Raw genomic sequence first — 54,805 nt, forward strand, 5'->3', positions numbered from 1 at the left:
GCATCTGGGACATCCCCAGCTCGGTGCTGATCTGCGACTGCGTCAGATTGGCGAAGAAGCGCAGCATGACGATCCGTCGCTCCCGCTCGGGCAACTGGACCAGCAGGTGGCGGACCATGTCCCGGTGCTCGACCTCGGCCAGCGCGGAGTCCTCGTAGCCGAGCCGGTCGAGCAGGGCCAGGCCGCCCTCGTGCTCCTGGGCGGCCTCCAGGGAGGCCGCGTTGTAGGCCCGCCCGGCGTCCAGGCAGGCCCGGACGTCCTCCTCGGGGATGCGCAGGCTGGCGGCGATCTCCGGCACCTTGGGAGTCCGGCCGTGGGTGACGGTGAGCTCCTCCATCGCCCCGCTGACCTGCACCCAGAGCTCCTGGAGCCGGCGCGGGACGTGCATGGTGCGGACGTTGTCGCGGAAGTAGCGCTTGATCTCGCCGAGGATGGTCGGCAGCGCGTAGGTCGGGAACTGCACGCCCCGGCCGGGGTCGAAGCGGTCGATGGCGTTGATCAGCCCGATGGTGCCGACCTGGACGACGTCCTCCATCGGCTCGCTGCGGCTGCGGAAGCGCGTGGCGGCGTACCGGACCAGCGGGATGTTGACCTCGATCAGCGCGGCCCGGACCCGTTCCCGTTCGGGGGCTTCGGGAGGCAGCTCGGCCAGCCGCTCGAAGAGCACCCGGGTGAGGGTCCGGACATCGACGGTGGGACGTCCGCCGGGCCCGCGCAGGCCGTCCGGGCGGAGCTCTCCGGCCGGGCTGATCACGGTGGCGAGCACCTCGTCGTCCGGTGCGCTCCCTGGTGTCCGCACGGACACGTCACCCCTCCCAATGTTGACAACGGTGGGACCTGCGGACCGGGTGCCCTTTTTCGTTCCTCACCTCACCATGTCCGGCAAAACCGGTCATAGCATCACAAGGCGGGCGCATGTCGGGCAAGTACCGCGCAGAGGTGTGTTGGTGCGGAGCCCGGTGCCGGGCGGTCCCGTGGGAGGGGTGGGCCGGGGACGGTTCCTGGACAGAGCAAGGCGCCCCGCCCGGGTGTCGGGCGGGGCGCCGCGGGCCGTCCGGGGGACGCGCCGGCCGGGGCCGGGGCCTCCGGAGGAGGGCCTGCCGGGGTCAGACCTCGATGTCGGCGATCACCCAGGTGGCGAACTCGCGCCACTGGGCGGCCGCGGCCTGGTGGGCGGGGTGGGTGAGGTACGCCTGGAGGGCGTCACGGTCCTCGACCAGGCTGTTGATGGCGTAGTCGTGGGCGATGTCGCGGTCGGTGGTGTTCCAGCCGCACTCCCACTCGCGCAGCTCGGGGACGACCGGGCCGAGCCCGGCGAAGGCCTCGGCGCCGGCGAGCGCGCGCTCGTCGTCCTTGCTGACGCCTTCGTTGAGCTTGAACAGGACCAGGTGGCGGATCACGGTGCCGCTCCTCGCGGACGGGGTCGGATGTCGGGCCCACCGTAGCCGGTGGGTCCCGGACTACTTCACCAGGCCGGTCATGAACGTGCCGATCGCCTTGGCGGCGTTGGAGATGCCTTCGAAGCCCAACTGCACCAGCTCGGCCGAGCGGGCCGGTGAGGTGATGATCGTGTAGAGCACGAAGATGAGCAGGAGGACCATTCCGATCTTCTTCGCCTGCGCCATCCGGTGACCTTCCTCCCTGCCGTGGGCCGCCGCCGTTCGGTCCCCGAGCGGCCCGTGCAACGGGCAGCTTATCCACCCGGACGGTCTATCAAGTGTGCGACGCGTTCACCCGGCGGGACGAAGGTCCCCGGGACAGGGGCCTTTCTCCGGGTGCCGCGGCCCGTCGCGGACGGCAGGATGGTTGATGTACCGAGGGATCTGGCAGGAATCACCGGTACATGGATCCGGAGCCCCCGCTGTGGGACCGGGCGCCGCGACTTCCCCCCGACGCGGCTCCCGGTTGTGGGACTCCGCCTGGGGGAGCGGTCAGTCCCCCCGAGCCGCTCCCCCCTTCCAGGCTCCGTACTCGACAGGCGTTGGTGGTCATCGGCCGACGGGTACGGAGCCCTTTTTCGTGCCCGGACGCGGACGCCCGCCCGCGTCCGCGTCTGTGTCTGCGTTTGCGTCCGGGGAAGCCGGGTCCGGGGAGTCCCGCCCGCTCCCGGCGGGCGGGAACGCCCTGCGGTGCGCGGGAACGCCGAGAGCCCGTCCGGATCTCCGGACGGGCTCTCGGTCTGGCTGGCGGTAGCGGTGGGATTCGAACCCACGGTGAAGTTGCCCCCACACACGCTTTCGAGGCGTGCTCCTTTGGCCGCTCGGACACGCTACCGAGGGGAACTCTACCGGACGGGTGGCGCGGGAACGAAATCCGTGTCCGGGGGCGGCCGCGGGGCGCTGGTCAGCGCTGGGTGTCGAAGAAGGCGCGGAGCTGTGCGCCGCATTCGTCGGCGAGGACGCCCGGGATCACCTCGGGGCGGTGGTTGAGCCGCCGGTCGCGCATCACGTCGAAGAGCGAGCCGGCCGCGCCGGCCTTCTCGTCGAGGGCGCCGTAGACCACGCGGTCGATCCGGGAGAGCACGATCGCGCCCGCGCACATGGTGCAGGGCTCCAGGGTGACGACCAGGGTGCAGCCGCTCAGCCGCCATTCGCCGACCCTGCGCGCGGCCTCGCGGACCGCGACCACCTCGGCGTGGCCGGTCGGGTCGCCGACGGCCTCGCGCTCGTTGTGGCCCCGGCCGATGATCCCGCCGTCCGGGCCGAGGACGAGCGCCCCGACCGGGACGTCCCCGGTGGCCGGCGCCAGGGCGGCCTCGGCGATGGCGAGGCGCATCGGCGCCGCCCAGCGGTCGCGGACCGGATCGGGGCGGACGGGAGCGGGCAGCGGCGGGATCGGTCGGACGGACTGCATGGCATCCAGTGTCGGGCATGTCGGGGGCCCGGTGGTCCGGGCGGTGGACACGGGGCGTTACCGGACGGCCTCCAGGACCTCGCCGCAGCCGAGCGCCTCGGCGATCTCCTCCAGGGCGTCACCGGGCACCGCGCCCTCGCCGCTGAGGGAGAGCAGGGCGTCCGCGGCGAGTCCGAACTCGGTCAGCAGGTGGGCGTCGCCGAGCGGGCCGACCGGGACCCCGTTGTGGCCCTCGCCGTCCTCGTCGTCCTGCTCCTCGGCCTCGGCCTCCTCCTCCAGCTCGGCGACCAGGTTGTCGAGGTCGCCGAACTCGCTCTCGCCGGCCTGGTCCACCAGTTCGTCGGTGAGCACCGAGCCGTAGGAGCTGCGGGCGGCGGCGGCGCCGTCCGACACGAAGATGCGCGGGTCCTCCTCGCCGTCCACCCGGACGATGGCGAACCAGGCGTCCTCCTGTTCGATGAAGACCAGGACGCTGTCGTCGTCCTGGGCCGCTCCGCGGGCCAGATCGGCCAGGTCGGCGAGGGTTTCGACGGAGTCCAGCTCCGTCTCGCTCACATCCCACCCGTCCTCGGAGCGAGCAAGCACTGCAGCGAAGTACGCCACCAGGGACACTCCCAAGATCTCGTCTCGGCTGTGGCGCGCTCGGGCGACGCGGAACTGGCCGCCCCCGCGCCAGAGGCGGCCCGCTGTTCGGACCGTCCCATCGGAATCGTGACAGAAAGCCAGGCTCTGCGGGGGGTGTTCTGCAGCGCGTCTTTGCAGGTCGTGTCGGAAGGGTTGGCCGCCGGACGGTGTACGGCGACGGGGTGGCAGCGGGACTGTGGAGAACCCGTGGAGAGCCCGTCAGATCCGGAAGGTTCGCATCCGCATGGCCTCGCGCATCCGGCGTTCCTTGGTGCGGCGGGGCTGGACCCGCTCGCGCAGTTCGCGGGCCTCGGTGAGTTCGCGCAGGAAGACAGCGCGGCGCCTGCGGCGCTCCGCCTCGGTCTCCGGACGGTCCGGGGGCGGGCCCGAGAGGCCGCCCGACGAGGTCGAGGCCCCGTCCGCCGAGCCGTTCCCGTGGTTCGGGTTGCTCGTCATAGGACCTGACTTTCCCAGATCGGCCGGGTTGATACCACAGGAGGCCGTTCCGTCCGGACATTCGCGGTGCGTCACCGCGCGTCACGGCAGAGTGAGCACCGGCCCGGGCGGCGCGCGGCGCGGCCTGGCACGGCGTGTCGTACGGGCGTCCGGGCGCGGGCTAACCTCGACGCATGCGGATCCACGTCGTCGACCACCCCCTGGTCGCCCACAAGCTCTCCACCCTGCGCGACGAGCGCACCGACTCGCCGACCTTCCGTCGTCTGACCGACGAGCTGGTGACCCTCCTCGCGTACGAGGCCACCCGGGACGTCCGCACCGAGGAGGTGGAGATCACCACCCCGGTGGCCGTCACCACCGGTACCCGGCTCTCCTACCCGCGCCCGCTGGTGGTGCCGATCCTGCGCGCCGGCCTCGGCATGCTGGACGGCATGACCCGGCTGCTGCCGACCGCCGAGGTCGGTTTCCTGGGCATGGTGCGCAACGAGGAGACCCTGGAGGCCTCCACCTACGCCACCCGGATGCCGGACGACCTGTCCGGCCGCCAGGTGTACGTGCTCGACCCGATGCTGGCCACCGGCGGCACGCTGGTCGCGGCGATCCGGATGCTGATCGAGCGCGGCGCCACCGACGTCACCGCCGTGGTGCTGCTGGCCGCCCCGGAGGGCGTCGCGGTGATGGAGCGCGAGCTGTCCGGCCTGCCGGTCACCGTGGTCACCGCGGCCGTCGACGAGCGGCTGAACGAGAACGGCTACATCGTCCCGGGCCTCGGCGACGCCGGCGACCGGCTGTACGGCACGGCGGGCTGAACCCGTCCGGACACGGATGCGACGGAGCCCCCCGGTACTGGACCGGGGGGCTCCGTCGTGCGTGCGGGGGGTGCGTGCCCGGATCCGTGCCGGGATCCGGGGCGGGGTCAGCAGTTGCCGGTGCTGCTGGGGGCGGGGACCGGTCGGGTGGCCAGGGCCAGCGCGGCGGCGGCCTGGGTGTCGTCGAGCAGGGTGTTGTAGCTGTCGCCGATGACGAAGTCCACGGTGCCGTCGGTCCGGGCGTCGGCGGTGCTGGTGGCACCGGCGATCACCGAGCCGACCAGGGTGGACGCCCCGGCGCCGGCCGGGCCGGCGACCACCTGGGCGGTGCCGGGCACCTTCTTGTCGAGCTCCGCCGGGGCGTTGCCGACCTTGCCGATGGTGAAGCCGCGCTTCTTGAGCTCCTCGGCGGTGCGGGCGGCCAGACCCGCCTTGGCGGTCGCGTTGTAGACGTTCACGGTGACGGCCGCGGGCTGCGGGACCGCCGCGGGGTCGATCGGGGCGGCGGCCGTGCCGGGCACGGTCGGCGCCTCCGGGGTCGGGGCGGCCAGCGGCTTGCCGGAGGGGCCGGCGCAGGCCTGGGCGGAGGCGTTCTTGCCCTTGCCGCTGAAGATGTCCCAGAGCTGGACGCCGCCGAGGCCGATCAACGCCAGCGCGAGCAGTGCGCCGAGCAGCGCGAACACCTTGCGGCTCTTCTTCGGTGGGCGGCCCAGCCGCGGATACGCGTTGCCGGTGATCCGGTACTGCTTCCCCTTCAGACCTTGGGGAGTCAACATGCTCACGGTTTGTCTCCCCCTCGTGCCGGGGCGGGGATCGGGTGAAGGTGGGACGCGGCGTCGCGGGAAGGCGATCGCGGCCGTAGTCAGCAGATTAGTGCCGTACTGCCGCGAAGGTACTAAACGATCATCATCCGGAGTACTCCGGGACCCGAATGGCGGCACCCCGGTACGAACGGACCGCCCCCCGGTACTGACCGGAGGGCGGTCCGACACGTGCGGCCGGGTGAACCGACCTGGTGGTCATTCCATTTCGAGGACACGGGCGTGCAGCACCTGGCGCTGCTGGAGCGCGGCGCGGACCGCGCGGTGCAGTCCGTCCTCCAGGTACAGGTCCCCGTGCCACTTCACGACGTGCGCGAAGAGGTCCCCGTAGAAGGTGGAGTCCTCCGCCAGGAGGGTCTCCAGATCCAGTTGTCCCTTGGTGGTCACCAGCTGGTCGAGTCGCACCGGGCGCGGGGCGACGTCCGCCCACTGGCGGGTGCTGGTACGGCCGTGATCCGGGTACGGCCGACCATTGCCGATGCGCTTGAAGATCACACGGAAAGCCTACCGTTTGGGCGGCGGATGGCCCAGCAGCCGTGGCGTCGCCACGCGCACCGGTGCGAGCTGCGGGCGGGGGATTGCGGCTGTTTCATGGGAAATGTCGTGTAGATCCCTCGGGATCGATGCCCGTTCCTCCGGCCCGCGGGGCCGCCGCACCGCCCGGGAGGGTGCCCGATGTCCGCTCTCGTTCCGTCCGCCGTCCGGGAGATCGCCGACGGGTACGCCTTCACCGGGCCCGCGCTGGACCTCGGCGCGGTGCTGCTGGACGGCACCGCGTACGCCGACGCCCCGGTGCGGGTGCCGCTCGCGGTGCTCAACCGGCACGGGCTGGTGGCGGGGGCCACCGGCACCGGCAAGACCAAGACCCTCCAGCTGATCGCCGAGCAACTGTCCGCCCAGGGCGTGCCGGTGTTCCTCGCCGACATCAAGGGCGACGTCTCCGGCGTGGCCGCGCCCGGCGAGCCGGGGGAGCGGACCGCCGCCCGGGCCGCCGAGGTGGGCCAGGACTGGCGGCCGCAGGGCTGTCCGGCCGAGTTCTACGCGCTCGGCGGTCTGGGCAGCGGCATCCCGCTGCGGGCGACCGTGACCAGCTTCGGCCCGCTGCTGCTGTCCAAGGTGCTGGACCTGAACGAGACCCAGGAGTCCTCGCTCGGCCTGGTCTTCCACTACGCCGACCGCAACGGCCTGGAGCTGTACGACCTGAAGGACCTCACGGCGGTCATCACCTTCCTCACCTCGCCCGAGGGCAAGGAGGAGCTGAAGGGCATCGGCGGGATCTCCGCCGCCACCGCCGGGGTGATCCTGCGCTCGCTCACCCTGCTGGAGAACGAGGGGGCGGGGGCGTTCTTCGGCGAGCCGGAGTTCGACACCGCCGAGCTGCTGCGGACGGCGGACGGGGGCGCGGGCGTGGTCTCGGTGCTGGAGCTGCCCGCGGTGCAGGACCGGCCGAGGCTGTTCTCGACCTTCCTGATGTGGCTGCTCGCCGACCTCTACCAGGAGCTGCCGGAGGTCGGGGACCTCGACCGGCCGAAGCTGGTGTTCTTCTTCGACGAGGCGCACCTGCTGTTCAAGGGCGCCTCCAAGGCCTTCCTGGAGGCGATCACCCAGACCGTCCGGCTGATCCGTTCGAAGGGGGTCGGGATCTTCTTCGTCACCCAGACGCCGAAGGACGTGCCGGCGGACGTGCTGGCGCAGCTGGGCAACCGGGTGCAGCACGCGCTGCGGGCGTTCACCCCGGACGACGCCAAGGCGCTGAAGGCGACCGTCTCGACCTTCCCGAAGTCGCCCGCCTACGACCTGGGGGAGGTGCTGACCTCGCTCGGGACCGGTGAGGCGGTGATCACGGTGCTGTCCGAGAAGGGCGCGCCGACGCCGGTGGCGGCGACCAGGCTGCGGGCGCCGCAGTCGCTGATGGGGCCGATCGCGCCGGCGGCGCTGCAGGCGGCGGTGGACGGGTCGGCGCTGGCGGGGAAGTACCGGGACGCGATCGACCGGGAGTCGGCGTACGAGAAGCTGGCGGCGCGGGCGGCCCGGCCGGAGGCGGAGCCGGTGCCGGACCCGGTGCCGGACCCGGCGTCCGCGGGCGGTGCGGAGCCCGCGCGCGAGCGGTCGCCGGAGCGCTCGTCGGGGCGGTCGCCGGAGCGGGCGCAGGAGGGCGGCGGCGGGCTGCTGGGGTCGCTGATGAGCAACCCGGCGCTCAAGTCCTTCGCCCGGTCCGCCGGGACGCAGCTCGGGCGGGAGATCTCCCGGAGCCTGTTCGGGACCTCGCGGCGGCGCCGGTGAGGGGCGGGTGGGGCCGTAGGCGGAGGGCCGGTCGGGGCCTCGGTGAAGGGCCGGCCGGGACCGTCGATCGGGGCCCGGCCGGCCCTCAGGCCAGCGCGGCGCCGATCCGGTCCAGCGAGGACAGCCGCATCAGGCCGTAGTGGTAGAACTCGACCTCCGGCACGCCCAGGTCGCGGAGTACGGCGATCTTGGCGGCGAGGTCGGCGGGGCCGTCGCAGTCCGAGGCCATCGGCCGCAGGATCACCGCCATGTCCTGGGGGCGCACCCCGTGCAGGGCGAAGGCGGCGACCTTCTCGCGGACCGCCTCGGGCGTGCGGGCGTAGCCGAGGGTCTCGATCTGGTGGGCGGCCTTCGCCAGCCCCGGCAGGTCGATCCCGGACAGCCAGCCGGTGCCCGGGCCGCCGCCGTCCATGAAGCTCAGCCGCATGCCGTGGCGGGACGCCTCCTCGGCGAGTTCGGCGGCCAGCGAGGTCACCGTCGCGGCCGAGGCGTCCACGTAGGCGGCGACCGCGCCGTCCGCGAGCCGGTCCAGCGCGGCCGGTTCGGCGGCCGCCGCCTCGTCGGCCAGTCGGCGGCGGACCTCGGCGCGGACCGTCGCGGCCACCTCCTCGGCGGGGACGCCCGCCCGGACGGCGGCGGCCCGGCAGTGCGCGCAGAAGCAGATCCCGAGCAGCGCCTCGGCGGCCGCGCCCAGCTCCTCGAAGTACCGCTCGTGGTGGTAGCCGTGGCGCAGGCCGTGGAAGTGCAGCGACTCCGCCCGGATCGCGTCCACGCCGTACCGGGCCAGCTCGGTGACCAGGGTGCGGGCGTACTCGCGGACCTCCGGGTGGGCCGGGCACAGCTCGGTGAGGTGGCGGTCGCCGAAGGCGTTGGCGGGGGCGCAGTCCGGGTGTTCGAAGCCGAGCCGGTCGTTGTGGCAGAAGACCGTCCACGCGTGCAGCTTCAGGCCGCGCCGGCCGGCCTCCGCGGCGGCCTCGGCGAAGGGGTCGCGGTCGCCGATCGCGGTGGACGGCGTGGGTCGCAGCCGGCGGCCGGACCAGCGGGCCGGGTCGGGGCGGAAGTACGCCGCGCCCGGCTCCAGGTAGCGGATCACCCGGTGGGGGTTGTGCGGGAAGACGTCGCGGGCCTCGTGGTAGACCGAGGCGAGGGTGACACCGCCGACCCCGGCCCGGTCGGTGAGGTTGCCGAAGAAGGTGTCGGCGCCCTCGTCGAGGAGGTCGGTGGCGAAGGCGAGGACGGACGACTCCACGGTGCGGCTCCGGAGCAGGGGGCGGGTGCCCGCCCACGCTAACCGGCGGGGTGCGCAATGGTCTATACCTGGCTGCGACGGCGCGCCGTTTCGGCCGGTCGGAGCGGGTGCCGGGAGGGAAGCAGGGGATGCCGGGGGGATGCGGGGGGATGCCGTGACGGGGTGCCGGTCGCCGGGGCTCAGATGCCGAGGTCGTCGAGTTCCTTGAGCAGGGCGGAGGCCGGGCTGCCGGGCGTCGTGCCCGGGCCGGCCGCCGCGGGCGCCTCCGGGGCCCGTCGGGGCCCTCGGTCGCGCAGCAGCCAGGCGCCGAGGAGTCCGCCGGCCAGTCCGCCGAGGTGGCCCAGCCAGCTGACCCCCTGGGCGCCGGGCAGCACGCCCAGCAGGAGGTAGGAGTAGAGCGCGGCGACGACCACGCCGATCGCCGTGTCCACCAGGTTGCGGTCGAAGATCCCGCGCAGCACCACATAGCCGAAGTACCCGTAGACCACGCCGCTGGCGCCCGCGGTGACGGCCTCGGGGCGCTCGAACCACCAGACCGTCAGACCGCTGGACACCACGATCAGCGCGGTCGCGAGCAGGAAGCGCCTCATGCCCCGGTACGCGGCCAGGAAGCCGAACGCGAACAGCGGCCAGGAGTTGGCCTCGATGTGCTCCCAACCGAAGTGCAGGAACGGCATGGTGAGCAGGTCGGGCAGTTCGTCGAGCCGACCCGAGCTCATGCCGTACTCGTAGGAGAGCCGGTAGTCGTCCAGCCAGTTCGCCACCTGGACCGCCCAGATGACGGCCAGCACGCCGAGCATGGTGAGGAGCGCGGCGCGGGAGTCGCGGAGCAGTCGGGCGGATCGCGGAGCCATGTCCCGACTGTAGGGCCGCGCCGGGCGGTTGGTCACCCCACTAAGGTGAATCCTGTCCGACGGCCCGCGTCAGGGCCCGGGCCTCCCGTTGTCCCGCCGTGCCGAGAGGTGACCCTCCATGAGTGTGCGTCCGCCGCTGCCGTACGAATTCCTGCCGCAGGTGCCGTCCTTCGAGCTGACCAGCGAGGACGTCGCCGAAGGCGGCACGCTGGCCCAGGAGTTCGTCCACGCCGGGGGCAACCTCTCGCCGCAGCTGGCCTGGTCGGGCCTGCCGGAGGGCACCCGCTCGATCGCCGTCACCTGCTACGACCCGGACGCGCCGACCGGCTCCGGCTGGTGGCACTGGCTGGCGCTGAACCTGCCCGCCGACACCGCCGGTCTGGCGCGCGGCGCCGGGGCGTCCGACGGCGACCTGCCGGGCGAGCGCTCCTTCCACGGGCGCAACGACTTCCCGGGCAACCAGTACGACGGCGCCGCCCCGCCGCCCGGGCCCGCGCACCGCTACGCGTTCGCCGTGCACGCCCTCGACGTGGACGCGCTGGACGTCACGGCCGGGACCCCGGCGGCCCAGATCGGCTTCCACATCACCTTCCACACCTTGGCGCGGGCCGTGCTGACCGCCGAGTTCGGGGTCTGAGGACCGCTTCCGACCGACGGCGGCGCCGTCGCCCGTGCGACCTGCGGGCGGCGGCGCCGTCCGTTTCCCCGGGCCGCTTTCCGTCCCCGTCCCCGCCCCCTGACCCGCCTCAGGCCGGGTCGGCGGCGCGGCCGGCGCGGTCGGCGAGGGTGCGCAGGTGGGTCCGCAGCTCGGGCGGCGAGTGCACCTCGAACTCGCAGCCGACCATCAGCAGGCGCATCGCCAGCCATTCCAGGGAGTCGGTGCGGGAGCGCATTCGGCAGCTGTGCTCGTCGATCGGCTCCACCTCGGTGTCGCCGTAGCCGCCCAGGCGGTGCCGGGCGTCCTCGGCGGGGAGCCGCAGGGTGGCGTCCAGGGTGTACGTCGAGGACTGTCGGCGGAGCTTGCTCGCGACGTACGCGGCGGCGTCCTCGGCAGGGAGTTGGCGCGGGGTGAAGCGGGCACCGGTGGCGAAGGGGTCGCTGACCCGGTCCACCCGGAACAGCCGCCAGTCGTCCCGGTCGAGGTCGAAGCCGACCAGGTACCAGCGGCGGCCGGCCGAGACCAGGCGCTCGGGCTCGACCTGGCGGCGGGTCTCGGCGCCGTTCCCGGCCCGGTAGCCGAAGCGCAGGCGCTCGTGGTTGGCGACGGCGTTGGCCATCACGGTGAGGTCCTCCGGGTCGACGGTCGGACCGTCGCCGCCGAGCAGCGGGAGGGTGGCCCGGTCGAGGGTGGAGACCCGGTGGCGCAGCCGGGAGGGCAGCACCTGGAGCAGCTTGCCGAGCGCGCGCACCGAGGCCTCCTCGATGCCGACCACGGCGTGTCCGGCGGCGGCGCGCAGGCCGACCGCGATCGCCACCGCCTCCTCGTCGTCCAGCAGCAGCGGCGGCATCGCGGTGCCCGCGACCAGCCGGTAGCCGCCGACCGGGCCCATCGCGGCCTCGACCGGGTAGCCGAGCTCGCGGAGCCGGTCGATGTCGCGGCGGATGGTGCGGGGACTGACCCGGAGCCGTTCGGCGAGCTCGCTGCCGGGCCACTCGCGCGGGGTCTGCAGCAGGGAGAGCAGGCTGAGGAGTCGTGCCGGGGTATCGGTCATGAGGTCCAGGGTGCCGGAAGTCGAGGCCAGGATCTGACCTACATGCTTCCTAATGTGGTCCACGTGCTGATGAGGAACGGCGACGAGGAGCGTGTGGTGCAGAAGGATTCGGGTTCGGGCGCGGGGGCCGGACCGGTGCGGGTGTCGGACCGGCGGAGGTGGATCGCGCTGGCGATCGTGATGACCGCCTCCTTCATGGACCTGGTGGACGTCACGATCGTGAACATCGCGATCCCGAGCATCCAGGAGTCCACCGGGGCGTCGTTCTCCGCCGTGCAGTGGGTGACCGGCGGGTACGCGCTGGCCTTCGCGATCGGGCTGATCACCGGTGGCCGGCTGGGCGACATCCACGGCCGGAAGCGGCTCTTCCTGATCGGCATGGCCGGCTTCACCCTCGCCTCCGCGCTCTGCGGTCTCGCGAGCGGCCCCGAGGTGCTGGTCGCGATGCGGATCCTCCAGGGCGGCACGGCGGCGCTGATGGTGCCGCAGGTGCTGTCCATCGTCCACGCGACCTTCCCGGCGGAGGAGCGCGGCAAGGTGTTCGGCCTGTTCGGCGCGGTGGTCGGGCTGGGCGCGGTCAGCGGACCGCTGATCGGGGCGCTGCTGACGGAGTGGGACGTGCTGGGGCTCGGCTGGCGGCCGATCTTCCTGATCAACCTGCCGGTCGGGATCGCCGGTCTGGTGCTCGGCCGGATCTACATCGGTGAGTCCAGGGCCGAGAAGGCGCTCCGGCTGGACCTGCCGGGCGTGCTGCTGGCCAGTGCCGGACTGCTGATGCTGATCTACCCGCTGACCCACGGCCGGGAGGCCGGCTGGCCGCTCTGGGGCCACCTGGTGATGGCCGGGAGCCTGCCGGTGTTCGCGCTGTTCGTGGTGTACGAGCGGTTCAAGACCCGGCGGGACGGCTCGCCGCTGGTGGAGCTGTCGCTGTTCCGGGTGAAGTCCTTCGCGGCGGGCATCGGTGTCCAGCTGACCTTCGGCGTGGTGTCCGGGATCTTCTTCCTGGTCTGGACCCTCTACATGCAGCTCGGCCTGGGCTGGAGCCCGTTGAAGGCCGGCGCGACCGGTATCCCGTTCTCGCTCGCGGTGTCGACGGCGGCCGGGGTCTCGGTGCAGCAGCTGGTGCCCAGGTTCGGGCGGAAGGTGCTCCAGGCGGGGGCCCTGGTGATGGCCGTCGGCGTGCTCGTCTACATCGCCGAGGCACACCGGTACGGCACCGGCATCGCGCCCTGGCAGATGGCGCTGCCGCTGGTGGTGATGGGGGCCGGGATGGGCCTGATCGTCGCGCCGATCACCAACGCGGTGCTGGCGGAGGTCCCGCAGGAGCACGCCGGTTCGGCCTCCGGGCTGATCAACACGGTGAACCAGGTGGGCCTGGCGCTCGGCCTGGGGCTGGTGTCGGTGGCGTTCTTCGACGCGGTGCCGGCCGGGGCGGCCGCCGGCCCGGCGTTCGTGGGCGCGTTCCAGCACGCGATGTGGTGGGTGCTGGGGGTGCTCGCGGTGGTGTTCCTGCTGATGTTCGCGCTGCCCGGGCAGCGGCAGGCGCAGGCCGCTCCGGCCGCCGCCGAGGAGGCCGAGCGGGAACTCGCCCTGGTCTAGGCCCTCTCTTCGGGTCGTCCTGTGCCGAGGGGCCGTCCTGTGCCGAGGGGCCGGAGAGACGTTTCTCTCCGGCCCCTTCCGCACACCCGGCGCCCGACGGGAGCGGCGGAGGCTCAGGCGCGGACCTTGGTCCTCGCCCGGGCGTCCTTCGCCGCCTTCTCCTCCTTGGCGGCCAGCTTCAGTTCCTGCTTGGTGGCGCGCACCCGCTCCAGCGACTCGGGGCCGGTGATGTCCGCGACCGAGCGGAACGCGCCGTCCTCGCCGTACGCCCCGGCCGCCTCGCGCCAGCCCTCCGGCCGTACGCCGTACTGCTTGCCGAGCAGGGCCAGGAAGATCTGCGACTTCTGCTTCCCGAACCCGGGAAGGGCGTTGAGCCGGCTGAGGAGTTCCCGCCCGGTCGCCACGTCCTTCCAGAGCGCGGCGGCGTCCCCGTCGTACTGCGCCACCAGGAACTGGCAGAGCTGCTGCACCCGTTTGGCCATCGCCGCCGGGTACCGGTGCACCGCCGGCTTCTCGCAGAGCAGCGCGACGAACTCCTCCGGGTTGTACGTGGCGATCTCGTGCGCGTCCAGGTCCTCGTGCCCCAGCCTCCCGGCGATCGTGAGCGGTCCGGTGAACGCCCATTCCATGGGCACCTGCTGGTCCAGCAGCATCCCGACGAGCGCGGCGAGCGGGCTCCGCCCGAGCAGTTCGTCGGCCTCGGGCTGCTGCGCGAGCCGCACGGTGACGTTCATGGGCTGACCTCCTCGGAGCATGGACTCGGGTCGCGCCCAGTCTGCCGGGCGGGCGCCGAGGGGGCCGCGTCAACACGCCATGACCAGCTGATTCCTTGGAAGCGCGGGTTGGTTCGTCGGCGGACTTCTGTGCGCCGGCGGCGCCGTCACTCCAGACCGAGGGTCAGATGGGGGTAGCCGAGCCGGATCCGCTCCCCGAGCCCGGCGCCGGGTGCGAGGCCGAGACCGTCGATGAACGCCTCCAGCCGGGCGGTCGCCCCGGCGACGGTGTCGGCCTCCCCCTTGAACTCGAACTCGACGAACTCGCCCAGCCCGGCGACGCGGTCGAAGGCCACCGCGATCCCGTCGACGTGCCACTCCTCGCGGGTCTTGTCCACGACCGTCAGCTCGGTGAAGTCGAGCGAGGCGAGCAGCCGCCGCACCGCCTCCGCGTCGCCCACCGTGCTCTCGTACTCGTCGCAGTGCGTCTTCACCGGCGAGGCGATCGGGTGGAACCGCTTGAAGTTGACCGAGGCCGAGCCGTCCTCGACCCGCACCCGCAGCCACTCGGAGACCACCTCCTGACCGAGGAAGTCCCGGTGCGGCGCGTTGTAGTACGTGTCGACCTGCCGGGTCGGACTCCCCGGCCGCGCGCCGAGCGCGGCCAGCCGCTCCTTCAACCCGTCGGCCGGGCCGACGAGTCGGAACTTCTGCTCGACCTCGGTGTACTCCACGGCGGTGCGCCCCTGTCGGTCGGGATCTCGGACGGCGAACGGCGAACTCGCCGGTGCGGCAGGCGCGGTGACGGCCCGGTCCGGCGCGGTCCGAGCGTAGTGGTCCGAGGGGACCGACGGGACCGGGTGGATGGGGTGGAGCCGACCAGTCGTACGAATGATCCATTTGCGTCAAGTGAGTTGATCAAGTGTTCGATCGAACTGGGCTATCTCATATGACTGTTCCGGTTCTCCGGCTGAGAGCGGTGGAGTCGGGTAATGCTGTGTCGGCCCCGTCGACGCGTCCAGAAAGGCTCGCCCGGTGTCCCAGCCGTTCGAACTGCCCTCCTTCTACGTGCCGCACCCGGCGCGGCTCAATCCGCATCTCGACGAGGCCCGGGCCCATTCCTCGGTGTGGGCCCGGGAGATGGGCATGCTGGAGGGGTCGGGCATCTGGACCCGGGCCGACCTGGACGCCCATGACTACGGGCTGCTCTGCGCCTACACCCACCCCGACGCCTCGGCCGAGGTGCTGTCGCTGGTCACCGACTGGTACGTGTGGGTGTTCTTCTTCGACGACCACTTCCTGGACGTCTTCAAGCGGACCAACGACCGGGTGGGCGGCAAGGCGTACCTGGACCGGCTGCCGTTGTTCATGCCGGCCGATCCGGCCGCGGAGATGCCCGAGCCCACCAATCCGGTCGAGGCCGGGCTGGCGGACCTCTGGCGGCGGACCGTGCCGGCGATGGGCGAGGACTGGCGGGCGCGGTTCGCCGAGAGCACCCGGAACCTGCTCAACGAGTCGCTCTGGGAGCTCGCGAACATCGACGCGGGCCGGGTCGCCAACCCGGTCGAGTACATCGAGATGCGTCGCAAGGTGGGCGGCGCGCCGTGGTCCGCCGGGCTGATCGAGTACGCGGCCGGGGCCGAGGTGCCGGGCGCGGTGTCGGGGTCGCGGCCGCTGCGGGTGCTGATGGAGGCCTTCTCGGACGGCGTCCACCTGCGTAACGACCTGTTCTCCTACCAGCGCGAGGTCGAGGACGAGGGCGAGCTCAGCAACGGCGTGCTGGTGCTGGAGAAGTTCCTGGAGTGCACGACGCAGGAGGCGGCGGACGCCGTCAACGGCCTGCTCACCTCGCGCCTCCAGCAGTTCGAGAACACCGTGGTGACGGAGCTGCCGCAGCTGTTCGCCGACACCGGGCTGGACGCGCACGAGCAGGCCCGGGTGCTGGCGTACGTCAAGGGGCTGCAGGACTGGCAGGCCGGCGGGCACGAGTGGCACATGCGGTCCAGCCGGTACATGAACGGCGGCGGCGCGGCGGCGGACGCGGCCACCTGGTGGGACCCGTTCGCGATCGGCGGGGTCGGGACGTCGGCGCTGGACGTCCTGCGGTCCGGCGGGGCGCTGGGTGATCTGGCCGAGGAGCTGGGCTCGTTGAGCCGCACCGGGCCGGTGACGCGGGACTGGGCGCCGACGGTCGGGGAGTCGCCGGTGGCGGCGCTGCTGGGCGCGCTGCGGGGGGCCGGTGCCTCGCTGGAGTCGCCCGGGACGGGGCTGATCGGCGGCTCGCGCGGGGACGTCGAGCCGGGGGTGCGGCGGGCGCGGTCGCACGCGCACGTGCCGTTCCAGGCCGTCGGGCCGTCCCGGCTGCCGGAGTTCCGGCTGCCGTTCACGGTCGAGCCGAACCCCTGCCTGGAGGCCTCGCGGCTGCACACGGTCGAGTGGGCGGGCCGGATGGGCCTGCTGGAGGCCCGGGCGGGAGACCCGACCGCGGGGGTCTGGAGCGCGGCGGACGCGGCCGACTACGACCTCGCACTCTGCGCGGCCGGCATCCACCCCGATGCCAGTGCCGACCAACTCGACCTCACCACCGACTGGTTGCTGTGGGGGACGTACGCCGACGACTGGTTCCCGAGGGCGTTCGGCCGGACCGGCGACCTGGCCGGGGCCAAGGCCGCGCACCAGCGGTACCTGCTGCTCATGCCGGTCGACGGGGAGCCGGGCGCGGAGCCGCTGAACGCGCTGGAGCGCGCGCTGGCCGACCTCTGGGAGCGGACCGCCGGCCCGATGACGACCGAGGCGCGGGGGAAGCTCCGCGATGCCGTGGAGGCGATGCTGGAGAGCTGGCTCTGGGAGCTCGACAACCAGATCCAGAACCGGATCCCGGACCCGGTCGACTACCTGGAGATGCGGCGCGCGACCTTCGGCTCCGACCTCACCATGGCCCTGTCCCGGCTGGCGCACGGGAAGGTCGTGCCGGAGGGCGTCTACGGGAGCGGCCCGATGCGGTCGCTGGAGAACGCGGCCGCCGACTACGCGGCGCTGATGAACGACCTCCACTCGTACCAGAAGGAGGTGGAGTTCGAGGGCGAGGTGCACAACGCCGTCCTGGTGGTGCAGAACTTCTTCGACTGCGACTACCCGGCGGCGGTGCGGATCGTCGACGACCTCATGCACTCGCGGCTGGACCAGTTCCGGCACGTGGTGGCCGAGGAGTTCCCGGTGCTGTTCGAGGACTTCGACCTGGACGGCCCGGCCCGGGCGACGCTCGCCGGGTACGTGAAGGAGCTGGAGAACTGGCTCGCCGGGATCCTGGTCTGGCACCGGGACTGCCGCCGGTACCGGGAGGAGGACCTGCTGCGGCACTTCGGGCGGGACACGGCCGGGGCGGTGGCGGAGGAGGCGGTGGAGCCGGCCGGTGCCGCGGTGGGCGCGCTGCTGACGCGGCCGACCGGGCTCGGGACTTCGGCGGCCTCGGTGGCGGGCGGCTTCGGCCGGGTCGCGGTCGGGTCCTGAGCAGGCCGACAGACCGGAGGCCGGCAGGCCGGAGGCCGGCAGGCCGATCGGACGGCTGCGGCGGCCCGCCGGGGGACTGGTCCTCCCGGCGGGCCGCCGGCCTCTTGACGCGCGCGCGGGCAGGGTACTGGCTAGGGTGGCGAATCGGGACAAAACGCCACACGAGAGGCTTTGCCATGCCCGTGCTACCCGAGGGAACGCCCTGCTGGGCCGACGCGATGTTCACCGACCTGGAGGGCGCGAAGGCCTTCTACGGCGACGTACTCGGCTGGACCTTCGGTGAGTCCTCCTCCGAGTTCGGCAACTACACCCAGGCCTACTCCGACGGCAAGGCGGTCGCGGCGATCGTCCCGCCGATGCCCGGCCAGGACGGGACCGCGGTGTCCGCCTGGTGCCTCTACCTCGCCTCGCCCGACGCCGCCACCACCGCCGAGAAGATCCGCGCCGCCGGGGGCGAGGTCCTGATGGGCCCGATGGCGGTGGGCGACTTCGGCTCGATGGTGATCGCCAAGGACCCGGCCGGGGTCGTCTTCGGCGTCTGGCAGGCCGGTACCCACGAGGGCTTCGAGAAGCAGGGCGCGTCGGGCGCGTACACCTGGGCCGAGGTCATCACCCGCGACGAGACCGCCGCCGACCGCTTCTTCCCCGCCGTCTTCCCCTACGCCGTGAAGCGGATGGACTCGGAGCAGGTGGACTACAAGATCTTCCACGTCCGGGAGCAGCCGGTGCTCGGCCGGATGCTGGCGGGACCGACCGATCTGCCGGCCGAGGCGCCGAACTACCTCAGCGTGTACTTCGCCGTGGACGACTGCGACGCCACCGTCGCCAAGGTCACCGACCGCGGCGGCAAGCTGTACTTCGGCCCGATGGACAGCCCGTTCGGCCGGTTCGCGGCGGTCGGCGACCCGCAGGGCGCGGCGTTCGGCGTGATCGACCTCGGTCGGACGGCCGGCGACATGCCGGTCATGGTTGCGGAGTGAGCGCGCCGGAGTCGGCGGGGGCGGCACGGTCGGCGGGGACGGCCGGGCTCGACGGTGAGCGGGCGGACCTGCTGCAGACCCTCGACAAGCACCGGGGGTTCCTGCGCTACACGGTCCGCGACCTCACCGACGAGCAGGCCGCCCGGCGCACCACGGCCAGTGAGCTGTGCCTGGGCGGGCTGATCAAGCACGTGGCCGGGACGGAGGCGGGCTGGATGCGGTTCGTGGTCGGCGGCGCGGACGCGATGGTGTCCGACCCCGGCGACTGGGAGGCGCAGTTCAGGATGGCCGAGGGGGAGACCCTGGCCGGGCTGCTCGCCGGGTACGAGCAGGTGGCCGCGGCGACGGACGCGCTGGTGGCGGGCCTGCCGGACCTGGACCTGGCGCATCCGCTGCCCGCCGCGCCGTGGTTCGAGCCCGGCGCGGTCTGGTCGGCGCGGCGGGTGCTGCTGCACATCATCGCGGAGACGGCGCAGCACGCCGGGCACGCCGACATCATCCGGGAGTCGCTGGACGGGGCGAGGACGATGGGCTGAGGGGCGCCGTCCGACGGCGGCGGGGTGGGGGCGGGGCCGGGCCGGGTCAGACGGGCAGGGGTTCCACGCCGAGCAGCTCGCGCAGGGCCCGCTCGCCGTCCGGGGTGACCCGCAGCGCGCGGCCGGAGCCGATCCGCTCCACCCAGCTCCGGTCCAGCGCCGTCCGGCAGAGCAGCGCGCCGAAGGCTCCGCCCAGGTGGTTGCGCCGCTCCGTCCAGTCCAGGCAGGTGCGGACCACCGGGCGGGCGCCGGGGCGTCCGGCCCGGGGCGGCAGCTCGGCGCCCAGGTCGGTCAGCCAGGCCCGGCCGGCGGCGGTCAGGGTCGGGCCGTCCTCCTCCGTCACCAGGCCGCGGGCCAGGACGGCGTCGCCGACCGTCACACCCAGCCGGCCGGCGAGGTGGTCGTAGCAGGTCCGGGCGCGGGCCTCGGCGCTCAGCCGGGTGCTCTCGCGCAGGGAGCGCGGGGCGGGGGATCCGGCCGGTGTTCCGTCCGGCGTTCCGGTCGGGGGCGTGAAGGCGGAGAGGTCCTCGATCAGCGTGGCGACCTCCGGTCCGGCCAGCCGGACGTAGCGGTGCCGGCCCTGCCGTTCCTCGGCCAGCAGCCCGCCCTCGATCAGCCGGGAGAGGTGCTCGCTGGCGGTGGACGGCGCCACGCCGGCCTGCCGGGCGAGTTCGCCGGCGGTCCAGGCGCGGCCGTCGAGCAGGGCCGTGCAGAACGCGGCCCGGGTGGGATCGGCGAGCAGGGCGGCCAGTCGGGCGAGGGACATGGGTCCATGGTGCCCCCGGGACGGTTCGGCGGGCGCCGAAACGTCGCGGTCCTAGGGTCGGTACCCCGGGATCACCGCTTTCGACGCCCGAGCCGGTGGGGCCGACCCGATCCCCGTCCGTACGAGAGGACCGTCCGATGAGCACCGCCCCGTTCGCTGTCCCGCCGGCCACCCCGTTCGCCGCGCTCCACCGCCGCCCGGGCGAGCCGCTGCTGCTCCCCAACGCCTGGGACCACGCCTCCGCCGCCGTCCTCGCGGAGCAGGGCTTCGCGGCGATCGGCACCACCAGCCTCGGCGTCGCGGCGGCGGCCGGGCTGCCCGACGGTGCCGCCGCCACCCGGGACGAGACGCTCCGGCTGGCCCGGCGACTCGGCCGGTCCGGGCGCTACCTGCTCTCCGTCGACGTGGAGAACGGCTTCAGCGACGATCCGTCCGAAGTCGCCGCGCTGGCCGTGGAGTTGGCGGAGTCCGGGGTGGTCGGCATCAACCTGGAGGACGGTCGTCCGGACGGCACGCTCACCCCCGCGAGTGTGCACACCGCCAAGATCGCCGCGATCAAGGCCGCCGTGCCGGCCCTGTTCGTCAACGCCCGCACCGACACCCACTGGCTCGCGGTGCCGGATCCCGCCGAGGAGACCGACCGCCGGCTCGCCGCCTACGAACGGGCGGGCGCGGACGGCCTGTTCGTCCCCGGGCTGGCCGACCCGGCCGCCGTCGCGCGGATCTGCGGCACCGTCACCGCCCCGCTGAACATCCTCTGGTCCCCGACCGGCCCCACCCTGGCCGAACTCGCGGCCCTCGGGGTCGCCCGGGTCAGCCTCGGCTCGCTGCTCTACCGGACCGCCCTCGCGGCCGCCGTCTCGACCGCCCTCGCCGTCCGCGACGGTGCTCCGGCAGCCGCGGCCGGGACTCCCGGGTACGCCGCCGTCCGGTCCCTGTACGCCGACGGGCGGTGAGGGCGGGGACCGGCCTGCGACGACCCGGCGGAGCCGGGCGTCAGTCGTCGGTGAGGTACCGGCGGCCGGGTATCTGCTCGAAGATCAGGTTGGTCCGGGTCTGCGCCACCGCCGGGTGGGTGGTGAGGTGGTCCACCACGAAGTCGCGCAGTTCCTCCGGTCCGGCCACGCCCACGTGCAGCAGGTAGTCGTCGGATCCGGCCATGTGGAACACCGCCAGGACGCCGGGCAGGTCGGGCGCGGTGCTGCGGAAGCTCTCGTTCTGCTCACGGGTGTGCGCCCGCAGCCGGACCGAGATCATCGCCTGCAGCGGCAGTCCGATCGCCGCCGGGTCGATCTCGGTCCGGAAGGCACGGATGATGCCGCGTTCGCGCAGGGTGCGCACCCGCGCCAGGCAGGTCGAGGGGGCGATGCCCACGGCCTCGGCGAGCGCGTTGTTCGGCGTGCGGGCGTTCTCGGCGAGAACACGCAGGATCGCGCGGTCGATGTCGTCGACGGACGCCCGGTGGGCCTGCGGAAAATTCGGCACGTCGCCCAGAGTCGCCGACCCGGCCGCACATTGGCAAGACAAACATGATCGATTTCGAATCTTGTTCGGAAGACTATCGCCGAGGTGCGGAGAAGTTCCATTCTGGCGGGTGAGCGGCCCCGGCCGACCCCCGCCCAGCGAAACCGGAGCGCCGCGCCCATGAGCCCCACCACCGTCCCCGCCCCACCGCTCCCGGCACAGGCCCCGGCCCCCTTCGCCGACCTCGACGCGGAGCCGGAGCACGGGGACTTCGCGATACCCGCCGAGGGGCTCACCGACGGCGAGCGGCTGCGCGCGCTCGACCGGATGGACGGCTACCTCACCCGCAAGCGCCGGAACCTGGTCGGCTACCAGGCCACCCAGGAGCTCGCGGGCAGCGCGCTCGACCTCGCCCGGTTCATGCTCAGCAACATCAACAACCTCGGCGACCCGTTCCAGAGCGGCGGCTACAAGCCCAACACCAAGGTCGTCGAGCGCGCGGTGCTCGACTACTACGCGCGGCTCTGGCACGCGGGGCCGTCGTACGACCCGGCCGACCCGGAGTCCTACTGGGGCTACATGCTGTCCATGGGCTCGACCGAGGGCAACATGTACGCGCTCTGGAACGCGCGCGACTACCTGACCCGGCCCGGCGCTCCCCGGCCGGTGGCCTTCTACTCCGAGGACACCCACTACTCGTTCGCCAAGGCCGTCCGGGTGCTCGGTGTCGACACCTTCGCCGCCGTGGGCGAGGCGGACTACCCCGGTGAGTGCCCGCTCGGCGGGGACTGGTCGGCCGAGGTGCCCTCGACGCCCGGCCCGTCCGGCCGCTCCTGGGACGGAACCGGGGCCGTCGACGTCGAAGCGCTCGCCGTGCTGGTGGAGTTCTTCGCGGCGAAGGGGCACCCGGTCTTCGTGAACTTCAACCTCGGCAGCACCTTCAAGGGCGCCCACGACGACGTCCGGGGCGCGTGCGAGCGGCTGCTGCCGGTGTTCGAGCGGCACGGGCTGCTGCCGCGCGCCGGGGACGACGCCCGCCGGGGCTTCTGGATCCACGTGGACGGCGCGCTCGGCGCCGGCTACGCGCCGTTCCTGCGGATGGCCTCGGCGGACCCGGCGTTCGGCTGGACGCCGGAGACGGAGCTGCCGGAGTTCGACTTCGGCCTCACCCTGCCGATCCGGGAGTCCGGTGAGTCAGGGGAGTCCGGGGAGGTCAGGGACGTCGACATGGTCGCGTCGATCGCGATGAGCGGCCACAAGTGGGCCGGTGTGCCGTGGCCGTGCGGCGTCTTCATGACCAGGACCAAGTACCAGCTCGAACCGCCGACCCAGCCCGAGTACATCGGCGCCCCGGACAGCACCTTCGCCGGCTCCCGCAACGGGTTCTCGCCGCTGGTGCTGTGGGACCACCTGTCCCGGCTCTCCTACCGCGACCAGGTCGACCGGATCCGCCGCTCCCAGGAGCTGGCCGCGTACCTGGAACGCGGGCTCCGCGAGCTGGAGCGGGAGACCGGCGCCGAGCTCTGGCCCGCCCGCACCCCGGGCGCGATCACCGTGCGCTTCCGCAAGCCCGGCCCCGCTCTGGTGGCCAAGTGGTCGCTCTCCTCCGAGAACGTCCTGACCACCCCCGGCGACCCGGCCGGCCTGCGCGGCTACGTCCACGTCTTCCTGATGCCCTCGGTCGACCGCGCCAAGCTGGACGCCCTGCTCGCCGACCTCGCCCGCGACCCGGTGATCCTCGGCACCGAGTGACGTCCGGGTCGCCCCGGGCCCGCCCTAGGCCTGGTCGCCGCCGCCCGTGCGGGCGGTGATCAGGCCGGACTCGTAGGCGGCGATGACCGCCTGGGCGCGGTCGCGGACGTCGAGCTTGCCGAAGATGCTGGTGATGTGGTTCTTCACCGTGGAGTGGCTGATGTCCATGGAACGGGCGATCCCGGTGTTGTCGAGGCCGGTGGCCATCAGCCGCCAGACCTCCACCTCGCGCGGTGTGAGCTCGCCCGTCACGGCGGCGGCGGGCGGCGGCGGGGTGGTGTCGAGGGGGGCCCGGACGTAGGTGGAGATCAGCCGGGAGAGCAGGCGCGGCGCGACCACGGCCTCACCGGCGTGGACGGTGCGGATCGCCGCGCCGAGGTCCTCCGGCGAGACGTCCTTGGGGAGGAAGCCGTGGGCGCCGGCCCGCAGCGCGGCCACCACGTACTCGTCCATGTCGAAGGTGCTGAGCGCCAGGACCTTGCAGTCCGGCAGGGTGCGGGACAGCTCCTCGGTGGCGCCGACGCCGTCCAGGACGGGCATCCGGATGTCCATCACCACGACGTCGGGGCGCAGCCGGTGGGCGAGGGCGACGGCCTGTTCGCCGTCCTCGGCCTCGCCCACCACCTCGACGGTCGGGTCCGGCGAGAGGATCAGCGACAGACCGCGCCGGACCAGCGGCTGGTCGTCGACGAGGAGGACCCGGATCGGGGGCGTCGTGGTGGTCATCGGGTCACCTTCCCGTGCTGGACGGCCGCCTCTGCGGTCTCGTCGGGGGCCAGCGGCAGTTCGGCGAGGACGGCGAATCCGCCCTCCGGCCGTGGACCGGTCCTCAGTGTGCCGCCGTGCAGGGCGACCCGTTCGCGCATGCCGATCAGGCCGTACCCGCCCCGCTCCCCGGCGGCCGGGCCGGTGTCCGGCGACGCGAAGCCCGCGCCGTCGTCCCGCACCTCGACGGTGATCCCGTCCGGGCGGTAGCCGATCCGGACGGTCGCGCGGGCCGGTCCGGCGTACTTGCGGGCGTTGGTGAGGCCCTCCTGGACGATCCGGAACACCGTCAGGCCGAGGGTCGGCGGCAGCGGCTGCGGGGCGCCGCGGACGCTGAGCTCGGTGGGCAGTCCGGCCCGGCGGGACTCCTCGACCAGCCGGTCGAGGTCCTCCACCCCGGGCTGGGGCGAGGGCGGGGCGGTGTCCGGTTCGTCGCCGGCCCGCAGGACGTTCAGCAGCTGGCGCATCTCGCGCAGGGCCAGCCGGCCGGAGGACTCCAGGGTGACCAGGGCGTCCCGGACCACCTCCGGGTTGGCGAGGTTGGCCCGGGCGCCGCCCGACATCAGCTGCATGGTGGTGATGTGGTGGGCCACGATGTCGTGCAGCTCCCGCGCGATGCGGCGGCGCTCCTCGGCCACCGCGCGGTCGGCCAGCAACTGGCGGTTGGCCGCGACCTCGCGCTGCCAGCGCGAGATCGCGAGGCCGCCGGCGGCCACCAGCGCGGTGGAGGCGGTGGCGGCGATGGCCTCCCCCGAGCCCGGGACGCCGAAGCCGCTCTGGCTGATCATGGTCGCCAAGGCCGTCGCCGCACTCGCGGCGGCGGTGGCACGACCGCTGCAGTGCCGGGCGACCGAGTACACGGCCACCGTGAGGACGGCGCCGAAGTGGGCCCCCATCGGCGCGAGTGCGTTGGCCAGGCTCCCCAGCACCAGGACGGCGGCGAGCGTCCCCAGCGGGCGGTGGCGCCGGGCGACCAGCGGCAGGCCCGACAGCAGCAGGACGAGGAAGCCCGGAACGCTGATGCCGCGGCCGCCCTCGACCTGGTTGAAGAGCAGGTAGGCCACCAGGTCGAGCAGGCCGGCGCCGACGGCCACCAGCCCGTCGGTGTGGCTCCACGGGGTGCCGTCCGCTGTGCCGGGCGGGTTCCCGGGCGGACCCCCGGCCTCGCCCGTGCCCGCTGCGGGGCGCTGACGCCCGTCCATCTCGGTCCTCCCGGGCTGATCAGCCATGACGCCCCCATTCTGGCACCGGCCCGCCGGGCCGGGCGTGGTCCCCGGGGCCGAGAGCCGGAGGCCGGGCCCAGGACCACGGTCCCGGGTCCGGGCGGGCCGGGGGAGCAGGACCCCCGACCCGGATCGTCCGTCGCCCCGACGCCGGACCCCCCTTCCGCCTGATGGTCTTGGAACAGGCCGGGAACCCCCGGTTCCCAAGCCGACGTTCGCGTCCAGCCACCGGAGGGCAGCGTGATCCGCGCACTGACCCGTTTCTCGACCAGGAACGCGTGGAAGGTCATCGCCCTCTGGGCGGTCCTCGGCGTCGGGCTCACCCTGCTGAGCCCGATGCTGATGTCCCGCGTCACCCAGTCGCAGAGCGGCGACTTCCTGCCCGCGAGCTACGACTCGGCGGCGGCCCTGCGGATCGCCGAGGAGAACTTCGGGATCGACCCGGACGCCACCACGGTGACGGTGCTGGTCGCCAGGACCGACGGCAAGGCCCTCACCCCCGCCGACGAGAAGCGGATCGGGGCCGAGGCGGCGAAGCTCGGCCAGCGCCGGGTGGAGATGCCCAAGATGAAGGACGAGCCGAGCTTCCTACTGCCGGACCGCTCCCAGACCCCCAAGGTCGCCCCCGCGATGGTCGCCCCCGACCGGAGCTTCGAGCTGCTGAGCGCCGAACTGACCGGCAACGCCGGGGACGACGGGGTCCAGAAGGTCTACCGTGCCTTCCGGGACGCCACTCGCGCGCAGTTCGCCGAGGCCGGGATGCGCACCGGGTTCACCGGTGGCCTGGCGGAGGCCGCCGACTCGGCCGACGACAACCGGACCGCCACCAAGGTCGGCGGGGCCCTGGTGATGGGCCTGATCGTGCTGCTCAACGTGCTGGTGTTCCGCAGCGTGCTGGCCGCCGTGCTGCCGCTGCTCGCCGTCGCCTTCATCGGTGGCGTGGCCGGCGGGGCCGTGGCCGTCGCCGCGTCGCTGACCGGGCTCAAGCTGGACGCCTCCACCCCGGGTCTGATCTCCGTGGTGCTGCTGGGCATCGGGATCGACTACCTGCTGTTCCTGCTCTTCCGGTTCCGCGAGCACCTGCGGTCCCGGCCCGAGCAGCCCGCCCGGGAGGCCGCCGCCGAGGTGGCCGGACGGGTCGGTACGGCGATCACCTCCGCCGCGCTGACCATCGTGGCCGCCTTCGCGACCCTGGGTATCGCCAGCTTCGGACAGTTCCGCTCGCTCGGCCCGGCCATCGCGGTCGCCGTCCTGGTGATGCTGCTGGGCAGCCTCACCCTGATGCCCGCCCTGCTCGCCGCCTGCGGCCGCAAGATCTTCTGGCCGTCCCGGAGCCTGCGGCGGCAGCCGCGCGAGGGTGTCGCCGCCCGCTTCGGCGCGCTAATCGCCCGTCGGCCCGCCGCGATGCTGCTGGCCTCCGTCGCGCTGCTCGGTGCCCTGGCCGCAGGGACGGTCGGCATCACGATGGACTACGGCCAGGGCGGCGGCTCCAAGACCGCTGCGGCGGCCACCGCCACCGAGATCTCCCGGGCGCTGCCGGCCGGCGTGTCCGACCCGACCAGCGTCTACGTCACCGCCGCCGGCGGCGGCACCGTGGACCCGGGCAAGCTGGACGGCCTCTCCCGCGCCCTCGGCAAGGTCGAGGGGGTCGGCCAGGTCGGCGGCACGGTGCTGAGCCCGGACGGCCGCGCCGCCCGGATCGACCTCTACCTGACCGCCGACACCCAGAGCGCGAAGGCCCGCGAGCTGGCCTCCGGCCCGGTCCGCGCCGCCGTCGCCGCGAACACCCCGGCCGGCGCCAGTGCCCATGTGGGCGGCACGGCCGCGATCTTCGCGGACATCTCGGTCGCCGTCGACCACGACCTGGCCGTGGTCTTCCCGGTCGCGGCCGCCCTGATCGCCCTGATCCTGCTGCTGCTCCTGCGCAGCCTGCTGGCCCCGCTGGTGCTGATGCTCGCGGTCGGGCTCGGCTTCGCCGCCACCCTCGGCGCCTCGACCCTGGTGTTCCAGCACCTGCTGGACAAGCCCGGTGTCAGCTTCACCCTGCCGCTGGTGCTGTTCCTGTTCGTGGTGGCGCTGGGCACGGACTACAACATCCTCATCACCGACCGGATCCGGGAGGAGATGGAGCAGCCCGGCCCGGTCCGCGGCGCCGTGGCCCGCGCCGTCCGCCACACCACGCCCGCCATCGCCACCGCGGGCCTGGTCCTGGCCGGCTCCTTCGCCACCCTGGCCACCACCCCGGGCAGCGAGCAGGTCGCCTTCGCGCTGACGCTCGGCATCCTGCTCTCGGCGCTCGTGCTCTCCCTGGTCCTGGTGCCGGCCATGGCCGCGCTGCTCGGCCGCGGCCTCTGGTGGCCGCTGCGGACCGCTCCGCGCCACGCGTCCGCCGGGGCGGAGGCGGGGGCACCGGACCGGGAGCGCGCCCCCGAGCGGCTGAACGCCTGAGCCCGGGGAAACCCCGATACCGCCCCCGGTCCCCGGCCTGCCCCCGCAGGCCGGGTGCCGGGGGTCACGTCGTCTCCGCCTCCTCCGCGCCCGGCAGCAGCCGCCGGTAGGCGACGCCGAGTTCGGCGATCCCGCGGGCCAGTCCCTCGCACCCGACCGTGGCGTAGCTGAGGACCAGGGCCGGCGCCCGGCCGGTGTCGGTGAGGGTGTGGAAGCGCCCGCCGCGGATCAGCACCGAGCGGCCTCGGGCCGCGCGGATCAGGGCGTCCTCGTCCACGGCGGGCGGCAGTTCGAGGTAGGCCTGCAGGCCGCCGTCCCCGCCGAGCACCCGGGTGCCGGGCAGGTGGCGGGCGACCTCACGCCGGACGACCTCGCGGCGCCCGCCGAACTCCGCGCGCAGGCGCCGCTGGTGACGGTCGAGCCCGCCGGTGTCGATGAAGCGGGCGAAGGCGAGCTGCTCGATGCCGGAGCAGCCGATGTCCCAGCCCGCGCGGACGTGCTCCAGCGAGGCCATCAGCTCGGACGGCGCGGCGAGCCAGCCCAGCCGCAGCGCGGGGGCGAGGACCTTGCTGGCGCTGCCCGCGTAGACGACCCGGTCCGGCGCCAGGCTCTGCAGGGCCGACGGCTGGCCGGAGCGGCTCCGGTAGGCGTTGTCGTAGTCGTCCTCGATGACGTAGCCGTCGACCGACCGGGCCCAGGCGATCAGCTGTTCCCGGCGGGCCCGGCTCAGGCACGCGCCGGTGGGGAACTGGTGGCCGGGGGTGGTCAGGACCGCACGGGCGCCGGACTGTTCGAGCAGGTCGACGCGGATGCCCTCGGCGTCGACCGGGATGCCGACCGGCCGGATCCGGGCACTCGCGATGAACTCCCGTTCGCCGGGGTGCCCCGGGTCCTCCACGGCCAGGGTCCGGTGGCCCCGGTCGCCGAGGACGCGGCAGAGCAGGGCGAGTCCCTGGGCGAAGCCCGAGGTGATCATCAGGTCCTCGGAGCGGGTGCGCACCCCGCGGACCCGGCCGAGGTAGCCCGCCAGGATGTGACGGGTCAACGGAACGCCGGCGGGCGGGGAGTAGCTGAGCTCGCGGTGGCCGGCGGCGCCCAGCGCGACGGTGACGCAGCGGATCCACTCCTGGCGCGGGAAGGCGAGCAGGTTGGAGGTGCCGGTCCGGAGGTCCCAGGCGGCCTCGGCGCCGTCGCCGTCCACCGGGGCGGAGGCGGAGGTGGCGGCCGCGGCGGTGAGGGCGGAGGAGACCGGGGCCAGGCCGCCGCCGTCCTCGGCGACCGAGGTGCCCGAGCCGCGCCGGGTCACCAGGTAGCCCTCGGCGGTGAGTTGTTCGTACGCCTCCACCACCACGCTGCGCGAGACGCCCAGGTCGGTGGCGAGCTGGCGGCTGGAGGGTAATCGGGTTCCGGGGCGCAGGGTCCCGTCCTCGACCAGGCGACGTACCGCGTCACGCACTTGGAGTGCCAGTGGGACGCGGGAGCCGCGATCGACGTCGAGGGCCAGATGCCAGGCCAAGTGGCCTCCTGTGCAGAGGGTGAAGTGGTATGGACCGAGCATTGTCACATTTGATGGACTCGTTCCGCACAGGCAACCGCCGCGCGGGAACGCGCGAGGGGCCCGGGGCCCGTCGCGGGGGCGGCAGGGTCGTCGACCGGGCGTCGTCGGGTGGCCGAGTGGACGGAAGTGGCACCAACAGATGTCCGGGAATTGGCCGCAGTCGGACGCGGCCCGCTCCCTATCGTCGGTCAGGTCATCAACCCAGCTCGGACGCGAAGGACTCACCTCATGGACCGGACCAGCGCCCTGAAGGTCATCGTCGACGAAAGCCTTCTGGCGCGGGTGCCCGGCTACGTCCTCGGACTGATCGCCGTCCCGGCGGTCGACGTCGCGGCGGCCGCGGCGGAGGTCGACGACCTCCTCACCGCCGCCGAGGACGCCGTCCACGGGCTCTCCCTGGGCAAGGCGGAGGTCTCCGCCCTGGCCCCGATCGCCGCCTGGCGGGACGCGTACCGCAGCGTCGACGTCAACCCCAACCGCTTCCCCTGCGCGGCGGAATCGGTGCTGCGGCGGGTGGCCAAGGGCGACCGGCTGCCGCGGATCAACGCCCTGGTGAACCTCTGCAACGCCGTCTCGCTGGACAGCCGGCTGCCGGTCGCCTCCTGCGACGTCGGCGACATCACCGGGGAGCTGGCCGTCCGGCTGGCCCACGGCAGCGAGACCTACCTGCCGTTGGGCGCGCCGGAGGCACCGGAGCACCCGGAGCCGGGCGAGGTCGTCTACGCGGACACCCAGGACCGGGCGCACTCGCGGCGGTGGAACTGGCGGCAGAGCGAGGTGATCAGGACCGACGTCGGCCGACGCCGGCTGCTGCTCACCGTCGAGGCGGTGCACGAGGGCGGGCGCGCGGACGTGGAGCGGGCGCTCGACCGCCTCGCCGCCGCGCTCGACGCGCTCGGGGCGGTGCGTCAGCGGCCGGTCGTGCTCGACGCCGCCGGGCCCGGGGCCGAGTTGTTCGGGCCGGAGCCGTCCGGGGCCGAGCAGGACGTGCCGGAGCAGTCCGGGTCCGAGCGGTCCGTGCCGGAACAGCCGGCAGCGGAGTCGGCGGCCGGTCCGTCCGTCGTCGCGGGTTGATCGTCGTGGGAGCCGGCCCCGGTGCCGGACCGACCGCTACCTCCAGGAGAACCCGATGAACCCCGCGATTCTGATCGTCTACCGCCCCGCCGCCGGCCGCTACCTCGCGCAGTTCCGCAGCGTGGTCGAGGTCGCCACCGAACTCGGCCACCACCCCGTCGTCCTGGTCCCCACCGGTGAGGTCCCGCCCGAGGTCGAGGGCCTGACGGTGCGGGAGGCCGACCTCGACTCCACCCCGGCCTTCCGGGCCGCCGTGGACGCGATCGCCGCCGAGCACCGGCTGGTCCGGATCTTCCCGCTGTTCGAGGGCGACGTCCTGCCCGCCGCCCGGTCCCGCCGGGACCACGGCATCCCCGGGCTGACGCCGGACCAGGCGCTGAACTTCCGCGACAAGAACGTGATGCACCGCCGAGCCGAGGAGCTGGGCGTCAAGGTGGCCCGCTCCTGCCGCCCCGACACCCTGGGCGCGGTCGAGGAGTTCGCCGCGCGGACCGGCTACCCGCTGGTGATCAAGCCGTACGCGGGCTGGGCCTGCGGCAGCACCTACCGGGTCGACGGGCCGGAGCGGCTGGCCGAGGTGTGGGAGGAGATGGGCGACGACCGGCACGAGTACCGGGTCGAGGAGTTCGTCCGCGGCACCGAGTTCCATGTCGACGCGCTGCTCCAGGACGGCGAGGTCGTCTTCGAGCAGTTGTCCCGCTACACCTACTCGGTGCTGGAGTACCGGGACGAGCCGGGCGGCACCATCTCCCGCAAGCACGACCTCAGCAAGCACGAGCAGCGGATCCTGGAGCTGAACGCCGCGGTGCTGCGCGGCTTCGGCATGCGCACCGGCGTCGCGCACGTCGAGTTCTTCCTGGACGAGGACGGCGAGGCGGTGTTCGGCGAGGCGGGCGCCCGGGCCGGCGGCGGTTCGATCGTCCCGGCGATCCAGGCCGGTCGCGGCATCAACCTGGCCGGCGAGTGGGCCCGGCTCGAACTCGACCCGGACCACCGCACCGAGGCCCGGCTCGGCCCGGAGATCGGCACCGAGTACCTGTCCTCGGGCGAGTACGGCCGGATCACCGGGATCAGCTCGCCCGCGGACCTCAACGCGCTCGACGGCGTCCTGGACGCGGACGTCTGGAAGGCCGTCGGCGACGTGCTGGCCCCGCCGGTCGCCTCCAACGACGTGCTCGGCTGGTACGTCTGCGAGGGCAGCGACTACGACGACGTGCTGGCGCGGTTCCGCACCGTCCGGCAGGCCTTCCGGGTCGAGACCGAGTCGGCGGTCTGAGCGGGATGGCCACGAGCACCGGAGAAGGGGCCGCCGCCGCCCCGAAGGCCTGGACGGCCAGGTTCAAGGAGTTACCGCTCCCGCTGCGGGTGCTGTTCGTGACGTCCTTCGTCAACCGCGCGGGCATGTTCGTCTTCCCGCTGCTCGCCGTCTACCTGGTGCGCAGCAAGGGCCTCGGCACGGCCGAGGCGGGCCTGCTGATCTCGGTCGGCTCGACCGGCCTGCTGGTGGGCTCGCTGCTCAGCGGGCCGGTCTGCGACCTGCGCGGCCGCCGGGACGCCCTGGTCGCGGCCCTGGTGCTCAACGCGGTCGGCTACCTCGGCCTCGGCACCCTGGACGGCGCGCCCTGGACGTACGCCCTGCTGCTGTTCGTCGCCCTGGTGGGGATGGGCATGTTCGGCCCGGCGGCCAACACCCTGATCGCCGACCTGGCGACCCCCGAGCAGCGGCCGTTCTCGTACACGGTCAGCTACATCGGCAACAACCTGGGCATGGGCATCGGCCCGCTGCTGGGCGGGGTCGCGGCCGCGTACTCGTACCACGTGATGTTCGCGGGCAACATCGTCGTCGGGCTGCTGTGCGCGGTCGTGATCCGGATCTGGGTGCCCCGGGACACCAAGTCCGGCACCGCCGCGCCCAAGGCGGCCGGCGGCGGCAGGCTCCGGCTCGGCGGCGTCCACGGCCACGTGCTGTGGATGGTGCTCGCCTCCTTCTTCTACGTGGCGCCGCTGATCGGTCTGGAGTACGCGCTGCCGCTGGCCGTGACCACCGAGCTGAACGCCTCGGCCGGGCTGGTCGGCGTGGTGTACACGGTGAACAGCGTCGTGGTGGTGGGCCTCGGGCTCCAGCTGGAGAAGCGGATCGCCAGCTACCCGATCCGCACCCTGCTGCTGGTCGCCGGGGTGCTGTGGGCGCTGGGCCTGGCCGTGCTCGACTTCGGCTTCTCGCTCGCGGCGGTGCTGGCGTCCACCGTGGTGTGGACGCTCGGCGAGATCATCGCCTCCGTGGTGGTGCCCACCTACATCGCCGACCACGTCGACGAGCACCGGGTCGGCCGCTTCATGGCGCTGAACGGCTTCGTGCTGGGCCTGGCCCGGCTGGTGGTGCCGTTCGGCCTCGGGCTGATCTGGCAGAACCACGGCGCGCGTCCGGTGCTGCACACCATGCTGGTCACGCCGCTGGTCGGTATCGCGGTGTTCGCGGTGCTCCGGATCCGGTCCTCGGCCGCGCCGGCCGCCGCCCCCTCCTCAGCCTCCTCCTCAGCCTCCGCTTCCGTCGAAGCCGGACCCGGACCGGCCGATGCCGTCCGCTCCGGCGCCTGAACCGTGTGACCGTCCGATCGACCGCCGTATCCATGCATTCCGGGAGGGCCCGATGATCACCAAGTTCTTGCTGCCCGAGGACCGAATCCCCACCACCTGGTACAACGTGCTGGCGGATCTGCCGAAGCCGGTGCCGCCGATGCTGCACCCCGGGACGAGGGAGCCGCTCACCCCGGCCGACCTGGCGCCGCTGTTCCCCGAGTCGCTGATAGCCCAGGAGTTCAGCACCGAGGCCGAGATCGACATCCCCGGCGCGGTGATCGACGTCTACCGGCAGTGGCGGCCCAGCCCGCTGGTCCGGGCCCACCGGCTGGAGCGCTCGCTCGACACCCCGGCGCGGATCTACTTCAAGTACGAGGGCGTCAGCCCGGCCGGCAGCCACAAGCCCAACACGGCGGTGCCGCAGGCGTACTACAACAAGCAGGCCGGTGTGGAGAAGCTCACCACCGAGACCGGCGCTGGCCAGTGGGGCAGCTCGCTCGCGATGGCCTCCGCCTACTTCGGCCTCGAGTGCGAGGTCTTCATGGTCAAGGTGAGCCACCAGCAGAAGCCCTACCGCCGTGCCCTGATGGAGACCTTCGGGGCGACGGTGCACGCCAGCCCCAGTGTGCTCACCGACGCCGGCCGGGCCGCGCTCGCCGCCGACCCCGACGCCAGCGGCAGCCTGGGCCTGGCCATCTCCGAGGCCGTGGAGGCCGCGGTCAAGAGCGGCGGCCGGGCCAAGTACGCGCTCGGCTCGGTGCTCAACCACGTGCTGACGCACCAGACGGTGATCGGCCAGGAGGCGCTGCTCCAGATGGAGTTGGCGGAGGACTACCCGGACATCGTGATCGGCGCGGCGGGCGGCGGCTCCAACTTCGGCGGCCTGGTCCTGCCGTTCCTGCGCGAGCAGCTGCGCGGCGGCCGCTCGGTGCGGGCGCTCGCCGTCGAGCCGGCCTCGTGTCCGACCCTCACCCAGGGCCGCTACGAGTACGACTTCGGCGACACCGCGGGCCTCACCCCGCTCACCATGATGCACACCCTCGGCCACGACTTCGTGCCGCCGAGCATCCACGCGGGCGGGCTGCGCTACCACGGCATGGCGCCCATCATCAGCGCCCTGAAGGACCTCGACCTGCTGGAGGCGCGGGCCGTCCCGCAGACCGCCTGCTTCGAGGCCGGCGTCCTGTTCGCCCGCAACGAGGGCATCGTCCCGGCGCCGGAGTCCACCCACGCGGTGCGGGCGGCCATCGACGAGGCGCTGGCCTGCAAGGAGAGCGGCGAGGCCCGCACCATCCTGTTCACGCTGTCCGGCCACGGGCACTTCGACATGCAGGCCTACACGGACTACTTCGCCGGAAAGCTCAAGGACTGACGAGAACGCCCAAGGACCGACAAGAACGATCCAGGACCGGCGAGAAAGCTCAAGGACTGACGAGTACTGAGCGGTGACAGGCGGGCGAACAGCCGGACGGGCCCTCGCACCACGGGCCCGTCCGGCCGCCCGCCCCCGTAGGGGCAGACTACGAGGGGGAACCACGTGCAAGGATCAACTCCGACTCCGATCGTGCTCGGGATCTGCGGCTCCGAGCGGCCGGGCGGCAACACCGACCTCGCGTTGGAGTACGCCGGCCGCCTGGTCCGCGAACGGGGCGCCGAGTTCCGGACCGTCCACCTGCGCGAGCACCGGATCTCGCCGTGCAGCCCGTGCGGCGACTGCAACCAGCGGACCACGCCCTGCGAACTCCGCGACGACATGCCCGCGATCGTCGAGCAGATGAAGCAGGCGGACGCCATTGTCTACGCGACCCCGGTGCACGGCTTCGGCCCCGCCCATCTGATGCAGATCTTCATCGAACGGGCCGGCGTCGGCTTCCTGCGCTTCGACCGTCCCCTGGCCAACAAGGTGGGCGGCATCATCGTCGTCTCGCGCCGGTACAGCGACGCCGCGGTGCACAGCCAACTGGTCGACAACCTGCTGCTCAACCGCATGATCCTGGTCGGCAGCGGCTTTCCGGCGCTGCTGCGCAACACCTCGCCGCAGCCCCAGCTCCAGGACGCCGAGGGCCTGGAGGCACTGGAGCGGATGCTCCACCGCATGATCGACATGACCCAGCTGCTCCGCCGCAACCAGACGGCCGACGGCCGGCCCGTGCTGCCGGTCGAGGACCGCAACGAGCGCGTCTCCCGCGCCACCCGGGTCGTCCTGCCGGGGCAGCGGACCTCCTCGGAGAAGCAGGTCAGCTGAACCGCCGTCGATCCACCGATATCCCTTTTCCGACGTGTTGTTGAGGAGTGCCATGTCCACCGAGACCGAGACCGGCGACCAGCAGGGAAGCCAGACCGGGGACCCCGTCCTGGTCGGCGTCGACTTCGACCTGATCCCCTGGGAGAAGTGGCAGAAGCCGGGCGCCGAGGGCCGGGTGAAGATCGCCTACACCCAGGGCCTGCGGGTCCGCCTGATGGAGCTGCCCGCCGGCTTCGACGAGCACGAGTGGTGCCACCGCGGCCACCAGGGCTATGTGCTGCAGGGCGAGTTCACCATCCACTTCGAGGACCGCTCGGTGCCGTGCCGCCCCGGCATGGGCTTCGTGATCCCGGACGACGAGAAGCACCGTTCGCAGGGCGCGCAGGGCGAGCCGACCGTCGTGTACGTGGTCGACAAGGTGGTGCCGACCGCATGAGCGCCGACCGTACGGCGGCCGACCCGTCGTCGCCCGCGATCGACCCCCGGATCGAGGAACTGCGGCTTTCCGTCGACGCGCTGGACCGGCGGATCGTCGGGCTGCTGGCGGAGCGCACCGCCGTGGTGCGGGAGCTGACCGGGTTCAAGCGGGACGAGGAGACGGTCCGCTCCCCGGGCCGGGTCGAGCAGGTCGTCGCCAAGGTCCGGGGCCTGGCGGAGGAGCACGGCATGCCGCCGGGCATCGCCGAGGCCACCTACCGCACGCTGATCGACGAGCTGACCGGGATGCAGATGGTGCTCCTGGAGGAGCGCCGGGCCGCCGCCGCGGCGGCCGCCGCCGGCTCCGCGGCCGCCGCCGGGGAAGGGCCATGAGTCGTCGGCACCCGGCCGACCTGCGGGCGGCGCTGGCCGCGCTGGACCTGATGCCAGGAGAACTGGTCCGGGTCCGGGAGGAGGTCCCGGCCCGGTTCGGGGTCTCCTCCCGCTACGCCCGGTGGGCCGGCGCCCCGGCGGCGCCGCCCACCGGCCCCGGCCCGGCCGTCCTGTTCGAGCAGGTCACGCCGTCGGGCGGCGCGGCCGAGGACGGCGGGAGCGGTACCGGTGGGGCCGGTACCGGTGGGGCCGGTACCGGTGGGGCCGGTGACGGCGGGAGCGGGGACGGCGAGCAACCCGATGCCAGCGCCGTCCTGATGGGCCTGTACGGGACCAGGCGCCGGGCGGCGGCCCTGCTCGGCGCCACCCCCGCCGAGCTGGCCCACCGGCTGCTGGACGCGGTGGCCGCACCGCTGCCGCCGGTGCCCGCCGCCGACCCCGACCGGTGGGCCCGCAGCGACCGGAAGCCGGACCTGACCACGCTGCCCGTCCCGGTGCTCACCGACGAGGACGCCGGCCCCTACCTCACCCTCGGCGCCGTGCTGGCCACCGATCCGGCCACCGGCGTGCGCAACCTGTCGATCCACCGGATGTGCGTCCAGGGCCCCGACCTGCTCACCATCTGGATGGTGCCGGGGCGGGACCTCGAACAGGCCCACCGCAACTCCCTCGCCGCCGGACGGCCGCTGCCGGTGGCGATCCACCTCGGCCTCGGCCCGGCCGTGCTGCTCGCCTCCTGCTGCCCCACCTCGCTCGTCCCGACCGGGACGGACGAACTGGCGGTGGCGGGGGCGCTCGCGGGAGCCCCGGTGGAACTGCTGCCCTGCCGCACGGTGGACGCCGAGTACATCGCCCACGCCGAGTACGTGCTGGAGGGCGAACTGCTGCCGGACACCATGCCGGAGAACCCGAGGGGCACCGCCGCCACCCCGGAGTTCCTCGGCTACCAGGGCACCGCGCACCCGGCCCTGCCGACCGTCCGGATCACCGGGATCACCGCCCGGCGCGGCCCGATCCTCCAGGCGGTCTCCGGTCCGGGCCACGAACAGTCCGTCCTGCTCGGCTTCGGGATGGAGGCGGCCGTGCTGGCCGCGCTGCGCCGCCGCGGTGCCCCCGTCCGGGCGGTGCACTGCCACACCGCCGGCGGGGGGCAGTTGATGGTCGTGCTCCAGTGGGCGGCCAAGCGCTCGGCCGAGGACGACGCGCTGGTCCGGGAGGCCTCGCAGGCCGTCCTGGAGGAGTTCCGGATGGCGAAGCTGGTGCTGTCCGTGGACGAGGACGTCGACCTGGAGTCGGACCAGGACCTGTGGTGGGCGATGGTCACCCGGTGGCAGGCCGACCGGGACCTGCTGGTCCTGCCGGACCGGGAGGGCTTCCCGCTCGACCCGACCCAGTCGGTCGCCTACTCGCCCGCGCTGTCGGCGGACGGCCGTACCGCGAAGGCGGTGTTCGACTGCACCGTGCCGTACGCGCAGCGGCGCCGCTTCCGCCGGGCCCGGTTCACCGACGCGCCCGGCTCCGGCTGACGGGCGGCCCGGCGGCCGTGGCCTCCCGGACCGCCTTGGTCGCCCGGGCGGCCGTGGCCTCCCGGACCTCGGTGGCTTCACGGACCGCCGCGGCCAGCAGCGCCGTGCCCTCGGCGATCCGGGTGCCGGGCAGGGCGGCGTAGCCCATCAGGAAGGTCGGCTCGGCCGGCGGCTCCCGCACGAAGTACCCCGAGGCCGGGTACACCCGCACACCGAGCGCCGCGGCCCGGCGGACGATCTCGTCCTCGCCGACGCCGCGCGCCCCGGTGAGGGCGACCAGGACGTGCAGGCCGGCGGCCGCCCCGGAGATCCGCACCTCGGCGCCGAAGTGCGTGTAGAGGCCGTCCAGCAGCGAGCGGCGGCGCTCCCGGTACAGCCGGGTCATCCGGCTGACGTGCCGGGCGTAGGCGCCGGTGGCGACGAAGTGCGCCAGCGCCTCCTGGTCGACCGTCGGGGTCAGCCGGTCGGTGATCCACTTGATCCCGAGGAACGGCCGCACCAGACGCCGCGGCACGATCGCGTAGCCGATCCGCAGCGCCGGGAAGAGCGTCTTGCTGAAGCTGCCGACGTAGACCACCGTGCCCTGGTGCCGGGCGGCGGCCAGGGCCGGCAGCCGCTCGGCGGCGAAGGTGAACTCGTTGTGGTAGTCGTCCTCCAGCACGGTCGCCCCGCGCCGCCCGGCCCAGGCCAGCAGGGCCCGCCGCCGGTCCTCGGACATGATGAACCCGGTCGGGAACTGGTGCGAGGGCGTCACGTAGACCAGCCGCACTCGGTCCGGGTCCTGGCCGTGCGCCCGGACGTGGGCGTCGATGTCCGCGACCCGCAGCCCCTCCTCGTCCACCGGCACCGGCACCACGGTCCCGGCGGTGGAGCCGAAGACCTGGCGCAGCACGGTGTGGCTCGGGTCCTCGATCACCACCACGTCGCCCGGGCCGACCAGCAGCCGGGCCAGGATGTCCAGCGCCTGGGTGGCCCCGCTGGTCACCAGGATGCTGTCGGGCGAGGCGTCCAGCGCCCGGCTCTGCCGGACCAGGGTGGCGATCTGCGCCCGCAGCGCGGCGGAGCCCTCGGCGGGCCCGTACCCGAGCGCGGCGACGTCCGCCCGCGCGTACGCCTCGTGCACGGACTGCCGCCAGCGCGAGACCGGGAAGTTGGCCAGTGCCGGGGTCCCGTGCCGGAAGTCCAGTGCCGTACCGGCCTGTTGCATCGGCGGCGGCTCCCACGGCTGCCACAGCGCGTCCCCGCCGTCGGTGGCGAGCGGCGGCTGCGGCGCGAGCGCCGTCCGGGCCGGGCCGGGCGCGGCGCCCTCCCCGGCGGCCCGCTCCGCCACCCTGGTGCCCGATCCCCGGCGGGCCGTCAGCAGGCCGTTGGCGGTGAGCAGTTCGTACGCTCGCAGGATCACCGTGCGCGAGACCCCGAGCTGGGCGGCCAGCTCCCGCGAGGCGGGCACCGCCTCCCCGGGCCGCAGCCGCCCCGACCCGACCAGTCCGGCGATCCCGTCGCACACCTGCTGCTGCAGGGGCGTCGCACTGCCCCGGTCCAGCACGATCAGCAGCTCCGACGATCCCACGCCTCTCCCTCCGGCCCCGTTTTCCCGAAGTGTCGCATGCACGACACCCCGTGGGGCCGGAGGGAGAGCGGGCGCGCCCCTGGCCCGCCTTCCGCCCGATCGGCCGAGCAGGGGCCTCGGCCGAGCAGGAGTTCCGCCGCCGGGGTGCGGTTCCCGGTCGCCGAGGCGCCGGCCATCGCGGAGGAGGCCGTCGCCGCACTGGTGCCGGGCGGTACCACCAGCAGGAGGAAGTGGTCCTGGAAGCCGCGGGTGACGCTGATCGTCGCGTCGCTGCCGGTGAACCAGTTGATCCTGACCGTCAGGCCGTTCGCGGCGACGGAGCGGGGCACGCCGTCCCAGGCCGAGCTGTCGAGGCCGACCCGGACGATGCGGCCGAAGTGGGCGCCCAGCGCGGTGATCAGGTCCGGCAGTTCGGCGGCGATGCGGTTGCTGCGGGGCCACCAGGCGCCGTCGAAGACCCCGTCCCGGGACATCGTCGGTTCCAGCAGCAGGCGGGGCAGCAGCGGCACACCGGGCACCGACCACCGCCCGGCGGAGACGGGGAGAGGGATCGGCATCATCGGAGGCCGCCAGTCCGGTCCACGAGGGACCCGTCATGACCCAGGGCGACGTCGACGCTGATGCCGGTGTGCGGGATGTCCTCGGTTGTTCTCCACGGTACTCCGCGGCGGTCCGCTCCGGGCTGCTCCGGTCCGTTCGGATCCGGTCCGCTCCGGTCCGCTCCGGTCTGCCCCGGTCCGCCCGCCGTCGGAGTAGGGTCGTAGACATCCAGGGCATGACGCATTCCGGTACCCGTTCCGGCTTCGTTCTGGGTGAAGGGCGATCCGGTGGCCCCCGGTGGGCGACCGGAGACGGGACCGGTGAACACCGTGACCACCTACTCCCCGCACACGGACGTGACCACCAGCTCCCCGCGGACGGAACGGCCCGGCCACGGCCTCACCGTCGCGGACGCCATGGAACCCTGCGAGTACCAGATCGCCGACGACAGCACCGTCGACCAGGCCGACGACATCCTGCACGGCGCCGACATCGAGTACCTGCTGGTCCGCGACCACGACGGCCGGTGCGAGGGGCTGGTCACCCGCACCGGACTGCACCCCTTCCTGGAGCGCGCCCGGTCCACCGAGCGCACCGCGATCAGCGCGACCGCCCACCAGCGCGGCCCGTTCGCCTGGCCGACGATGGGCCTGGCCCTGGCCGCGATCGCGATGCGGATCAAGCACCTGGCGGTCTGGCCCGTCGTCGACGAGGACGGCTACATCCTCGGCGTCCTCACCGCGGACCGCGCCTCCGGCCTCCTCGTCACCGGCCTCCTCGCCACCACGCCGACTCCGTGATCGGCACCGTCTAGGACAGAACCTGTCCTAGACGGTGCCTACTGTCTCTCCCGAAGGCAGTGACCGGAACGGTGTTGGGGAGGGATCCGCCGTGATTCTTGTGATCGGCGCGACCGCGCACTTCGGGCGGCAGACGGTGGAGGCGCTGGCGGGCGCCGGGCGGAAGGTCCGCGCCCTGTCGCGGACCCCCGAGAAGGCCGGACTGCCCGAGGGCGTGGAGGTGGTGCGCGGGGACCTGGCCCGGCCGGAGACACTCGGGGCCGCGCTGGACGGTGTCACCGAGCTGTTCCTGGTACTGCCCTACGGCCTGGACGTGCGGCCGCTGCTGGACCGGGTGCGGCAGGCGGGAGTGCGGCAGATCGTGTTCCTGTCCTCGGGCGCCGTCGTCGACGGCGCGGACCCGCAGCCCGATGTGATCGGCGCCTACCACGCGCGGGTGGAAGAGGAGATCACGGCGATGGGCATCGACCGGACGTTCCTGCGGCTGTTCTTCCCGGCGATCAACTCGCTGGCCTGGGCCATGCAGCTGCAGGGCGGCGGCGACGTCCTCCGCGGCCCGCACGCCGCGGCCGCGGCCTCGTCGGTGCACGAGCACGACGTCGCCGACGCGGCCGCCGCCGTGCTCGGCAACCCCGAACACTTCGGCCGGGTGTACGAGTTGACCGGCCCGCAGTCGCTCACCCAGACCGAACAGGTCGAGACGCTCGGCCTGGTCCTCGGCCGCGAGCTGCGCTTCGAGGAGGTGCCCGCGCCGGCCGTGCGGCAGCAGCTCAGCCAGTTCATGGACGCCGACTTCGTGGCCGCCCTGCTGGACCTGATGGCCGACACGGTCGGCAGGCCGGCCCCGGTCAACGACGCCGTCGAGCAGCTGACCGGTCACCCGCCCCGCCCGTACACCCAGTGGGTCACGGACAACCTGGCCGCCTTCCGCTGACCACTCGCCCCGGCGGAACGCCGAAGGGCCCGACCGCGCTCGCGGTCGGGCCCTTCGTGGCGCTCGCGGTCCGTCCGCCCGCCCCCGCTGCCCGGTCCGCTACTCCGTCCGCAGGACCTCCGCCACGGGTGCCCTCGCCGCACCCCGGGACGGGAGGTAGGCCCCCAGCGCGGCGATCACGGAGCCGGAGAGGACCAGCAGCCCCACCGTCGGCCAACTCCACACCTGCAGAAGCGAGTCCGGCAGATCGAGCCCGGTGCCGCGTCCGGTCAGCGGGACCACGATCCGGTGCGCGAGTATCCCGAGCGGCGCGCCGACGATCCCGCCGACCGCCCCGATCGCCGCCACGGACGTCACCGTCATGGCGATCACCTGGCGCGGCGTCATGCCGATGGACTTGAGCATCCCCAGGTCCTTGCGCCGCTCGCGGGTGTTGAGGAGCACCGTGTTGAACACGCCGAGGCCGGAGACGAGGACCAGCATCAGGGTGAGGGTCGACACCACACCGATGACGACCTTCTCGACGGTGTCGGCGGCGCCGTTCACCGACGCGTTCAGCCCCGGGTCCGTGCCGGCCGCCGCGGTGGCGTAGGCCTGCGCGTCGGTGCCCTTCGTGAGCTGGACGGAGAAGCCCTGGGCGCGCTGGACCGGAGTGAGCGGGACGAAGCGGTCCCAGTCGAGGGTGGTCACGTCCCAGCCCTCGGTGGTCTCGCCGACGATCCTCTGCGGCTGCGGCCCGTCGCTGGTGTCCAGGGTGATCGTGTCGCCGAGGGACACCTGGTGCCGGTGCCAGAACTCGGACGACACCACCACCTCGTTCGGCCCCTCGATCCAGCGCCCCCGGACGAGGTCCGGGTGCAGCTCGGCCGTGTCGCCCGTCTCGACGCCCACCCGGACGATGTCCGGCGAGCCGGTCATCCGGGTTTCCGCCACGCTCCGCGCGGACACGTGGGCGGTGCCGGGCAGCGCGCGCAGCAGCGCGAGGAGCTGGTCGTCGGAGTGGGTCGGGCCGGGCTGGTTCCACTTGGGGTCGTTGAGGTCGACGCGCACCTGGACCCGGTCGGCCCGGTCCCGCAGCTTCCCGAACTCGACGACCGAGGTGGAGACGCCGATCGCCATCGTCACCGTCATGACGCCGAGCACGACCGTCGACAGGGTCAGGGCGGTGCGGCCGGGCCGGGTGAACGGCCAGCCCAGGCCCAGGCTCACCGGGCGCGGCAGCCGGGACCCGCCGAGCCTGCGCTGGACCGCCAGTCCGCGTCCGGTCCGCGGGGCGCCGCCCGCGCTGATGGCGACGGCAGCGGGGAGGCGGCGGGCGCGCAGCGCCGGGACGAGCGCGGACAGCGCGACCAGGAGCGGCATCCCGATCAGTACCACCGGATGGACCCAGCTCGGGACGGTCGCCCTGTCGACGACGAGATCGTTGCCGAAGATGCCGAAGAACGCCTGGCGCACCAGTTTCCTGCCGACGAGGCCGCCGATCACCGAGCCGAGCAGGCTGCCGATCACGGCGGGGACGGTGACCATGACGAGGTAGACCGCCGTCACCTGGTTCGGTGTGAACCCGAGGGCCTTGAGGACGCCGATGTGCCGGAAGCCCGAGACGACCGCGCCGCTGACGACGTTGCCGACGATCAGGACCGAGACGATCAGACCCAGCACGCCGAAGACCGTCAGGAACGGCACATAGGTGTTCGGGCCCTTGGCGAGCTCCGCCTTGAGGGTCAGGTAGGAACCGGTGCCGGTCAGGGCGTCCGACGGCAGGCCCTCGGTGGCGGCGGCCGTGCCGGCCTTCAGTGCCGACTCGGAGCCGGCGTCCTCGAAGCGGTACATCATCTGGAACGAGGCCGGGCCCAGGGCGCGGGCCTGGTCGGGGGTGACCCAGCCGCCCGCGGACCGGCTCGCCGAGGCGGCGTAACCGACGACTTTCAGCCTCACGCCGTCCGGGGTGACGACCTCGTGCTCGGACCGGATCTCCGCCCGGCCGAGGGACGCGGGCGCGTTCAGGACGATCTCGCCGGGGCCGGACGGCCAGCGGCCGGAGCTGAGTTCGAGGGTGTCGACCGGGGTGTCCGGCCGGTCGCGGCCGACGACGGTGAACGAACCCGACATCCCGACCGGGTGGTCGCCGGTCTCCGCGGGCGAGTGGAGGACGGCCATGGGGTACGGGCCGGCGACGGCCTCGACGCCGGGGGCCTTCGCGGCCCGGTCGAGCTGCGCCGCGGTGACCTTGGAGCTGTCGAACTCGGCGACGACGTGCGCCCCGTTCGCGGCGTCGTAGGCCCGGTCGAAGGGGCCCGAGACGGCCGCCAGCAGGCCCAGCGTGGCGATGGCCATGGCGCTGGAGACCATGACGACGACGCCGAGGACGAAGGTCTGGAACCTGCGCCGCTTCACGGCCGCCCGGGCGGCCCGCCAGACGGCGCTCATCGGGCGACCGCCGTGGCCGTCGGGGCCGCCGCGTCCGCCGTGGTCGTCGTGGTCGTCGTGGGCGCCGTGGCCGTCGTGGTCGCCGCGCCGTTCGTGCTGCTGTCCCGGGCGATGCGCCCGTCCGCGACCTCGACGATCCGGCGCGCGCACCGCGCCGCGAGCCGCGGGTCGTGCGTGACGACCAGGAGCGTCTGGCCGAGCCCGTTCAGGTCCATGAGCAGCTGCGTCACCTGGTCGCCGGAGCGGCTGTCCAGGGCGCCGGTCGGCTCGTCGGCCAGCAGCAGCGCCGGCCGGTTCATCAGGGCCCGTGCGGTGGCGACCCGTTGCCGCTCGCCGCCGGACAACGAGGCGGGGTAGACGTTCCTCCGGTCGGCGATGCCGAGTTCGCCCATGAGCTCCAGGGCGCGCTTGCGGGCCACCGTGGCCTTCAGGCCGACCAGTTGTCCGGACAGGGCGATGTTGTCCAGGGCCGGCAGGTCGTCCAGCAGGTTGAAGAACTGGAAGATCATGCCGACCCGGCGGCGGCGGAACAGGGCCAGGCCCTTCTCGTCGAGCCCGACCAGGTCCTCCCCGCCGACGACGACGGATCCGCCGGACGGCCGGTCCAGCCCGGACACCATGTTCAGCAGCGTCGACTTCCCGGAGCCCGAGGGCCCCATCACGGCGACCGACTCGCCCGCGCCGATCGTCAGCGAGACGCCGTCCAGGGCCGCGTAGTCGCCGAAGTCCTTCCGCACGTCCGTGAGTCGGACGACGACGTCCCGTTCCTCGTAACCGCCAGTGTTGGTCATGGCGAGAACACTGCCGATCGCCCTGGTCGAGCGGCATCGGAGCGTCGTCGGCATCCCGGGGCCGGGACAGCGACCCAGGGTGTACACCCTGGGTCCGATGCCGCCGGACGATCACGCGCCTACGATCGCGCCATGCCCACGACCCCACCCGCGACGCTGCTCCACCGTGTGACCCCCGGCGCGTGGACGGCGCTCGCCTGGTGCGTGTCCACGCTGTACTCGTTCGTCGTCCAGATCCGTTGGCCGGGCGAACAACTGCAGCCGTGGGGCGAGAAGAGCCACCGCATCGAGCCGTTCGCGATGAGCTTCGGCGAGCAGGCGATGCTGCTGCTCGCCGCCGCCCTGACGGTCGGTGCCTGCCTGCTGCTGACCCGCCAGGCGCTCGTCTCGACGACACTGCTGGTGCTCGGCGCGCTGGTCCTGACCAACGGCCCGCTGCACACGACCAGCATCGCGCCCCAGCAGTACCTGCCGGTCTGCGTGGCCCTCTGCTTCGCCGCCGCCACCGAGGCCCGGCGGACGTCGCTGTGCTGCGCCGGGCTGGCCCTGGCCGGGCTGCTCGGCTACGTCGGCACCCGCCTGGCGCTGGGGTTCCGGGTGGGCACCTCGATCGAGGCCGTCGTCCTGATGATGGTCGTGGTCGCCTGGGTGGTCGGGAGTTCGCGACGGCAGGAGCGCGAGCACACCGAACAGATGCGTTCCCGGGTCGCCGAGCAGGCGGTGACGGCCGAGCGGCTGCGGATCGCCCGCGAGCTGCACGACATGGTCGCGCACAGCATCGGCGTCGTCGCGATCCAGGCCGGGGCCGCCAGGCGCGTCATCGAGACCCAGCCGGAGGGCGCCCGCAGGGCCCTCGGCGTCATCGAGGAGACCAGCCGGGAGACGCTCGCCGGGCTCCGGCGCATGCTCGGCGCCCTCCACGACGCCGAGTCGGTCGGCGCCGGCCGGCCGCTCGCCGGGCTCGGGGACGTCGACCGGCTGGTGGAGAACGTCCGCGACGCCGGCCTCCGGGTGGACGTCGAGTGGCGCGGGGAGCGGCGTCCGCTGCCGCCCGAGGTTGACCTGTCCGCGTTCCGCATCATCCAGGAGTCCGTCACCAACGTGGTGAAGCACTCCAGGACGCGGCAGTGCCGGGTCTCCGTGGAGTTCCGGCCGGGCGACCTGTCCGTGGTGGTCGTCGACAGCGGCTCCGGAACCGGCCGGGGCGAGGGCACCGGCTACGGTATCGCCGGAATGCGCGACCGGGTGAAGCTGCTGAACGGCGACTTCACCGCCGGTCCGCGCCCCGAGGGCGGCTACCGCGTGACCGCCCGTCTCCCCGTCCCGATGGAGGTCTGATGCCGGTCCGCGTCCTGCTCGCCGACGACCAGCCGCTGATCCGCGCCGGCCTGGTCATGGTGATCACCGACATCCCGGACATCGAGGTGGTCGGCGAGGCCGGCAACGGCGCCGAGGCCGTCCGGCTGGTCCGGGAGCTGGCCCCCGACGTCGTCGTCATGGACATCCGGATGCCCGGCATGGACGGCATCGAAGCCACCCGGATGATCACCAAGGAGGCCGGCGCCCCGCACGTCCTCGTCCTGACGACCTTCGACGACGACGACAACGTCTACAACGCCCTGCGGGCCGGGGCCTCGGGGTTCCTCGTCAAGGACATGGCCCTGGACGAGATCATCTCGGCCGTGCGGGTCGTCGCCGCCGGGGACGCCCTGATCGCACCGAAGGTGACCCGCCGCCTGATCGAGGAGTTCGCCGCCCGCCCCCAGCACCCCGCCACCCCGCGGCCCAAGGAGATCCAGGGCATCACCGACCGCGAACTGGAGGTGCTGACCCTGATCGGCCGGGGCCTCTCGAACGCCCTGATCGCCGAGACCATGTTCATCAGCGCCGCCACCGTCAAGGCCTACGTGACCCGCCTGCTCGCGAAGCTCGACGCCCGCGACCGCGTCCACCTCGTCATCCTCGCCTACGAGCACGGCCTGGTCTCCCCGACCGGATAGCCCGCAAGAACCCGTCGGCCCCCGGTGCCCCCGGTGCCCCCGGTGCCCCCGGCGTCCTCGGGGCGCCGGGGCAGGCCCGGTACAACGCCGAAGGCCCCGACCGGTTTCCCGGTCGGGGCCTTCGTGCTGCCATGGCTGGCAGAGGCGGAGGATACGAGATTCGAACTCGTGAGGGGTTGCCCCCAACACGCTTTCCAATTCTCCCGAACGCCGTCCGCCGGGGTTCACACCCGTCCTGACCTGCGCCGGAGTGAACCGCTGGGCGGCGGCTGAACCCGGCTGGACGGGGGTGAATGAGACCAAAACTGAGACCAGCTGGCTCCGCTCACCGGGCCCGACAACCCCTGCTCGCGATGTCTCTGGTCAGCTGGTTCCTGCCGTCTACGCCATGAGGCGAGCCCGCTCCTCAGCACGCGGTTCGGCCTTCCAGTCGGGCAGGAACCGCGACAGAAGTGGGTCGCTTTCGATCATTCGTTGCCGCTGTCGCTGCGAAGGCGCTCGGCTCCACCGACTTCACCACCGAGCAGGCCGCGACGGACAAGGGGCCACCTGGAGCCGGTACGTCGCCGGAGACCACCAGCACTGACGGGCCCGCTGGGCGCGCCGGTGGAACACGGGAGCCGGTTCTGACGGCCGGGGTGGTTGCATGCTCCCGGCTCTGTCAGGCCGGCCGGTTGTCCGTCGGCGTGGTCGGGGGACTGTCCGGATCGGGGGCGGGCAGTGGCCAGTTGGGGTGGGCGAGGTGGCGGCGCAGGGCGTCGAGGCGGGCGAGGTGGTGGTCGAGGGCGGCGTTGACGGTGCTCGTGGTGGCGGCCACTCGTGCTTCGAGGTCGTGGATCCGGTCCAGGAGGTCCTGCCAGCGCCTTTCGGCGGCGGTGGCAGGGTCAGGCGCGGCGTCGGTCGCTGTCATCGCGGAGCTGGGTGGTGTGGTGGGTGAGGGCGTCGAGGCGGGTGGCGAGGTGGCCCTGGCCGGTTCCGAGGTGGGGGCGGACGGCGGCGAGGGGCTCTATCAGGTCGGCGGGGTCGGTGGCGCCGAGGGCGGCGGTCAGGGCGGCCTGGGCGGGACGGGCGCCGGGAGCGAGTGCGGCCGTGGTGATCTGGGCGGCGAGGACCCGCAGCTCGGCGGCGTTGTCGCGGGCCCAGACGGTGACCGATCGGTCGGCGGCTCGCCGGTCACGGACAGCCTTGACCCGTTCCGCGCCGGTACCGGACCGCGAAACTTCGGCGGCGGGCTTGAGGCGCAGGTAGCGGTTCTCGGCGGCCTGGCGGCTGGCGACGCCCATCGGGTGGGCGAGGTCGGCCCAGGTGGCGCCGGCTTCCCGGGCGCTCTCCACCAGGCCGGCCTCCCAGCCGGCGAGCTGGCCGCGTAGTTCGCGCAGCAGGACGAGTGCGGCCAGGGCCTGCTCGGGGCCTTCCCGCTCACCGGGGGCGGTCGGGGGCCGGGACGCGGGGTTCTGGGCGGTGCGGACGGCGTCGTCGATGGCGGCCAGCGCCGCCGCGGCTGCCAGGAACGAGACGGGCTCGACCGGCGGGCAGGCGTTGGGGGCGGCTCTGCGGGACTTCTCGCTCATGCAGTCACTCTATAGGCGACGTGGCGCCTTGTCATCGGATGGATGACGCGCTAGAAAGGAGTCAGGTGAAGCGCACTGGCTCCCACAGCCCAACCACCTGGAGGTGTTTCGCAATGCTGCTGCGCACTGACCCGTTCCGTGAGCTGGACCGGCTGACCCAGCAGTTCCTCAACACGACCGGCACCTGGTCGCGTCCGACGCCGATGCCGTTGGACGCCTACCGGGCCGGCGACGAGTACGTGATCTGCTTCGACCTGCCGGGGGTTGACCCGGAGGCGATCGACATCGACGTCGAGCGGAACATGGTGACCGTCAAGGCCGAGCGCCGCCCGCGCCAGGAAGGCGAGGGCATCAAGTGGGAGCTGTCCGAGCGCCCGCTCGGCGTGTTCTCCCGCCAGGTCATGCTCTCCGACACCCTCGACCCCGCCGGGATCACCGCCGACTACGACGCCGGCGTGCTGACCCTGAAGATCCCGGTCGCCGAGAAGGCCAAGCCCCGCAAGATCGAGATCAGCCACAGCGGAAGCCGCAAGCAGATCCAGGCCTGATCCGTTCCCCGATGCCGTTCCGGCCGCCCCTGATCTCTCCCCCTCGATCGAATGGGGCGGCCGGAACATCCCTCGACCGCCGGGCCGGTCTACTTGGACCGGCCTACCAGCAGCGACGCGGAAACGCCATGAACGGCCAGAGCAACCAGCCCTTCATCGTGCGAGCCCACGGCGAGATCGACCTCGACGCCGCACCCTCGCTGCACCGTGCTCTGGCCACCGCGCTCGAGTCGCACCGGGAGGTGGTGCTGGATCTGTCGGAGGTGACGTTCATGGACTGCGCGGGCCTGGGCGCCTTGGTCCGGGCCCAGGGCCAGGCCGACCGGTGCGATGCCCGCCTGGTCCTGCGCGGGGCCGGCCGCTGCGTGATGCGGCTGCTCAAGCTGACCGGTCTGCACCGGCGCCTGGCTGTCGAGCCTTGAGGCCACCCGGGCGCGCCGGGCCTCGGTACGGAGGAAGAACCGCGATGACGCTTCGATGGGAGACGTTCCTGGAAGAGGTCCGGGAGCGCGGTGAGTACGACAGCCCGCAGGAGGCCGAGCGGGCCGCCCGGGTAATCCTGGCCCTGCTCGGCGCCCACCTGGTCGGCGACGTGCGCGCCGAACTGGCCGCCCGACTGCCCGAGACCATGGCCCTGATCCTGCTCAACCCGCTGCACGCCGCCGAGCCACTCAACCCCGAGCGGTTCGTGCGCGCGACCGCGGCCTGGATCGAGGGCGCCACCGAGGCCACGGCCCTGTGGGACATCGGCGCCGTCCTGTCCACAGTGGCCGACGCCGCCGGCGACTACCTCATGGACCAGGTCCTGCTCCAGTTGCCACCCGGCTACGACCTGCTGTTCGGCCGCCCGACCGCAGGGACGCGACCCTGACCCTGACCCTGACCACCCCTCACACGCCGCCGGCCCGCCCAGCGGCCAGCCCCTGGAAGGCTCCACGGTCATGACCCGCTACCGCCACCTCCTCCAGCAGGTCCGCAACCTCGGTCGCTACCCCACCGACGAGGAAGCCGAACGCGCCCTCGATGCCGTCCTGGCCCTCCTCGGCTCCCAGCTCACCGGCGACGAACGCTGCGACCTCGCCGCAGCCCTGCCCGAACGGGCCCGCGCCGTCCTCGCCGCCCAGATCCCCCTGCCCCATCCCGTCACCGCCCCCGCTTTCGTCGAAAGCCTCGCCCACACCCTGGGCACCAGCCTCACCGCCGCCCGCTGGGACGCCTCCTCCGTCCTGGCCGCCCTCACCACCCTCACCGACGACAACCTCACCGACTGCCTCCTCGCCCACCTACCCCGCGGCTACGCCCTGCTGTTCGGCCGCGCGGACCTGGCCGCCGTCGCCTGAAACAGCGGGCCCGACCCACCTCGCGGGAGCGCTCCGCGCTGCCCTGGCAAGCACCCAACCGCACACCGAATGAGGCGACGCGACCGATGGACAGACCCCAGCGCTACGCGGTCACCCTGCCCGGCCCGCCCGGCCGGCACGGGCCGCCCGAGGTCGTCGTCGTCCACCTCATCGGCGTGTACACCGCTACCGGGGAACCGGTGTACACAGATGAGGCGGGCGCATTCCGGGTGGCGATCGAAGGAGAGGTGGCCCGGCCGCTCACCGCGTTGCCGGGGCCCGGCCGCCATGCCTGCCTTCACGCCGTGCCACTGCCCTGACCGGATGCTCGCGGTTCTCGGTGCCCCGAGTGAAGTGCCAGTGTTCGCCGTCGTCTTGGCTGCTGATGGCGGCGCGGAGGGGTATGTTTCCGCGCATGGAGGTCTTGGTGCCCACCAGGCTTCTTATGCCCAGGCGCCGACCAACGTCGGCTCGGGCCGGAGCTTGATGCCGGTTGCGATCTCGACCTGCGCCGAGAGTTCAGTGAGGGCCTGGGCGAAGCCAGTTGCGGTCGCTCCGTCGTGGGCGGTGAGGGTGAGGGTGCGGTGTTCCGAGCAGCGGATGCCGTCTGCGATCTTGTAGCCGGGGCGGTAGCCGGTGTGCTCCAGCAGCCAGCCGGCGCTGGCCCGCAGTTGCCCGTCGCTGTCGCTGTGGACCGGGCAGCCGGCATCCGACCAGCGGGCGGCCTGGGTGGCGGTGACGGGTGGGTTGAGGAAGACCGATCCGGCCTGGCGGGCGTCGGGTCCGTGGGGGTCGAGGAGGAGTCCGCGGCGGTGGCGGTTGGCGAGGACGGCGGTGGCCACCTCGGCCACGGGCGGTCGGGCGCCGACGTGGACGCCGAGTTCGTCGGCGAGCGGCTGGTAGGTGATCGGGGCAGCCGGCGAGCGGGTGAGGTGGAACGTCGCGGTGAGGATGGTCCAGCGGCCGGGGTCGTTCTTGAAGCGGCTGTCGCGGTGGCGGAGGCGGCATGCCTGGGTGGGTAGGGTCCGCAGGCGGCCCATGTCCCAGTCCCAGGCGGTGAGGTGGTCGAGGGTGTCGGAGACCTGCTGGCCGTAGGCTCCGGCGTTCTGGACGGGGGCGGCGCCGACAGTGCCGGGTATGCCGGCCAGGCACTCGATCCCGGCGAGGTGTTCGGCTGCGGCCCACTGGACGAGGTCGGCGAGCGGGTGGCCGGCCTGGACGGTCGCGGCCACCGTGTCGTCGTCCACCCGCTTCACGGTGATGCCCCGGGTGTTCATCAGGGCGACGGTGCCCTCGTGGCCGGTGTCGGAGGCGATGACATTGCTGCCGTGGCCGAGGGTGAGGGGCGCGTCCTCCTGCCGGTCGCCGATCGTGCGGACCAGTTCGAACCAGTCGTCGGGGTCGGCGACCTGCAGGACGTCGCTGGCCGGGCCGCCGAGCCGCAGGGTGGTGAGGGACGCGAGCGTGGTGCTGGGCACGGGTGGCCCTCCTAGGGTTCGTCGGTGATCGCCTTCAGGGCGAGGGTCCGCAGCGGGGCGAGACGGGTGCGGTTGTCCTGGTGGTGGTAGACGGCGTTGGTGCAGATGGCCAGGTAGCGGCCGGTGGCCGGGGCGAGGTAGAGGCTGGTCCCGGTGAAGCCGTGGTGGTAGGCCACCCTGCTCTCGTCGGCGAGGATCCAGGCCAGGCCACGGTCGAGGCCCGCCTCGATCTCGGCCTGTGGCTGCATGCTGTGGGCGAGCCAGCGGCCCAGGGGCCCATCGGTGGCGTGCGAGGACAGCAGGTGGGTGGCGAAGGCGGCGAGGTCGGCCGGGGTGGTGAACACCCCGGCGTGGCCTGCGACTCCGCCGAGCAGGGCGGCGTTGTCGTCGTGCGGCATCCCCCACAGCCGGGGCCCGCCCGCCAGCCGCTGCTCGGTCGGGGCGACCAGGGCGGAGCGGGGCACCGGTCCGTAGGTCGTGCTGGTCAGGTCGAGGTGCTGCCAGAGCTCTGCTGCCAGCTCGTCCAGGCGCTGGCAGCGGTAGTGGGCCAGAGCCAGGCCGAGGAGGATGAAGCCGCGGTTGATGTAGCGGTGACCGGCTCCGGGCTCAGCGATCAGGTCTTCGCCGCAGATCAGCTCGGCCAGCGGCTCGGTGCGGCCCCGGTATCGGTCGAGGCGAGTGTCGGCCCGCAGGCCGGAGGTGTGGGCCAGGATCTGGCGGGCCGTCACCTCGCCGCCGGGTGCTTCGGCCGGGATGCCGGTCAGCAGGTCGCGGATCGGGGTGTCCAGGGTGAAGCCGTCCATGAGGGAGGTGCCGACCAGCGGCCAGGTGGCCAGGACCTTGGTCAGTGAGGCCACGTCGTACACCGTGTCCGGCCCCGGCCGGGCGTCGCCGCACTCGGGGGCGACGACGCCGGAGGCCAGGTAGCCGGGCTCGGTGTCGAAGGTGCCATGGGCGATGACGCCGCCAGGCACAGTGCCGTCTGCGGTCATCAAGTCCAGGCAATCACGCAGGTCGGCGAGCGCGTTCGGCTTCCACGGCACGGCGTTGGTCACGGCTACTCCTGGTCGATCGTCAGGTGGGCACCGAGCGCGGCCAACTTCGGCAGCAGGCTGCCGTATCCGCGCCGCAGGTGATACATCCCTCGGATCGTAGAGGTGCCCTCGGCAGCCAGGGCGGCGATCACGAGAGCGGTCACAGCCCGGATGTCCTCCCCAGCCACGCTGGCGCCGTTGAGGGCGGACCGGCCCCGGACGGTGATCGCCGAGCCGGTCGCGTTGACGGCAGCGCCGAACGCGGCCAGGGCGGGCAGGTGGGTGTCGCGCTGGGTGTAGATCCGCTCGTCGATGCGGGAGGTGCCCTCGGCCTGGGTGAGGAAGGCAGTCAGCTGTGGCTGCACGTCGGTCGGGAAGCCGGGGTGCGGGCCGGTGGCCATCTGTACCGGCCGCGGCCCGGCCGGGGTGCTGACCGCCGTTCCGCCGTCCAGCGGGTCGAGCTGGATTCCGGCGTCGGCGAACACCGACACCAGCCCGTCCGGGAACGCGGCCGGCGGGAAGCCGTCCAGGTGGACGGTGCCGCCGGTGATGGCGGCGGCCAGCGCGAGAGTGGCGGCCTCCAGCCGGTCCGGCGGCACGGTGAACACCCCGCCCCGGATGCGGTCGGTGCCGGTGACGTTCAGAGCCGTCCCGCCCCGCCACTCGATGCCGACGCCGGCCTGCGAGAGCAGGGCGGCGGTGTGGGTGACCTCGGGTTCCACACTGGGGTTGAGGATCGCGGAGGTGCCCGGGGTCCGGGCGGCCAGCAGCATCGCGGTGACCGTCGCACCCAGGCTCGGCCCCCACGAGCGGGTCTCGGCGTCGGTGATGAACGGCAGCCGCTTGCCGGTGAAGCGGGCCCGCACCCGGCCCCGGTTCACCTCGACCTCGGCCCCGGCGGCTTCCATCGCGGCCAGGTGCCGGTCGATGTAGCGGGCGCAGAAGGCGTCCCCGCCGGGGGTGGGGAAGGTGACCTTGCCGGCGCGGGCCAGTAGGGCGCCGCCCATCACCGCGGTGGTGCGGATGCGCCGTCCGAGGTCGTCCGGGATAACCGGGAAGTAGGAGTCGGCCGGTCGGGTGGCGAACTCGTCGCCTGCCACGGTGGCGCGGGTGCCGGTGCGGTGCAGGATGTCGGCGACGACCAGGGTGTCCAGGATCTCGGGTGCACCGGCCAGGGTGAGCGGGTCGTCGGCGAGGATCGCGGCGGCGTACAGGTGCAGGGCGATGTTCTTGCTGCCCTGGACGGCGGCGGTGCCGACCAGGCGGCGGCCCCCGGTGATCCGCACGGCCCGCTGGTCGGTCATGGTGGTGGTGTCGGTGGTGGGCATGGTCACCTTCCCTGGCTTCCGGCCGGGAAGAAGCCCCCGACCTGGGTCTTCGGGTAGAGCAGGGTGTGCGCGCCGATCAGGGTGGCGGGCTGGAGCACGGTGCCGGCGGGAACGATCACGCCGTCGCCGATCACCGCGCCGAACTTCGTCTGGCCGGTGGCGATGCGGCGGCCGTCGAGGTGGGCGCAGACCTCTTCGGTGGCCGGTTCAACGACCGGCCCGGAGGTGACCCGCAGGCCAGTGGTGGACACGAACGCGCCGATGTTGACGCCGAGGCCGAGCACGGAGTCCCCGACAAAGCTGGTGTGCTTCATGAAGACCCCGCCGGTCAGCAGGGAGCGGGTGACCTCGGCGCCGAAGCCGATCTGGCAACCGGGACCGACGACGGTGTTGTCGCGCACCCGTGCGCCGGCCTCGATCACCGCGCCGGTGCAGACAAGCACCGGGCCGGTGACGAACGCGCCTTCCGCAATGACGGCTCCGGGAGCCACGATCACGTGGCCCCGAACGGTGGCGCCGGGCTCGATGGTCCCGGTCGCCTCCGGCAGCGAGACGTCCAGGTTGCCGGCCAGCAGGTCGGTGATGGCCTTCTTGAGGCCGAACACGGTCGGGCAGCAGTTCAGCAGGTGCAGCACGACCGGGTCGGTGACGTGCTCGGTATCGAAGTAGTACGCGGGTGTGGTGCGGTAGTCGATGCGCTCCAGCTCAGTGTTCAGCGCAGGCGCGTCGGTCAGCCGGTGCATGGCTGGATCTCCTCTCGGGCGAGCGAGGAAGAAGGGGAGGGGCCGTTGCGACGGCCTCCAGGTGCCTCAGAAGGCAGGCAGATCGGGCGCGGTCGCCGAAACCTGGGGGCTGGCCTCAGCCGGCTGATTATGAACAGCCAGGCCAAGTAGGGCGAGCACGGGCAGGTGCAAGGCGGCCCAGGATGCGGTGAGGAAGGCGCCGAGCCGGTCACGATCCGTTGGGGCGGCGTGCCGCCGGTTGTCGGGCGGCGGGGAGGTGCTGGGCGTTGGCATGGGAGGGCCTTCGGCAGCAGGGGGAGGAGTGGACGTTCCCCAGTGAACTGCCGGGCGGAAGCCTGGAACCGTAGCCGGACTACGGCACGTAGTCCGGCTACGGGTCAGACGATCTGAACGCCCGCTCGGGCGGCGAAGTCCCGTACGCCGGGCAGCTTGCGCTCGTGCCGAAGCAAGGGGGTGACAAGGTCACGGACGGCACCCCGGCGGATTTC

Annotated in this window: 56 protein-coding genes and 1 tRNA gene (2 of these 57 only partly in view); 27 read left to right on the plus strand and 30 right to left on the minus strand. The window is 73.2% G+C overall.

Annotated features, from left to right (window positions below):
* The 7 genes from ACW14Y_RS22215 to ACW14Y_RS22245 all read right to left on the minus strand — a co-directional run.
* Positions 1–805, minus strand: the 5' portion of a protein-coding gene (locus ACW14Y_RS22215) for an RNA polymerase sigma factor SigF (RefSeq protein ID WP_380391018.1). Its footprint begins 65 nt before the window's first position; only the first 805 of its 870 coding nucleotides appear in the window; the start codon lies at positions 803–805; the stop codon falls past the left edge of the window.
* Positions 806–1,106: 301 nt separating this feature from the next.
* Entirely contained in the window at positions 1,107–1,400 is a 294-nt protein-coding gene (locus ACW14Y_RS22220) for a Dabb family protein (RefSeq protein WP_456983101.1), read from the minus strand.
* A 60-nt stretch (positions 1,401–1,460) separates the two neighbouring features.
* Complete coding sequence (locus tag ACW14Y_RS22225; RefSeq protein WP_266271863.1) at positions 1,461–1,601, minus strand: hypothetical protein; 141 nt, start codon at positions 1,599–1,601, stop codon at positions 1,461–1,463.
* A 583-nt stretch (positions 1,602–2,184) separates the two neighbouring features.
* Positions 2,185–2,274: transfer RNA gene (locus ACW14Y_RS22230), tRNA-Ser, on the minus strand.
* A 69-nt stretch (positions 2,275–2,343) separates the two neighbouring features.
* Entirely contained in the window at positions 2,344–2,853 is a 510-nt protein-coding gene (tadA, locus tag ACW14Y_RS22235; protein ID WP_380391021.1) for a tRNA adenosine(34) deaminase TadA, read from the minus strand.
* 57 nt (positions 2,854–2,910) lie between these two features.
* A complete protein-coding gene (locus ACW14Y_RS22240) occupies positions 2,911–3,456 on the minus strand; it encodes a tRNA adenosine deaminase-associated protein (protein ID WP_375983563.1) in 546 nt (181 codons plus the stop codon).
* 240 nt (positions 3,457–3,696) lie between these two features.
* Entirely contained in the window at positions 3,697–3,933 is a 237-nt protein-coding gene (locus ACW14Y_RS22245) for a hypothetical protein (protein WP_380300933.1), read from the minus strand.
* A 173-nt stretch (positions 3,934–4,106) separates the two neighbouring features.
* Here ACW14Y_RS22245 and upp point away from each other — a divergent pair, with 173 nt between their 5' ends.
* Complete coding sequence (upp, locus tag ACW14Y_RS22250) at positions 4,107–4,742, plus strand: uracil phosphoribosyltransferase (protein ID WP_030392574.1); 636 nt, start codon at positions 4,107–4,109, stop codon at positions 4,740–4,742.
* Between the two features lie 107 nt (positions 4,743–4,849).
* Here upp and ACW14Y_RS22255 read toward each other — a convergent pair whose 3' ends face one another.
* Both ACW14Y_RS22255 and ACW14Y_RS22260 read right to left on the minus strand, forming a co-directional pair.
* The gene (locus ACW14Y_RS22255) at positions 4,850–5,518 is read right to left on the minus strand and encodes a LytR C-terminal domain-containing protein (protein ID WP_456983104.1); all 669 of its coding nucleotides are present in this window, start codon (positions 5,516–5,518) and stop codon (positions 4,850–4,852) included.
* Positions 5,519–5,761: 243 nt separating this feature from the next.
* Positions 5,762–6,058 (minus strand): type II toxin-antitoxin system VapB family antitoxin, encoded by a 297-nt coding sequence (locus ACW14Y_RS22260; RefSeq protein ID WP_030061387.1) that lies wholly within the window; start codon positions 6,056–6,058, stop codon positions 5,762–5,764.
* Positions 6,059–6,238: 180 nt separating this feature from the next.
* On the opposite strand from ACW14Y_RS22260, the gene ACW14Y_RS22265 reads away from it, so the two are divergent.
* On the plus strand, positions 6,239–7,846 hold the full coding sequence (locus tag ACW14Y_RS22265) for a helicase HerA-like domain-containing protein (RefSeq protein WP_456983107.1): 1,608 nt from the start codon (positions 6,239–6,241) through the stop codon (positions 7,844–7,846).
* A gap of 85 nt (positions 7,847–7,931) precedes the next feature.
* Here ACW14Y_RS22265 and ACW14Y_RS22270 read toward each other — a convergent pair whose 3' ends face one another.
* A complete protein-coding gene (locus tag ACW14Y_RS22270) occupies positions 7,932–9,095 on the minus strand; it encodes a hypothetical protein (protein WP_456983109.1) in 1,164 nt (387 codons plus the stop codon).
* Between the two features lie 179 nt (positions 9,096–9,274).
* Entirely contained in the window at positions 9,275–9,949 is a 675-nt protein-coding gene (locus ACW14Y_RS22275) for a rhomboid family intramembrane serine protease (protein ID WP_380390369.1), read from the minus strand.
* Positions 9,950–10,067: 118 nt separating this feature from the next.
* Here ACW14Y_RS22275 and ACW14Y_RS22280 point away from each other — a divergent pair, with 118 nt between their 5' ends.
* A complete protein-coding gene (locus tag ACW14Y_RS22280; protein ID WP_380300941.1) occupies positions 10,068–10,586 on the plus strand; it encodes a YbhB/YbcL family Raf kinase inhibitor-like protein in 519 nt (172 codons plus the stop codon).
* 109 nt (positions 10,587–10,695) lie between these two features.
* Here ACW14Y_RS22280 and ACW14Y_RS22285 read toward each other — a convergent pair whose 3' ends face one another.
* On the minus strand, positions 10,696–11,661 hold the full coding sequence (locus tag ACW14Y_RS22285; protein ID WP_380300943.1) for a helix-turn-helix transcriptional regulator: 966 nt from the start codon (positions 11,659–11,661) through the stop codon (positions 10,696–10,698).
* A 69-nt stretch (positions 11,662–11,730) separates the two neighbouring features.
* Between ACW14Y_RS22285 and ACW14Y_RS22290 the strand changes: the two genes are divergently transcribed.
* The gene (locus tag ACW14Y_RS22290) at positions 11,731–13,260 is read left to right on the plus strand and encodes an MFS transporter (protein WP_380301039.1); all 1,530 of its coding nucleotides are present in this window, start codon (positions 11,731–11,733) and stop codon (positions 13,258–13,260) included.
* 113 nt (positions 13,261–13,373) lie between these two features.
* Here ACW14Y_RS22290 and ACW14Y_RS22295 read toward each other — a convergent pair whose 3' ends face one another.
* Both ACW14Y_RS22295 and cyaB read right to left on the minus strand, forming a co-directional pair.
* Positions 13,374–13,994: an HhH-GPD-type base excision DNA repair protein gene (locus tag ACW14Y_RS22295; RefSeq protein WP_030392582.1), complete on the minus strand. Its 621-nt coding sequence runs from the start codon at positions 13,992–13,994 to the stop codon at positions 13,374–13,376.
* A 146-nt stretch (positions 13,995–14,140) separates the two neighbouring features.
* A complete protein-coding gene (cyaB, locus tag ACW14Y_RS22300) occupies positions 14,141–14,707 on the minus strand; it encodes a class IV adenylate cyclase (protein WP_380436381.1) in 567 nt (188 codons plus the stop codon).
* Positions 14,708–15,008: 301 nt separating this feature from the next.
* On the opposite strand from cyaB, the gene ACW14Y_RS22305 reads away from it, so the two are divergent.
* From ACW14Y_RS22305 to ACW14Y_RS22315, 3 genes are all read left to right on the plus strand, one after another.
* Entirely contained in the window at positions 15,009–17,483 is a 2,475-nt protein-coding gene (locus ACW14Y_RS22305) for a terpene synthase family protein (RefSeq protein ID WP_402722853.1), read from the plus strand.
* Between the two features lie 176 nt (positions 17,484–17,659).
* Positions 17,660–18,463 (plus strand): VOC family protein, encoded by an 804-nt coding sequence (locus tag ACW14Y_RS22310; protein WP_380300949.1) that lies wholly within the window; start codon positions 17,660–17,662, stop codon positions 18,461–18,463.
* Entirely contained in the window at positions 18,460–18,999 is a 540-nt protein-coding gene (locus ACW14Y_RS22315; protein ID WP_402722854.1) for a DinB family protein, read from the plus strand. The genes ACW14Y_RS22310 and ACW14Y_RS22315 overlap by 4 nt, the downstream gene beginning before the upstream one ends.
* A 46-nt stretch (positions 19,000–19,045) precedes the next feature.
* Here the strand turns inward: ACW14Y_RS22315 and ACW14Y_RS22320 are convergent, their stop codons facing one another.
* Positions 19,046–19,765, minus strand: coding sequence for an ArsR/SmtB family transcription factor (locus tag ACW14Y_RS22320; RefSeq protein ID WP_456983114.1), 720 nt, complete (start codon positions 19,763–19,765; stop codon positions 19,046–19,048).
* A 137-nt stretch (positions 19,766–19,902) separates the two neighbouring features.
* Between ACW14Y_RS22320 and ACW14Y_RS22325 the strand changes: the two genes are divergently transcribed.
* Positions 19,903–20,721 carry an isocitrate lyase/PEP mutase family protein gene (locus ACW14Y_RS22325; RefSeq protein ID WP_456983116.1) on the plus strand — a complete coding sequence of 273 codons (819 nt, stop codon included), beginning with the start codon at positions 19,903–19,905 and terminating at the stop codon, positions 20,719–20,721.
* A 40-nt stretch (positions 20,722–20,761) separates the two neighbouring features.
* Here the strand turns inward: ACW14Y_RS22325 and ACW14Y_RS22330 are convergent, their stop codons facing one another.
* Positions 20,762–21,250, minus strand: a complete 489-nt coding sequence (locus tag ACW14Y_RS22330) for an Lrp/AsnC family transcriptional regulator (RefSeq protein ID WP_380300957.1) — start codon at positions 21,248–21,250, stop codon at positions 20,762–20,764.
* A gap of 159 nt (positions 21,251–21,409) precedes the next feature.
* Here ACW14Y_RS22330 and ACW14Y_RS22335 point away from each other — a divergent pair, with 159 nt between their 5' ends.
* On the plus strand, positions 21,410–22,981 hold the full coding sequence (locus ACW14Y_RS22335) for a pyridoxal-dependent decarboxylase (protein ID WP_456983119.1): 1,572 nt from the start codon (positions 21,410–21,412) through the stop codon (positions 22,979–22,981).
* A gap of 24 nt (positions 22,982–23,005) precedes the next feature.
* Here ACW14Y_RS22335 and ACW14Y_RS22340 read toward each other — a convergent pair whose 3' ends face one another.
* Together ACW14Y_RS22340 and ACW14Y_RS22345 are read right to left on the minus strand one after the other, a co-directional pair.
* Positions 23,006–23,707, minus strand: coding sequence for a response regulator (locus ACW14Y_RS22340; RefSeq protein WP_380300961.1), 702 nt, complete (start codon positions 23,705–23,707; stop codon positions 23,006–23,008).
* Positions 23,704–24,975, minus strand: coding sequence for a sensor histidine kinase (locus tag ACW14Y_RS22345; protein WP_456983121.1), 1,272 nt, complete (start codon positions 24,973–24,975; stop codon positions 23,704–23,706). The genes ACW14Y_RS22340 and ACW14Y_RS22345 overlap by 4 nt, the downstream gene beginning before the upstream one ends.
* A 234-nt stretch (positions 24,976–25,209) precedes the next feature.
* On the opposite strand from ACW14Y_RS22345, the gene ACW14Y_RS22350 reads away from it, so the two are divergent.
* Positions 25,210–27,417, plus strand: a complete 2,208-nt coding sequence (locus ACW14Y_RS22350) for an MMPL family transporter (RefSeq protein ID WP_456983123.1) — start codon at positions 25,210–25,212, stop codon at positions 27,415–27,417.
* Positions 27,418–27,481: 64 nt separating this feature from the next.
* On the opposite strand, the gene pdxR (ACW14Y_RS22355) is transcribed toward ACW14Y_RS22350, so the two are convergent.
* Positions 27,482–28,933, minus strand: a complete 1,452-nt coding sequence (gene pdxR, locus ACW14Y_RS22355) for a MocR-like pyridoxine biosynthesis transcription factor PdxR (protein WP_380300967.1) — start codon at positions 28,931–28,933, stop codon at positions 27,482–27,484.
* Between the two features lie 270 nt (positions 28,934–29,203).
* On the opposite strand from pdxR (ACW14Y_RS22355), the gene ACW14Y_RS22360 reads away from it, so the two are divergent.
* From ACW14Y_RS22360 to ACW14Y_RS22395, 8 genes are all read left to right on the plus strand, one after another.
* Positions 29,204–30,049, plus strand: a complete 846-nt coding sequence (locus tag ACW14Y_RS22360; RefSeq protein WP_456983125.1) for a B3/B4 domain-containing protein — start codon at positions 29,204–29,206, stop codon at positions 30,047–30,049.
* Between the two features lie 55 nt (positions 30,050–30,104).
* Complete coding sequence (locus ACW14Y_RS22365) at positions 30,105–31,325, plus strand: ATP-grasp domain-containing protein (protein WP_380390340.1); 1,221 nt, start codon at positions 30,105–30,107, stop codon at positions 31,323–31,325.
* A 5-nt stretch (positions 31,326–31,330) separates the two neighbouring features.
* Entirely contained in the window at positions 31,331–32,647 is a 1,317-nt protein-coding gene (locus ACW14Y_RS22370; RefSeq protein ID WP_380300973.1) for an MFS transporter, read from the plus strand.
* A 52-nt stretch (positions 32,648–32,699) separates the two neighbouring features.
* On the plus strand, positions 32,700–34,001 hold the full coding sequence (locus ACW14Y_RS22375; protein ID WP_030392689.1) for a TrpB-like pyridoxal phosphate-dependent enzyme: 1,302 nt from the start codon (positions 32,700–32,702) through the stop codon (positions 33,999–34,001).
* A gap of 165 nt (positions 34,002–34,166) precedes the next feature.
* Positions 34,167–34,874, plus strand: a complete 708-nt coding sequence (locus ACW14Y_RS22380) for a flavodoxin family protein (protein WP_380300977.1) — start codon at positions 34,167–34,169, stop codon at positions 34,872–34,874.
* 52 nt (positions 34,875–34,926) lie between these two features.
* Complete coding sequence (locus ACW14Y_RS22385; protein WP_380300979.1) at positions 34,927–35,310, plus strand: cupin domain-containing protein; 384 nt, start codon at positions 34,927–34,929, stop codon at positions 35,308–35,310.
* A complete protein-coding gene (locus tag ACW14Y_RS22390) occupies positions 35,307–35,684 on the plus strand; it encodes a chorismate mutase (protein ID WP_456983129.1) in 378 nt (125 codons plus the stop codon). Before ACW14Y_RS22385 ends, ACW14Y_RS22390 begins: the two co-directional genes overlap by 4 nt.
* Positions 35,681–37,210, plus strand: a complete 1,530-nt coding sequence (locus ACW14Y_RS22395) for a UbiD family decarboxylase domain-containing protein (protein ID WP_456983131.1) — start codon at positions 35,681–35,683, stop codon at positions 37,208–37,210. Before ACW14Y_RS22390 ends, ACW14Y_RS22395 begins: the two co-directional genes overlap by 4 nt.
* Here the strand turns inward: ACW14Y_RS22395 and pdxR (ACW14Y_RS22400) are convergent.
* Together pdxR (ACW14Y_RS22400) and ACW14Y_RS22405 are read right to left on the minus strand one after the other, a co-directional pair.
* Positions 37,185–38,780 (minus strand): MocR-like pyridoxine biosynthesis transcription factor PdxR, encoded by a 1,596-nt coding sequence (gene pdxR, locus ACW14Y_RS22400; RefSeq protein WP_456983133.1) that lies wholly within the window; start codon positions 38,778–38,780, stop codon positions 37,185–37,187. The genes ACW14Y_RS22395 and pdxR (ACW14Y_RS22400) overlap by 26 nt on opposite strands.
* On the minus strand, positions 38,759–39,340 hold the full coding sequence (locus ACW14Y_RS22405) for a DUF5994 family protein (protein WP_380300987.1): 582 nt from the start codon (positions 39,338–39,340) through the stop codon (positions 38,759–38,761). The genes pdxR (ACW14Y_RS22400) and ACW14Y_RS22405 overlap by 22 nt, the downstream gene beginning before the upstream one ends.
* A gap of 300 nt (positions 39,341–39,640) precedes the next feature.
* Between ACW14Y_RS22405 and ACW14Y_RS22410 the strand changes: the two genes are divergently transcribed.
* Both ACW14Y_RS22410 and ACW14Y_RS22415 read left to right on the plus strand, forming a co-directional pair.
* Positions 39,641–40,120, plus strand: coding sequence for a CBS domain-containing protein (locus tag ACW14Y_RS22410; RefSeq protein ID WP_380300989.1), 480 nt, complete (start codon positions 39,641–39,643; stop codon positions 40,118–40,120).
* 91 nt (positions 40,121–40,211) lie between these two features.
* Positions 40,212–41,054: an NmrA family NAD(P)-binding protein gene (locus ACW14Y_RS22415; RefSeq protein ID WP_456983137.1), complete on the plus strand. Its 843-nt coding sequence runs from the start codon at positions 40,212–40,214 to the stop codon at positions 41,052–41,054.
* A gap of 99 nt (positions 41,055–41,153) precedes the next feature.
* Here ACW14Y_RS22415 and ACW14Y_RS22420 read toward each other — a convergent pair whose 3' ends face one another.
* Together ACW14Y_RS22420 and ACW14Y_RS22425 are read right to left on the minus strand one after the other, a co-directional pair.
* Positions 41,154–43,484 carry an FtsX-like permease family protein gene (locus ACW14Y_RS22420; RefSeq protein ID WP_456983139.1) on the minus strand — a complete coding sequence of 777 codons (2,331 nt, stop codon included), beginning with the start codon at positions 43,482–43,484 and terminating at the stop codon, positions 41,154–41,156.
* Positions 43,481–44,275, minus strand: coding sequence for an ABC transporter ATP-binding protein (locus tag ACW14Y_RS22425; RefSeq protein ID WP_456983141.1), 795 nt, complete (start codon positions 44,273–44,275; stop codon positions 43,481–43,483). The genes ACW14Y_RS22420 and ACW14Y_RS22425 overlap by 4 nt, the downstream gene beginning before the upstream one ends.
* A 132-nt stretch (positions 44,276–44,407) precedes the next feature.
* On the opposite strand from ACW14Y_RS22425, the gene ACW14Y_RS22430 reads away from it, so the two are divergent.
* Positions 44,408–45,613 carry a sensor histidine kinase gene (locus ACW14Y_RS22430; RefSeq protein ID WP_380436415.1) on the plus strand — a complete coding sequence of 402 codons (1,206 nt, stop codon included), beginning with the start codon at positions 44,408–44,410 and terminating at the stop codon, positions 45,611–45,613.
* Complete coding sequence (locus ACW14Y_RS22435) at positions 45,613–46,275, plus strand: response regulator (protein WP_380390131.1); 663 nt, start codon at positions 45,613–45,615, stop codon at positions 46,273–46,275. The genes ACW14Y_RS22430 and ACW14Y_RS22435 overlap by 1 nt, the downstream gene beginning before the upstream one ends.
* A gap of 661 nt (positions 46,276–46,936) precedes the next feature.
* Here ACW14Y_RS22435 and ACW14Y_RS22440 read toward each other — a convergent pair.
* Both ACW14Y_RS22440 and ACW14Y_RS22445 read right to left on the minus strand, forming a co-directional pair.
* Positions 46,937–47,185, minus strand: coding sequence for a hypothetical protein (locus tag ACW14Y_RS22440; RefSeq protein ID WP_456983144.1), 249 nt, complete (start codon positions 47,183–47,185; stop codon positions 46,937–46,939).
* Positions 47,160–47,846, minus strand: a complete 687-nt coding sequence (locus tag ACW14Y_RS22445; RefSeq protein WP_380301027.1) for a hypothetical protein — start codon at positions 47,844–47,846, stop codon at positions 47,160–47,162. Before ACW14Y_RS22445 ends, ACW14Y_RS22440 begins: the two co-directional genes overlap by 26 nt.
* Before the next feature lie 113 nt (positions 47,847–47,959).
* Here ACW14Y_RS22445 and ACW14Y_RS22450 point away from each other — a divergent pair, with 113 nt between their 5' ends.
* From ACW14Y_RS22450 to ACW14Y_RS22470, 5 genes are all read left to right on the plus strand, one after another.
* On the plus strand, positions 47,960–48,394 hold the full coding sequence (locus ACW14Y_RS22450; RefSeq protein ID WP_049649656.1) for an Hsp20/alpha crystallin family protein: 435 nt from the start codon (positions 47,960–47,962) through the stop codon (positions 48,392–48,394).
* 128 nt (positions 48,395–48,522) lie between these two features.
* Positions 48,523–48,816 (plus strand): STAS domain-containing protein, encoded by a 294-nt coding sequence (locus ACW14Y_RS22455; protein WP_380301029.1) that lies wholly within the window; start codon positions 48,523–48,525, stop codon positions 48,814–48,816.
* Positions 48,817–48,860: 44 nt separating this feature from the next.
* Positions 48,861–49,265 (plus strand): DUF2267 domain-containing protein, encoded by a 405-nt coding sequence (locus ACW14Y_RS22460; protein WP_380301031.1) that lies wholly within the window; start codon positions 48,861–48,863, stop codon positions 49,263–49,265.
* Between the two features lie 70 nt (positions 49,266–49,335).
* Positions 49,336–49,734 (plus strand): DUF2267 domain-containing protein, encoded by a 399-nt coding sequence (locus ACW14Y_RS22465; RefSeq protein ID WP_380390135.1) that lies wholly within the window; start codon positions 49,336–49,338, stop codon positions 49,732–49,734.
* 86 nt (positions 49,735–49,820) lie between these two features.
* Positions 49,821–50,054, plus strand: a complete 234-nt coding sequence (locus ACW14Y_RS22470; protein WP_380301035.1) for a DUF6296 family protein — start codon at positions 49,821–49,823, stop codon at positions 50,052–50,054.
* A 123-nt stretch (positions 50,055–50,177) separates the two neighbouring features.
* Here ACW14Y_RS22470 and ACW14Y_RS22475 read toward each other — a convergent pair whose 3' ends face one another.
* The 5 genes from ACW14Y_RS22475 to ACW14Y_RS22495 all read right to left on the minus strand — a co-directional run.
* Positions 50,178–51,212, minus strand: coding sequence for a UDP-N-acetylmuramate dehydrogenase (locus ACW14Y_RS22475; protein WP_380390137.1), 1,035 nt, complete (start codon positions 51,210–51,212; stop codon positions 50,178–50,180).
* Between the two features lie 11 nt (positions 51,213–51,223).
* A complete protein-coding gene (locus tag ACW14Y_RS22480) occupies positions 51,224–52,267 on the minus strand; it encodes a serine hydrolase domain-containing protein (protein WP_456983149.1) in 1,044 nt (347 codons plus the stop codon).
* A 2-nt stretch (positions 52,268–52,269) separates the two neighbouring features.
* The gene (locus ACW14Y_RS22485) at positions 52,270–53,574 is read right to left on the minus strand and encodes a UDP-N-acetylglucosamine 1-carboxyvinyltransferase (RefSeq protein ID WP_380440304.1); all 1,305 of its coding nucleotides are present in this window, start codon (positions 53,572–53,574) and stop codon (positions 52,270–52,272) included.
* A gap of 2 nt (positions 53,575–53,576) precedes the next feature.
* Positions 53,577–54,317, minus strand: a complete 741-nt coding sequence (locus ACW14Y_RS22490) for an LbetaH domain-containing protein (RefSeq protein ID WP_380390142.1) — start codon at positions 54,315–54,317, stop codon at positions 53,577–53,579.
* A 377-nt stretch (positions 54,318–54,694) separates the two neighbouring features.
* Positions 54,695–54,805, minus strand: partial view of a helix-turn-helix domain-containing protein gene (locus tag ACW14Y_RS22495; protein ID WP_380390144.1) — the 3' end only. The gene runs 1,269 nt beyond the window's last position; 111 of the gene's 1,380 nt are visible here — the last part of the coding sequence; its start codon lies beyond the right edge, outside the window — the gene reads right to left on this strand; the stop codon is at positions 54,695–54,697.

The sequence above is a fragment of the Kitasatospora sp. cg17-2 genome (assembly GCF_054031055.1).

Excerpts from the sequence above, each read along its gene's own strand:
- ACW14Y_RS22225 (WP_266271863.1), bottom strand. The coding sequence starts at position 1,601 with ATGGTCCTCCTGCTCATCTTCGTGCTCTACACGATCATCACCTCACCG.
- tadA (WP_380391021.1), bottom strand. The coding sequence starts at position 2,853 with ATGCAGTCCGTCCGACCGATCCCGCCGCTGCCCGCTCCCGTCCGCCCC.
- ACW14Y_RS22245 (WP_380300933.1), bottom strand. The coding sequence starts at position 3,933 with ATGACGAGCAACCCGAACCACGGGAACGGCTCGGCGGACGGGGCCTCG.
- upp (WP_030392574.1), top strand. The coding sequence starts at position 4,107 with ATGCGGATCCACGTCGTCGACCACCCCCTGGTCGCCCACAAGCTCTCC.
- ACW14Y_RS22255 (WP_456983104.1), bottom strand. The coding sequence starts at position 5,518 with ATGTTGACTCCCCAAGGTCTGAAGGGGAAGCAGTACCGGATCACCGGC.
- ACW14Y_RS22265 (WP_456983107.1), top strand. The coding sequence starts at position 6,239 with ATGTCCGCTCTCGTTCCGTCCGCCGTCCGGGAGATCGCCGACGGGTAC.
- ACW14Y_RS22275 (WP_380390369.1), bottom strand. The coding sequence starts at position 9,949 with ATGGCTCCGCGATCCGCCCGACTGCTCCGCGACTCCCGCGCCGCGCTC.
- ACW14Y_RS22280 (WP_380300941.1), top strand. The coding sequence starts at position 10,068 with ATGAGTGTGCGTCCGCCGCTGCCGTACGAATTCCTGCCGCAGGTGCCG.
- ACW14Y_RS22285 (WP_380300943.1), bottom strand. The coding sequence starts at position 11,661 with ATGACCGATACCCCGGCACGACTCCTCAGCCTGCTCTCCCTGCTGCAG.
- ACW14Y_RS22290 (WP_380301039.1), top strand. The coding sequence starts at position 11,731 with ATGAGGAACGGCGACGAGGAGCGTGTGGTGCAGAAGGATTCGGGTTCG.
- ACW14Y_RS22295 (WP_030392582.1), bottom strand. The coding sequence starts at position 13,994 with ATGAACGTCACCGTGCGGCTCGCGCAGCAGCCCGAGGCCGACGAACTG.
- ACW14Y_RS22310 (WP_380300949.1), top strand. The coding sequence starts at position 17,660 with ATGCCCGTGCTACCCGAGGGAACGCCCTGCTGGGCCGACGCGATGTTC.
- ACW14Y_RS22320 (WP_456983114.1), bottom strand. The coding sequence starts at position 19,765 with ATGTCCCTCGCCCGACTGGCCGCCCTGCTCGCCGATCCCACCCGGGCC.
- ACW14Y_RS22325 (WP_456983116.1), top strand. The coding sequence starts at position 19,903 with ATGAGCACCGCCCCGTTCGCTGTCCCGCCGGCCACCCCGTTCGCCGCG.
- ACW14Y_RS22335 (WP_456983119.1), top strand. The coding sequence starts at position 21,410 with ATGAGCCCCACCACCGTCCCCGCCCCACCGCTCCCGGCACAGGCCCCG.
- ACW14Y_RS22340 (WP_380300961.1), bottom strand. The coding sequence starts at position 23,707 with ATGACCACCACGACGCCCCCGATCCGGGTCCTCCTCGTCGACGACCAG.
- ACW14Y_RS22345 (WP_456983121.1), bottom strand. The coding sequence starts at position 24,975 with ATGGCTGATCAGCCCGGGAGGACCGAGATGGACGGGCGTCAGCGCCCC.
- ACW14Y_RS22360 (WP_456983125.1), top strand. The coding sequence starts at position 29,204 with ATGGACCGGACCAGCGCCCTGAAGGTCATCGTCGACGAAAGCCTTCTG.
- ACW14Y_RS22365 (WP_380390340.1), top strand. The coding sequence starts at position 30,105 with ATGAACCCCGCGATTCTGATCGTCTACCGCCCCGCCGCCGGCCGCTAC.
- ACW14Y_RS22370 (WP_380300973.1), top strand. The coding sequence starts at position 31,331 with ATGGCCACGAGCACCGGAGAAGGGGCCGCCGCCGCCCCGAAGGCCTGG.
- ACW14Y_RS22375 (WP_030392689.1), top strand. The coding sequence starts at position 32,700 with ATGATCACCAAGTTCTTGCTGCCCGAGGACCGAATCCCCACCACCTGG.
- ACW14Y_RS22385 (WP_380300979.1), top strand. The coding sequence starts at position 34,927 with ATGTCCACCGAGACCGAGACCGGCGACCAGCAGGGAAGCCAGACCGGG.
- ACW14Y_RS22390 (WP_456983129.1), top strand. The coding sequence starts at position 35,307 with ATGAGCGCCGACCGTACGGCGGCCGACCCGTCGTCGCCCGCGATCGAC.
- ACW14Y_RS22395 (WP_456983131.1), top strand. The coding sequence starts at position 35,681 with ATGAGTCGTCGGCACCCGGCCGACCTGCGGGCGGCGCTGGCCGCGCTG.
- ACW14Y_RS22405 (WP_380300987.1), bottom strand. The coding sequence starts at position 39,340 with ATGATGCCGATCCCTCTCCCCGTCTCCGCCGGGCGGTGGTCGGTGCCC.
- ACW14Y_RS22420 (WP_456983139.1), bottom strand. The coding sequence starts at position 43,484 with ATGAGCGCCGTCTGGCGGGCCGCCCGGGCGGCCGTGAAGCGGCGCAGG.
- ACW14Y_RS22425 (WP_456983141.1), bottom strand. The coding sequence starts at position 44,275 with ATGACCAACACTGGCGGTTACGAGGAACGGGACGTCGTCGTCCGACTC.
- ACW14Y_RS22430 (WP_380436415.1), top strand. The coding sequence starts at position 44,408 with ATGCCCACGACCCCACCCGCGACGCTGCTCCACCGTGTGACCCCCGGC.
- ACW14Y_RS22435 (WP_380390131.1), top strand. The coding sequence starts at position 45,613 with ATGCCGGTCCGCGTCCTGCTCGCCGACGACCAGCCGCTGATCCGCGCC.
- ACW14Y_RS22440 (WP_456983144.1), bottom strand. The coding sequence starts at position 47,185 with ATGACAGCGACCGACGCCGCGCCTGACCCTGCCACCGCCGCCGAAAGG.
- ACW14Y_RS22445 (WP_380301027.1), bottom strand. The coding sequence starts at position 47,846 with ATGAGCGAGAAGTCCCGCAGAGCCGCCCCCAACGCCTGCCCGCCGGTC.
- ACW14Y_RS22450 (WP_049649656.1), top strand. The coding sequence starts at position 47,960 with ATGCTGCTGCGCACTGACCCGTTCCGTGAGCTGGACCGGCTGACCCAG.
- ACW14Y_RS22455 (WP_380301029.1), top strand. The coding sequence starts at position 48,523 with ATGAACGGCCAGAGCAACCAGCCCTTCATCGTGCGAGCCCACGGCGAG.
- ACW14Y_RS22460 (WP_380301031.1), top strand. The coding sequence starts at position 48,861 with ATGACGCTTCGATGGGAGACGTTCCTGGAAGAGGTCCGGGAGCGCGGT.
- ACW14Y_RS22465 (WP_380390135.1), top strand. The coding sequence starts at position 49,336 with ATGACCCGCTACCGCCACCTCCTCCAGCAGGTCCGCAACCTCGGTCGC.
- ACW14Y_RS22470 (WP_380301035.1), top strand. The coding sequence starts at position 49,821 with ATGGACAGACCCCAGCGCTACGCGGTCACCCTGCCCGGCCCGCCCGGC.
- ACW14Y_RS22485 (WP_380440304.1), bottom strand. The coding sequence starts at position 53,574 with ATGCCCACCACCGACACCACCACCATGACCGACCAGCGGGCCGTGCGG.
- ACW14Y_RS22490 (WP_380390142.1), bottom strand. The coding sequence starts at position 54,317 with ATGCACCGGCTGACCGACGCGCCTGCGCTGAACACTGAGCTGGAGCGC.